Origin of the sequence: Streptomyces sp. ADI96-02 (assembly GCF_003846185.1) — a bacterium.
Classification (GTDB): Bacteria; Actinomycetota; Actinomycetes; order Streptomycetales; family Streptomycetaceae; genus Streptomyces.
Genome location: NZ_ML123034.1, coordinates 487813 through 543113, shown reverse-complemented (window position 1 = coordinate 543113; position 55301 = coordinate 487813). Strand labels below are relative to the sequence as shown.

The window sequence follows — 55301 nt, the reverse complement described above, 5'->3', positions numbered from 1 at the left end:
CCCAGGGCCTGCCAGACCGCCTCGGCGACCCTCAGATGCCCCTCGGCCCCGAGATGCAGCCGGTCGATGTCCCACAACCGCGGATCGCCCATCGCCGGTACGCCGTAGAGGTCGACGACCAGTGCGCCGTGCCGGTCCGCCAGGTCGTCGACCAGGGCGAACAGCTCCTCCATACGGGGCCGGAAGCGCCGCATCACGGGCCCCTCGCGCCCGGGGCTGCGCATCAGCACCAGCTGCTTGCAGGAAGGCGCCAGCCGCTCCACGGCCTCCTCCAGCCGCCCCTTGACCATGCCCATGTCGCACTTCGGGCGCAGTGTGTCGTTGAGCCCTCCGACGAGCGTGACCACGTCCGCCTTGAGAGCCGCCGCCGCCCCCACCTGCTCGTCGACGATCTGCCCGATGAGCTTGCCGCGCACGGCGAGGTTGGCGTACCGGAAGCCCGGGGAGCGCAGCGCCAGCCTCGACGCGAGGACGTCGGCCCAGCCCCGGTAGGTGCCGTCGGGCAGCAGATCCGACATGCCCTCGGTGAACGAGTCGCCGACCGCGACGAGACTGGTGTAGGAGGCATTCAATTCCATGGCCCGGTGATTCTATCGCCCTGCCGCCCGGCACCGCGGACGCCTGCCGCCCCGCACCGCGGACGCCCGCCGCAGCCACACCGCGGACGCCCGCCGAGGCCCCGCGAGCGGTCGCCCCGGGCAGGTCAGCGCGGCTGGGGCCGGCCCACGAGCTCGCGCAGCACGTCCTCCATGGTGACCATCCCGGCCAGCCGGTCGTCCTCGTCGAGGACGGCCGCCAGATGGGTCCGGCTGCGCCGCAGGGCGGTCAGCACGTCGTCCAGCGGGGTCGCCGCCCGTACGCGCGCGATCGGCCGCAGGGCGGTCACCGGGAACGGGACGTCACGGGGCGCGGCGTCCAGGGCGTCCTTCACATGGAGGTAGCCGAGGATGCGCTCCTCGCTGCCCATCACCGGGAAGCGCGAGAACCCGGACTCCGAGGACAGCCGCTCCAGCTCCTCGGGCGTGGTGCCGACCCGCGTGTACAGGACGCGCTCCACCGGCATGACCACGTCCCGCACCGGACGTCGGCCAAGCTCCAGGGCGTGGCGCAGCCGCTCCGCGGAACGGTCGTCGACCAGCCCCGCGTCCCCGGCGTCCTTCACCAGCCGGGCCAGCTCGTCGTCCGAGAACGTCGCCGACACCTCGTCCCTCGTCTCCACCCGCAACAGCTTGAGCAGGGCGTTGGCGAAGGAGTTGATCGTGAAGATCACCGGGCGCAGGGCGCGGGCCAGGGCGACCAGCGGCGGGCCGAGGAGCAGCGCGCTGCGCGCCGGTTCGGCCAGGGAGATGTTCTTCGGGACCATCTCGCCCAGCAGCATGTGCAGATACGTCGCCACGGCCAGCGCGATCACGAACGAGATCGGGTGCACGAGTCCGTGCGGCACGCCGATCGCGTCGAACGCCGGCTCCAGCAGGTGGGCGATGGCGGGTTCGGCCACGATGCCCAGCACCAGGGTGCAGAGCGTGATGCCCAGCTGTGCGGCGGCGAGCAGCGCGGAGACGTGCTCCAGGCCCCAGATGACGCTGCGGGCCCGCCGGTTCCCGGCCTCCGCCTCGGGCTCGATCTGACTGCGGCGCACCGAGATCAGGGCGAACTCGGCACCCACGAAGAAGGCGTTGACCACCAGGGTCAGCAGCCCGATGAAGAGCTGAAGAACGATCACCTTTCCCCCTCCGTCCGCTCCTCGGAGCCGGGCAGCGGCGCGTGCAGCAGCGCCCGCGCGGCCCGGCGGCCCGACGCGTCCACCACGTCGATCCGCCATCCCTCCAGCTCGACGGTGTCGTCCACGGTCGGGATCCGTCCGATCTCGGCGGCGATCAGCCCCGCGAGCGTCTCGTACGGTCCGTCCGGCACCCGCAGTCCGATCGTTTCGAGCTGGTCGGTACGGGCCGCGCCGTCCGCCGACCACAGGGTGCGGCCGTCGGCGTCCTCCCCGGCGGCCGCGAGATCGGGTGTCTCGTGGGGGTCGTGCTCGTCACGGACCTCTCCGACGACTTCCTCCACGATGTCCTCCAAGGTCGCCACGCCCGCCGTGCCGCCGTACTCGTCGATCACGACCGCCATGGCGAGCCTCCCCGACAGCCGGTCCAGCAGCCGGTCCACGGTCAGCGTCTCCGGTACGAGCAGGGGTTCGCGCAGCATCTCCGAGACCCGCTTGCGGGGGCGCTGGTCGGCCGGGATCGCCAGGACGTCCTTGATGTGGGCCACGCCCACGACCGTGTCCAGGCTGCCCCGGTACACGGGGAAGCGGGACAGGCCGGTCGCCCGGGTGGCGTTCGCGACGTCCTCGGCCGTCGCGTGCACCTCCAGCGCCGTCACCTGAACGCGCGGGGTCATCACGTTCTCCGCGGTCAGTTCCGCCAGGTTCAGCGTGCGGACGAACAGCTCGGCCGTGTCCGCCTCCAGCGCCCCCTCCTTCGCGGAGTGCCGGGCCAGCGCCACCAGCTCCTGCGGGCTGCGCGCCGACGCCAGCTCCTCGGTGGGCTCCAGCCCGAAGCGGCGCACGATCCGGTTGGCCGTGTTGTTGAGGTGGCTGATGAAGGGCCGGAACACCGCGGTGAAGAACCGGTGCGGGGTGGCCACGGCCTTGGCCACGGCCAGCGGCGAGGAGATCGCCCAGTTCTTCGGCACCAGCTCGCCGACCACCATCAGCACCACGGTCGACAGGGCGGTCCCGATGACCAGCGCCAGCGTCGAGGCGACGGCCGGCGACAGCCCCGCCGCCTCGACCGGGCCCCGGATGAGCTTGGCGATGGACGGTTCGGAGAGCATGCCGATGACCAGGTTGGTCACCGTGATCCCCAGCTGCGCGCCCGAGAGCTGGAACGTGAGGCTGCGGACGGCCTTCAGCGCGCTCGCGGCCCCCCGGTCGCCCCGCTCGGCAGCCGCTTCCAGCTCTCCGCGCTCCACGGTGGTCAGGGAGAACTCGGCCGCGACGAACGCGCCGCACGCGAGGCAGAGCAGCAGGGCGACGAACAGCAGCAGGACTTCGATCATCGGTTCACCTCCGTCCCATGGTCGGGCAGGGGCGGGAGGATCGCGCGGTATCGGGGGATACGGCTACGGGGAGGCTCGCCCATGGGCGGACGCTCACACCTTTCGGCAGGGGATGGCTGGATGACATCTCATCGTAGAGCGTCGGCGGGAGGACGCGGCCGCACCGGTGCCGGCCGCCGGGCCCTCCTCTTGCCGGTGCTAGCGCCATCGCGCTAGCGTGGGAGCGTGCCCAAGACCCAGCTGAACGTTCGAGTGGACGAGGCCACCGCCGAGGCGGCGCGGCAACGCGCGCTGCAGCGGGGGGTGAGCGTGAACCGCTACATAGAGGAGCTGGTCCAGCAGGACGCGGGCGAGGTGGGACACACGTTCGTCGAGGCCGCCGCCGACTTCATGAAGCAGTACGAGTCGGTGTTCGCCGAGGAGTTCGGCCCGGAGCGCGAAGGCGCCCGTTGAACCTGCGGATCGACCTCTCCTGGCTGCTCATGGTCGCCGAGCACAAGACCCCCGGCGATCCGCAGGTCGTCGACTGGGGTGCGCTCGTCGCCGCCGTCGCCCGCCATGAGGCGGAGATCTTCGGCAGCCCCGTCTACAGCGACCCGCACGCGCGGGCCGCGGCGCTGCTGCAGCTCCTGCTGCACGTGCCCGCCCTGGAGCACTCCAACGCCATGTTCGCCTCCGCCGTCGCGTACGGCTATCTCGTCTCCTCCGGGCTGAAGGTCATCACCTCGCCGGAGCAGGTCCGCGATCTGGCGCTGCTGGTCAAGGGGGGCAAGGCGGACGTGCGGGCCATCGCCGACGAGCTCCGGCAGTGGAGCGTCTGAGTCCCCTTGTGCGCACCCGCCGGAACGGACCCGTCCGGGGGCCCGCCGTGCGTAGCGTCCGGTCCATGACACCGATGACGGACACGACCATCCAGCGCGCCGGACGCATGACCCTCGCGGTCGTCGGCGCCGCCGCCGCCGTCCTGCTCGCCGTGGGCGGAGCGATCGCGGCCGGGACCTCCGACGAACCGGGCGCCGGCGACCCGACCGGCGGGCTCTCGGCCGGCTCGTCGGGCGCGAGCGGTGCGGGCGGCGGCGAGCAGCCGGGCGGGCCGACGCCCATGCTGCCGGAGCCCGGCACGGGAGGCACCGGTGACGGCGGTTCCGAGGGCGGCGACGGGGGTTCCGATGGTGGCGACCCGGGCGGCTCCGGCGGAACCGATCCCACCGCCTCGCCCAGCCCCGCCCCGACCGGCCCCTCGCCGACGAGTTGGCCGCAGCCCAGCATCCCTCCGATGGACCCGGATCCGCAGCCGAGCCCCCCGGCGGACCTCGGCGAGCTGGAGCGGCGCATCGACGAGCTGAACACCAAGGTCGACCGGCTGCCCACCGAGAAGGAGCTGGCCGACGCGCTGCGGGCCATGGCGGACCAGCTGGACAGCCCCTCCTGACCGGGCCGCCGCAACCGCCGCAGGGGCATCGCCGATCCCGCCCGATCGACGAGGCCCGTCCGTCAGCGCGGGGACCAGGTCCCTCCGAGTTCCGGGGCGAGCCAACTCCTCGCGCGCGCGGCGAAGTCGGCGCTCGGCAGCGCTCCCGCCCCGGCCGGTACGGCGCCCAGCAGCGGGGCGCCGGCCGCCACCGGCAGATCGTCGATGTTGCACCGGGCGGCCAGGTCCGGCTCCTGCGGCATGCTGCCCACCACGACGCCCCGGCACGTCAGACCCCGGTGGCTCAGCGCCTCCGCCGTGAGCGCGGTCGCGTTGAGCGTGCCCAGCCCCGCGGGCGCGACCACCAGCACGGGCGCCGACAGCAGCCGCGCGGCGTCCGCGAGCGTGCCGCCGTCGTCGTCGAACCGGACGAGCAGCCCGCCCGCGCCCTCGACCAGCACCAGGTCGTGGTCCGCGGCCAGCTTCTCGGCGGCCTCGGCCACCTCGTACGGCCGCACCGGGGCGAGGCCCGCCCGCCGGGCGGCGGTGGCCGGGGCCAACGGCTCGGGGAACCGGGCCAGTTCCACCGCGGTCACCCCGCCCCCGGCCAGCCGTGCCACCTCGGCCGCGTCGCCGGGCTCGCCGGGCGCGAGGCCGGTCTGCGCGGGCTTGAGCACCGCGACCCGGCGTCCCCGCGAGGCCGCCGCCACCGCGGCGGTGACCACCGTCTTGCCGATCTCCGTGCCCGTACCGGACACCACCAGGATCGTCATCTCAGCCCTCCCGTGCCGCGGCGCACACGGCCCGGCAGATCCGCGCCACGTCGTCGTCGCCCGTGACGTACGGCGGCATCGTGTACACGAGGTCGCGGAAGGGGCGCAGCCACACCCCCTCGCGGACGGCTGCTCGCGTCGCGGCCGCCATGTCCACCGCGTGGTCGAGCTGGACGACGCCGATCGCCCCGAGGACGCGCACGTCCGCCACGCCCTCGATCTCCCGCGCCGGCTCCAGGCCCTCGCGCAGTCCCGCCCCGATCCGCCGGACCTCGCCCTCCCAGTCCTGCCCGAGCAGCAGGTCCACGGATGCCGAGGCCACCGCGGCGGCCAGCGGGTTGCCCATGAAGGTCGGGCCGTGCGCCAGCACCGGCACCTCGCCCCGCGAGATGCCCTCGGCCACCCGCGAGGTGCACAGCGTCGCCGCCATCGTGAGGTAGCCGCCGGTCAGCGCCTTGCCCACGCACATGACGTCCGGCGAGATACCGGCGTGTTCGGCGGCGAAGAGCTTTCCGGTGCGCCCGAAACCGGTCGCGATCTCGTCGAGCACCAGCAGTACGTCCATCTCGTCGCACGCCTCGCGCAGCACTCGCAGATAGGCGGGGGAGTGGAAGCGCATGCCGCCCGCTCCCTGCACGACCGGCTCCACGATGACCGCGGCCAGCTCGTCGGCGTGGCGGGCGACGAGCTCGCGCAGACGCCGTACGTAGTCGGCGTCGGGTTCCGCGTCGAAGCCGTCCGGCGGCGCGTCGGCGAAGACCTGCCGGGGCAGGGACCCCGACCACAGCTCGTGCATCCCGCCCTCCGGGTCGCACACCGACATCGGCTGCCAGGTGTCCCCGTGGTAGCCGCCGCGCCAGGTCAGCAGCCGCCGCTTCTCCGGCCGACCGGCCGAACGCCAGTACTGGAGGCACATCTTGACCGCGACCTCGACGGACACGGAGCCGGAGTCGGCGAGGAAGACATGGCGCAGCGGCTCGGGGGTGATCTCCACCAGCCGGGCGGCCAGCCGGACGGCGGGCTCATGCGTCAGCCCGCCGAACATCACGTGGCTCATCCGGTCCAGCTGGCCGCGCGCCGCCTCGTTGAGGACGGGGTGGTTGTATCCGTGCACGGCCGACCACCAGGACGACATCCCGTCGACCAGTTCCCGCTGCCCGTGGACCGGTTCGGCCAGGCGCAGCCGCACACCGGAGGCCGACTCCACGACGAGCGGTTCCTGGCGGCCCGGCATCGGGCCGTAGGGGTGCCACACGTGTGCGCGGTCCAGCGCCCGCAACTCGTCGGGGGAGTACGGCTTCGGCGCGGAGAATCCCGGCGGGTACGGCTCAGGCATTGGGCGCGAGATCCGTGCCGGCCCCCCGGCGGCGCACGGCCACCAGATCGGTGCGGGCGGCCGTGCCCGCGTCCGTCCGCACCTCGGCGGCGAGGGCCGCTCCGTCGGGCTCGGCGGCCACCGGCTCGGGAGCGCCGTGTCCGCCGCACGGCCCGCAGCCGCCACCGCCGCCGTGCGAACCGCAGCCCGCGGCTTCGGACGCGCCGTGCGAACCGCAGCCCGCGCTGTCGGACGCCGCGGGCGAACCGCAGCCGGCCGCCGCGTCCGCGCGATGGCGGGGCAGCGTCGTCGTCCCCGCGCCCTCCACCTCGAAGCCCGCGTCGGCGATCATGTCGAGGTCGGCCTGACCGGCCTGGCCCTCGCTGGTCAGGTAGTCGCCCAGGAAGATCGAGTTCACCAGGTGCAGGGCCAGCGGCTGCATCGAGCGCAGATGCACCTCGCGTCCGCCCGCGAGCCGCACCTCGACGTCGGGGCAGACGAAGCGGACCATGGCCAGGATCCGCAGGCAGCGCTGCGGGGTCAGGTTCCACTCCTTGGCAAGGGGCGTGCCCTCGAACGGGATGAGGAAGTTGACCGGCACCGAGTCCGGGTCCAGCTCCCGCAGCGCGTAGACGACGTCCACCAGGTCCGCGTCGCTCTCGCCCATCCCGGCGATCAGCCCCGAGCACGCGGACAGCCCGGCGGCCTGGGCCTGCTGGACGGTCTCCACCCGGTCCGCGTACGTGTGCGTGGTCGTGATCGCCCCGTACGTCTCCTCGGACGTGTTCAGGTTGTGGTTGTACGCGTCCGCGCCCGCCGAACGGAGCCGGTCCGCCTGTCCGTCGGAGAGCAGCCCGAGACAGGCGCAGACCTCGACGCCCTCGTTCTGCTCCTTGATCGCCTCGATGGTCCGCGACACCCGGTCGACGTCCCGGTCCGTCGGTCCGCGACCGCTCGCCACCAGGCAGACCCGCTTGGCCCCGCCCGCCACCCCGGCAGCCGCCGCCTTCGACGCCTCGTCCGGCTTCAGCCACGTGTACTTGAGGATCCCGGCCGTCGAGCCGAGCCGCTGCGAGCAGTACGAGCAGTCCTCGGGGCAGAGCCCGGACTTCAGGTTGACCAGGTAGTTCAGCTTCACGCGCCGCCCGAACCACTGACGGCGCACCTTGCCGGCCGCGGCCACCACGTCGAGCAGTTCGTCGTCGGAGGTCGCCAGAACGGCGAGCGCTTCTTCGCGGCTCGGCAGCTCGCGCCGCAGCCCCTTGTCCACCAGCGTGTTCAGCAGGTCCATGAGAGGTGATCCTTGCCTACGGCACCGCCTCCAGCCAAGGAGGAACCAGACAGGAGACGCGGGTGAGGGTGTGTGTATTGCCACACCCTGACCTGCTGCGCACCCGGTTAGGGTCTGTGCGCTGCCTACAAAAGGGACCGTCCCATGTCCTTCGCCCCGTTCGACTGGATCGACGAGGAGGCCCGCCGCCGGAGCGCGGCCGGGCTCGTCCGGGCCCGGCGCCCCAGAGGCGCGGAGCCGGAGCTCCTCGACCTCGCGAGCAACGACTACCTCGGCCTCACCCGCCACCCCGACGTCGTCGCGGCGGCCGCGGGGGCGGCGCACCGATGGGGCGCGGGAGCCACGGGATCACGGCTGGTCACCGGCTCCACGGCGCTCCACGCGGAGCTGGAACGGGAGCTGGCGGAGTTCTGCGGCTTCGAGGCGGCCCTCGTCCTCTCCTCCGGTTACGCGGCCAACCTCGCGGCCCTGACGGCGCTGACCGCGCCCGGCTCGCTCATCGTCTCCGACGCGGGCAACCACGCCTCCATCGTCGACGGCTGCCGCCTCTCGCGCGCCGAGACGGCCGTCGTCGCGCACGGCAGCCCGGAGGCGTTCGCCGCGCCGCTGCGGGCGCACCGCGGGCGGGCCCTCGCCGTCACCGACTCGGTGTTCTCGGTCGACGGGGACGCCGCACCGCTGCGGGAGCTGGCCGAGGTCTGCCGTACCGCCGGCGCGGCCCTCGTCGTCGACGACGCCCACGGACTGGGCGTTCTGGGCGACGGCGGGCGGGGTGCGCCGGCCGCCGCGGGGCTGGCGGGCGGCGAGGGGATCGTCGCGACGCTGACCCTCTCGAAGTCCCTGGGCAGCCAGGGCGGAGCGGTCCTCGGACCGGCGCGGGTGATCGAGCACCTGGTCAACACCGCGCGTACGTTCATCTTCGACACGGGGCTCGCCCCGGCGGCGGCCGGCGGCGCGCTCGGCGCGCTCGGGCTGCTGCGCCGGGAGCCGGAGCGCGCGGCCAGGGCGCGGGAGGTCGCCGCGGCCCTGTTCGCCGGGCTCACCGCGGCCGGGCTGACCGCCGTCCGGCCGGACGCCGCCGTGGTCTCCGTCCGCGCGCCCTCGGCCGACGCCGCGGTGCGGTGGGCCGCCGACTGCCGCGCCGCCGGGATCGCGGTCGGCTGCTTCCGCCCGCCGTCGGTGCCGGACGGCGTCTCCCGGCTCCGGCTGACGGCGCGGGCGGACCTGACCGGGGAGCAGATCGCGACCGCCGTGGCCACGGTCGCCGCCACCGCTCCCCGGACGGCGGCCGTCGCGGTCAGCTGACGCGTTCCCGGAGCAGTCCGGCGACGAAGGCCCTCCACACCCCGGCGGAGAAGCGCAGCGGCGGCTTCGCCACGTCCTTGGAGTCGCGTACGGCCAGGAGCGCGACGCCGAGGCGCGCGGCTTCCACGCAGTTGTTCATGCCGGTGGAGCGGCTGCTGCGATGCCAGCGCGGGCCCCGCTCGGCGGCGGCGGACGGTAACGCGGGCGGAACGAGACGGTCGGACATGGTGCCCCCCTCGGGCGGTCGGACGGTCCGGGGAATCCGGCCGGACGGACCGGTTCCCGTCCTCTAGCCGCGGCGGACGGCGGCGATGAGGTCCAGCGAGTGCTCCGGCGACAACGCGTGGGCCTGCAAGGTGCGGAAGGCCGAGCTGTACGCCTCAAGGTCTTCTTTCCGCTCCAGATAGAGACTACTCGTCAAGTGGTCAAGAACGACCACATTCAGATCAGAAGTGTTCGGAAAAGAGAAGATAACGAAAGGCCCGGTGAGTCCGACGTACCCGCCGACGGAGAACGGAAGTAACTGAAGCCGCACATGCGGGAGTCGCGCCACCTGGGAGAGATGGTGCAACTGGTCCCGCATCACCTCGGGACCGCCCACCTCGCGGTGCAGCACGGCCTCGTCCAGTACGGCCGTGAACCGCAGCGGCGGACTCGCGCGCAGCACCCGCTGCCGGGTCAGCCGGACCTCGACCAGGTCGTCCAGCCGCCCGGCCGGCAGGCCGTCGAGCGAGGCCCGGGTCACCGCACGCGCGTAACCGGCGGTCTGAAGAAGACCCGGGATCACCGAGGTCTCCAGCGTCCGCACCGTACTGGCTTGGGACTCCAGGCTGATGAAGTCGCGGTACTGGGGCGGAATGAGCCCCCGGTAGGCGTGCCACCAGCCCGATCCGCCACCGCCCGCCGATCCCGCGAGGACTTCCAGCAGCGCGCGCAGCTGCGCGTCGCGCACCTCGTAGACGTCCAGCAGCCGGTTCACGTCGCCGGGGCTCACCCCGCTGGCGCCCGTCTCGATGCGGCTCACCTTCGACTGGTGCCAGCCGAGCAGACGCGCCGCGTCCCGGCTGGTCATTCCCGACGCGTGACGCAGGCTCCGCAGCTCCTCACCGAGCTTGCGCCGCCGGACGACGGGGCCGTGCAGCATGCCGGTCTCCTTACGCTGTGCTGGACGGGGCCGGCCTCACCCGTCCGGCCCGCAGGGGGAGCCAGTGTGCCTTCCGCCCCCGTGGCACGGGGTCCGGATTCACCGCTTCGAGCGACAGATATATGCATATCTTGGTCGAACGCCGTTACAGGGAGCTTCAGCAATGGCACTCTGGCGCGAAGCACAATCCCGTTCGGCCGCGGGCCGACCGGGGCGGGAAAGGGACGGTGTCGCCATGGCGGATCATCAGGAAGCAACCGTCACTCTGCCGAGCGATCCGGTCGAGGTCTCCTCGGCCCGCAGGTACGTGACCAGGACGCTGGCCGACTGGGGCCTGGCGAGCGGCACCGAGTTCGCCGACACCATCACGCTGATCGTCTCGGAGCTCGCCACCAACGCCGTGCAGCACACCTTCGGCCAGTCGCCCACCTTCACCGTGGACCTCCGCCTGGAGCGCGAGGAGGAACTGCACATCGGGGTGACGGACAGTCACCCCCGGTGGCCGCAGAAACTTCCCGCCGCCGTACGGCAGGACAACGGGCGCGGGATGGTCATCATCCGCGCCCTGGCCAAGGAGCACGGCGGACGGCTCCTGGTCACCCCGACCGCCGAGGGCGGCAAGACGGTCTGGATCGTCCTGCCGTGGGCCGTCGGCCCGTCACCGTCACCGTCACCGGCACCGGCCTGAGGAGAGCCCGCTGTCCCGGACCACGGGCGGCGCACTCGCTGGAGGCTGAGCTGGACCAGCGGCTGCCGGTACGCGGCATCCCCGAACACCTGGCCCGGGCGGCGCACTGGACCGGCTGGTGGCACCGCCTCGGACCTCTCTCCGGTTCGGACCCCAAACCAAAGGAACCACCGGCCCGGTACGTGGTCACCGCGTTCACCTACGCCTCCGGCCTCGGCGCCACCCAGGCTGCCCGCCACATGAGCACGGTCTCCGCACACGAGCCGGCCGCGATCGCCAAACGCCACCGCACCCCCAAGAACCTGGCCCGGGCGGGCGCTGACCTCATCGACTCCCTCCTGCAGAACCCCTCGGCGGCCCAGCTGGAGCAGGTCCACACCGACACGCAAGGCCAGTCCTTCCCTGTCTTCGGGCTCGCGCACCTGCTGGGGATCGATCTCCTGCCCCGGATCCGTAACTTCCAGGACCTCACCTTCCATCGCCCCGACCCCGAGACGCGCTACCGCCACATCGACCAGCTGTTCTCCACCGACACCCGAACCGCCATCGACTGGGACCTCATTCACGGGCACTGGCCCGACCTCACGCAGGTCGCGGCAACGCCGGCCGGCTGACCAGCCGCGACCCCGAACTCCAGGACAAAACCGTCAAGTTCCTCGACCTCCTCGCCGCCGGCGTCATCTTCTCCACCAGCATCGACATGACCAACACCCTGCGCCAGATGTCCCGCGAGGGCTGGACCCTGAACCCGAGCGACCGGGCGGTACTGAGCCCCTACCGGCGCGAGAACGTCCTCCGCTTCGGCGACGACACCGCCGACCAGTACGGAGCCGGGTTCAGCGGGCTCCTGACTGAGGCAGGTCCTCGACGGCAAGGACCCGTCCGCTCATGGTGCCGATCAGGTCCAGGGCCGCGGCGTGGCGGTAGGCCGTGTAGTCGGCCGTAGCGTCGAAAGGGATGAACGCCTGGATATCCCGGGAGATGGCGTCCAGACTCGTGGCCAGGATCCCGTGGCTGGCGTAGACCCCGATGATGATCAGCTGGTCCCGGCGTCGGCGGCGTAGTTCGGTCTCAAGATCGCTGGCGTAGAAGGCGCTGTAACTACGCTTGGCGATGCGGGTGATGCCGATGGCGCCGAGTCTGGGTACGGCGACCTGTGCGGCCTGTTCGGGCGACAGGCCGATCCCCCAGCAGTCGCCCAGGAGTCCGCGCTGGGCCAGGTCGGAGGCCGGCCGTGGGCCGCTGGACAAGATGGGTACCCCGTTGCCGTCCGCCCAGTCCACGACGTGCTCCACCCGTGCCAGCAGGAGGCGGCGGGACCGCGCGGAGAGCGTGTCGAGGTAGTGCGGCTGCAGGTCGTGGACGAGCAGTGCCGCCCGCGTGGGGTCGACGCCCCACGACGGGCCGCCGCAGTGACCGCGCAGAAGCGTGACGTCGTAGTCCTCGGAATGGATGGCCAAGCCTGGCACGGATACCTTGCTGTCGTAGCCACCGCCGGCGGCACGGCTGGTCATCGCGTCGGGCAGGTGTGGGCGAGGGCCTGGTCGAGGCCGTCGCGGTGAAGGGTGTCCAGGCCCATGGCCTGGACGGCCGTCGCCTTCCCCCGCTCCAGCAGCGCATCGCAGTCCGGGCGGGACAGCAGGGGCTGGGCCTGCCGTACGGCGGTGAGCAGCCGGCTGTCGACGCGGTCCAGGACCGGGCGAACCTGGGTGGCAAGGTCGGGGCGGTGAGTCGGCTGTGTGGCGGGGTGCGTCTGCCACTGTGCGTAGAGCGCGCGCTGGACGTCCTTGTTCGCGGCGATCTGGTCCTTGAAGATCCGCTGCACGGTGGCCTGGTCGATCCCGAGTTTCGTGGCCCGGGCAGTCGCACTGGCCAGGACAGTCTTTTCACGGGCCGGGTCGTCGATGGGCTGGGTGGTGCCCCATTTCGCCGCGGCTACCGCATCTGCGGTCATCACACGCTCAGCGGCGAGCCGCACGATCGTTCCCAGTGCCTGCTCAGCCGCCGTGCCGCTCGACCGGGCAGGGCCGGTGCCCGCAGGCGGGGACGAGCCGCAGGCCGCGAGGGCGGCTGCTCCGGCACTGGTCAGGGCCAGCGCGGCAACCCGGATTCGGATAGTGCTCACGAGAACCACTATCCGTTCTCGCCAGCCACGGCGCACTCCCCAACCGGACGACTCGCGGGTGGACCTCGGGACGCGAGCCGGCGACGTAGGCCAGGCCAGGCGCCTCAGGAAGACGTAGGCCAGGCGCCTCAGGAAACAGACACAGTCACGTTCGTCATCACTCAACGTCACCTCAAACCGGCTGCTTGGTCTTCGGAGGAGGTACGCGCGGCGCGTCACGGCCCGGCCGACGCGCCCCCGCGCCCGAACCCGCTGCGCAGCAGGGCCAGCAGCGTCGCCGCGGCGGCGGTCGCCCGGTCGCCGTGGTGCGCCACCGAGATCGTGCGGCGGAAGGACGCGGGTTCCAGCCGCCGTACGGCCAGCGGAGTCGACGCCAGCGAGGCGACCATCTCCGGCACCACCGCCACCCCCAGACCCGCGCTGACGAGCGCGCACACCAGCGCGTAGCCCGGCGACTCGCAGACCACCGCGGGCGTGGCCCCCGCCCGCGCCAGCGCGTTCTCCACCCCCTGCCGGGGCGGGTGCGTGGGAGCGCTGCTGATCAGCGGCCGTCCCGCCAGCTCGGTGACCGGCAGCCGCCCGGTGCCCTCGGCCAGCCGGTGCCCGACGGCGGTGACCAGGACCAGCTCCTCGACCAGCAGGGGCTCGACGACCAGCCCCGCCGGAACGGGTACGTCCGCGGCGGGCTCGTAGGCGTGGGTCAGGGACAGATCGACCTCGCCCGCCGCCACCGCGGCGACACCGCCCGGCGGCTCGTACTCGGCGACGGCCAGCTCGACGTCCGGATGGGCCCGCCGGAACGCGCTCAGCACCGGCGGCAGCAGATGGATCCCGGCCGTCGTGAACGTGCCCACGCGCAGCCGGCCGCCGGAGAGCCCGGCCAGGCGTGCCAGCTCGTGCCGCGCCTGGTCCAGCTCGTCCAGGACCCGCCGGGCCCGTCCCGCCAGCAGCTCGCCCGCTGCCGTCAGGCGCGCCCCGCGATGGTGGCGCACCAGCAGAGCCGCCCCGGCCTCCCGCTCCAGCTTGGCAAGCTGCTGGGAGAGCGCGGGCGGCGTGTAGCCCAGGCGGGCGGCGGCCCGCGTGATCGATCCGGCCTCGGCGACCGCCACCAGAGCGGCGAGACGTGTCGGGTCGTACATGAAGCGTTCCTTTAGGCAGACCCAGAAGATTGCAAGTACACGCTAAAGGCTCCGGCGGTCCAGTCTGGACCCATGGACGCACAACTCATCGCCTTCACGGGGGTGGCCGCCGGTATGGTCGCGCTCCCCGGGGCCGACTTCGCCGTCGTCGTACGCAACGCCCTGGCCTCGCGCGCCGCGGGCCTGGCCAGCGCTCTCGGCGTCGCCGGCGGGCTGCTGATCCACACCGCGCTGGCCGTGGCCGGGCTCGCCGCCGTGCTGGTGACGATGCCGGTGCTCTTCCGGACCGTCCAGCTGCTCGGCGGGGCATACGTGCTGTACCTCGGGCTCAGCGCGCTGTACGCGCTCCGTCGGAGCCCCGCGCGGCAGAGCGCCACCCCGCCGGAGGCTCCGGTGCGGCCCGAGCCCGAGGCGTTCGGGCGCGCGCTGCGGCAGGGCTTTTTGACCAACGCGCTCAACCCGAAGGCGCCCGTCCTCTTCCTCAGCCTGCTCCCGCAGTTCGTTCCCGACGGGCAGCCGCCCCTGCCGAGGACGCTGCTGCTCGCCGCGCTCGTGGTGGCCCTCGCCCTGGTCTGGTTCCCGGCCGTCGCCCTGCTCGTGGACCGGCTGGGCCGCTGGCTGCGCCGACCGCGCACTGCCCGCGCGATCGAGGGCGGCAGCGGTGTGGCGCTGACCGGCCTGGGCCTGGTGCTGGTGACCGGGCCGCTCCTGCGCTGAGCACGCCGGAGGCCGCCCGGGGCCCGTGCGGGCGGCTCCACGCCGGCGGCCCGCACGGAAAGAGCGTCCGGCCGGTGGGTCAGCGGACCCGTCCGTACCAGACGCTCTTGGACCAGATTTTCGCCAGTCGCACCACGTCCCCCGTCTTCGGGGAGTGCCAGATCCTTCCGGCCCCGGCGTAGATGCCCACGTGGTAGACGCTGCGCCCGGAATGGAAGAACACCAGGTCGCCGCGTTTGCGGTGCGACGAGGAGATGTGGCGGGTCTTGTTGTACTGCTGCTGCGCGGTGCGGGGGAGCTTCTTCCCCGCCCGTTTGAACGAGTAGAGCGTGAGGCCCGAACAGTCGAATCGACTGGGGCCCGCGGCCCCGTACTTGTAGGGGGCGCCCTTCTTCGACGCCGCCACCTTCAGGGCCTTCGTCGAGAGCGACGCGGCCTCGGCGTCGGCGACCAGGCCGGGCGCCAGCATCGTGGACGTCACGGCCATGGTGAGCACCGATGCCGTGCCCATCCGGGCCAGCAGAGACGGGACATGAACCTGCGCAGTCATGCGCAACCCTTCGTCAGCCGCCTGTGAAGGATGACCTGTCGGGTTCGGGCTGGCGAAGTTGCCCGGCCGCACTGAGCGGCTTCACCCCGAGGGCCGCCGGTTGCCCGGTCGGCCCGTTGTGCTCGGGTCCTCCACTCCTGCCGATCCACTCCTGTCGACCAGGCATCCGGACGGCGGCAGGACTCGGCGTCCGCCCGGACCGCCCCGCCGCGGTGGCGGGGGCTTGTCGTCCCACGGATCTTGACTCACGAACTGCCGGATTTCCGAGCTGAAACAGTGATTTGTGAGTCTCCTCACCACTGATCCATTCAGGTGGACCGGTCGGATTCGCGCCCGTCGGCGCGCGGTGCGCCAACCTCCGTACCAGCGACGAAAGGGAGCATTTCGAGCATCGTCCCCGCGCGAAACGCAAGTCGGGGCGTCGCTCGTCGGAGTGATCTCCTACGCCGAACGAGGGAGAGGAATTCGCGGCGGGACCGGGCGTGTCGTGCCGCCGTGCGAGCGTCTCCGTCCCGTAAAGGGGCGCGCGGGCCGCGACCGGCCCCGGCGCGGGTCAGCCCGCCGGCGGGGGCACCGTCACCCGGCCCGCCCGTCGCTCCCCGTCCAGCGTCCGCAGCGCCCGCGCCAGGGTGGAGGCGTGGATCCGCGTCTCGCCGCGCTCGTGCATCAGGGTCAGGGCGTCCCGCAGGGCCGCCGCGTGGGAGGCCAGCGCCTGGGCGGCCCGGAGCGCGCTGTAGGTGTCGTTGCCCCGGGCCGGGTTGATCCGGCCCACCTGGTCCAGGACTTCGAGATAGCGGTCGATGAACTCGCCCTCGGCGCGGGTCAGCGCGGGCAGGGGCGGGAACTGCGGTGAGGGCATCGGTGGTTCACCTCGCGTCGTGCGGCGGCCGGGGAGCGTTGCGGTTCTCCACGACGTGGTCGACCAGCCCGTAGGCGCGGGCGGCCTCGGCGTCGAGGATGGTGGCGCGTTCGAGGTCGGCGGAGATCCGTTCCGCCGGCCGGCCCGTGTGGCGGACCAGCATGGCGGCGAACATCTCGCGCGTGCGTACCAGTTCGCGCGCGTGGATCTCCAGGTCGGACGGCGCGCCCCGCATCGGTTCGTCCAGGGCGGGCTGCCGCATGACTACCCGCGCACCGGGCAGGGCATGTCGGCGGCCCGGCGCGCCCGCCGCGAGCAGGGCCGTCGCGCAGGAGCCGGCCTGCCCCAGGCAGAAGGTCTCCACGTCGCAGGCCAGATACCGCATCGTGTCGTAGACCGCCGCCATGGCGGCGAAGGAGCCGCCGGGCGAGTTGATGTAGAGGGACAGGGGCCGGTCGGGGGCGGCGTGCTCCAGATACATGAACTGGGCGATCAGGTCGCCTGCGGCGATGTCGTCGAGCGGGGTGCCGAGGAAGACGATCCGCTCGGAGAGCAGCTTGGAGTACGGGTCCAGGGTCCGGGTCCCCGTCGCGGTGCGCTCGGGCAGTACGTGACGGGCTGCGGGGCGGTTCATGGCGGTGCCTCTCTCCTGGGTGCGAGGGGACGCGGGGAACGGTGCGGGCCGGGGTGCGCACGCGTCGAAGGAAAATGTACAGGACGTACAGAATGAGGGTGGGGATGTCTGGTTGCTCGTCAGGAGTCATCGACAGGACATCGGTTCATGGCCGACGCGGGGGAGCGGGGCTCGGCGGCGGGAGCCCGGCCGATCACCTCGTGACCGGCCGGGCCTGGGCGGGACCCGACCGGACGGGGCCGTACCCGCCGGGGGCCGGGCTCCCCGGCGGCGCACGCCCTCCGTGGCTCGTGGGCGTCCGCCTTAAGCTGGGGCCCATGGCCTACGAGATTCCGGTGACGCAAGCACGGGCGGAGTTCGCCGAACTGATCAACCGCGTCGTCTACGGCGGCGAGCGCGTCGTCGTGACGCGGCACGGCAAGCCGCTCATCGCGTTCGTGTCCGCCGCCGATCTGGCGCGGCTGGAACAGGAGGAGGCCGTCGCCGAGGAGCAGGTGATCAGCTCGGTCTCCTCGCTCGGCTCCTCGGCCTCGGGTCCGTCCGGCGAGCGTCGGCGGTTCGGGATCGCCGCCGAACACCGGGGGCCCGGCGACCGGGACGCCTGACGCCGTGGCCCGACGCCGTCGCCGCCGCCCCTCGTACGCGTTCGGTGTACGGCGGTTGCCTGTGGACGTGGACGTGGACGTGGACGTGGACGTGACGTACACCCGAAGCGGTGAAGCGCGGTTGCCCGGAAGGTTGTCCATGGGGCCGCAAAAGGTCAGTTAACGCAACGGAAAAACTTCCGCCCTAACGTGCAATACCTGGCCGCGGGGGCCGGGTCCGGCGTTCAACAAATCGTTGAACGGAGATAGGGTCCCGCTGCGTCCGGAGCCGGTGCCGGACGGAAGACGATGAGGTGGAAGCGTGCAACTGACCCCGCACGAGCAGGAACGCCTGCTCGTCCATGTGGCCGCCGATGTGGCCGAGAAGCGCCGGGCACGCGGCCTGCGGCTCAACCATCCCGAGACCGTCGCCCTGATCACCGCTCACCTGCTGGAAGGCGCGCGGGACGGCCGCACCGTCGCCGAACTCATGGCGTCCGGCCGCAAGGTGCTGACCCGGGACGAGGTCATGGAAGGCATCCCCGAGATGCTCCACGACGTGCAGGTCGAAGCCACCTTCCCGGACGGCACCAAGCTCGTCACCGTCCACGACCCGATCGTCTGACGGGGGCGCGCCGATGATTCCCGGAGAGATCCTCTACGCGGACGGGCCCGTCGCCCTCAACGAGCGACGCCCCGTCACCCGTCTCACCGTGCTCAACGCGGCCGACCGGCCCGTCCAGGTCGGCTCCCACTACCACTTCGCCGAGGCCAACCCCGGGCTGCGCTTCGACCGTGCCGCCGCCCGCGGCCTGCGGCTGAACATCGCGGCCGGCACGGCCGTCCGCTTCGAACCCGGCATTCCCGCCGACGTCGAACTCGTCCCGCTCGCCGGCCGCCGCGTCGTCCCCGGCCTCCGCGGTGAGACCGGAGGCGCTCTCGATGCCTGATCTCGACAGAGCCGTCTACTCCGACCTGTTCGGGCCCACCACCGGCGACCGGATCCGCCTCGCCGACACCGATCTCCTCGTCCGGATCGAGGACGACCTCTGCGGAGGTCCCGGGCGCGCGGGCGACGAAGCCGTCTTCGGCGGCGGCAAGGTGATCCGCGAGTCCATGGGCCAGGCCCGCACCACCCGGGCCGAAGGGGCGCCCGACACCGTCATCACCGGTGCCGTCATCATCGACCACTGGGGCATCGTCAAGGCCGACATCGGCATGCGGGACGGCCGCATCACCGGCATCGGCAAGGCCGGCAACCCGGACACCATGGACGGCGTCCACCCGGACCTGGTGATCGGCCCGGAGACCGAGATCATCGCGGGCAACGGCAAGTTCGTGACGGCCGGCGCGGTCGACGCGCACGTCCACTTCATCTCGCCGACCCTCCTCGACCAGGCGCTCTCCAGCGGCGTGACGACGCTGGTCGGCGGCGGCACCGGACCCGCCGAAGGCAGCAAGGCCACCACCGTCACGCCGGGCTCCTGGCACCTCGCCCGGATGTTCGAGGCGCTGGAGGCGTACCCGGTCAACATCGGACTGCTCGGCAAGGGCAACACGATGTCCCGCGACGCGATGTACGCCCAACTGCGCGGCGGCGCGGTGGGATTCAAAATCCACGAGGACTGGGGCGCCACCCCCGCCGTCATCGACGCCTGCCTCACCGTCTGCGAGGAGACCGGCGCCCAGCTCGCCATCCACACGGACACCCTCAACGAGGCCGGATTCGTCGGCGACACCCTCGCGGCCATCGCCGGACGTTCCATCCACGCGTACCACACCGAAGGAGCGGGCGGCGGGCACGCGCCCGACATCATCACCGTGGTCTCCGAGCCGTACGTGCTGCCCAGCTCGACCAACCCCACCCGGCCGCACACCGTCAACACCATCGAGGAACACCTCGACATGCTGATGGTCTGCCACCACCTGAACCCGGCCGTCCCCGAGGACCTGGCCTTCGCGGAGTCCCGGATCCGGCCCTCCACCATCGCGGCCGAGGACGTCCTGCACGACCTCGGCGCGATCTCCATCATCTCCTCCGACTCCCAGGCCATGGGCCGCATCGGCGAAGTGATACTGCGGACCTGGCAGACCGCCCACGTGATGAAGAAGCGCCGCGGAGCGCTGCCCGGCGACGGAGCCGCCGACAACCACCGGGTCCGCCGCTATGTCGCCAAATACACCATCAACCCGGCCGCCGCCCAGGGCATGGACGGGGAGATCGGATCGGTGGAGACCGGAAAGCTCGCCGATCTCGTCCTGTGGGAACCGGCGTTCTTCGGCGTGAAGCCGCAACTCGTCATCAAGGGCGGACAGATCGCCTACGCGCAGATGGGCGACGCCAACGCCTCCATCCCGACGCCGCAGCCGATCATGCCCCGGCCGATGTTCGGTGCGATCGGCCGGGCCGCCGCCACCGGATCCCTCAACTTCGTCGCCGCCGCCGCGATCGAGGACGGTCTGCCCGAACGCCTGGGCCTGGCCAAGCGGTTCGTGCCCATCACCAGCACCCGGGGGGTCACCAAGGCGGACATGCGGGAGAACGACGCCCTGCCGCACGTCCGGGTCGACCCCGACAGCTTCGCCGTGACGGTCGACGGCGAGACCGTCGAGCCCGCCCCGGCGGAGGAACTTCCCCTGGCCCAGCGCTACTTCCTCTTCTGAGCCGGCGGCCCGCATCCATGTCACGCGCAGCCCTGCTCGTCCTCGCGGACGGCCGGTTCCCCGCCGGAGGCCACGCCCACTCCGGCGGCGCCGAACCGGCCGTGGCCCTCGGACGGATCCGCGACGCCGACGACCTCGCCGACTTCTGCCGGGGCCGCCTGCACACCAGCGGCCTCACCGCCGCGTCGCTCGCCGCGGCGGCGGCCCACGGCCTCGATCCGCTCGCGCTCGACGAGGCCGCCGACGCCCGTACGCCCTCGCCCGCCCTGCGGGCCACCGCCCGCAAACTCGGCCGGCAGATGATGCGGGCCGCCCGCGCCACCTGGCCGAGCCCCGAACTCGACGCACTCGCCGCGGCCAGACCGCGCGGCGCCCACCAACCCGTCGTCCTCGGCCTGACCGCCCGCGCCGCCGGACTCGGGCCCGAGGACGCCGCGCACTGCGTCGCCTACGAAACGGTCAGCGGACCGGCCACCGCGGTCGTCCGCCTGCTCTCCCTCGACCCCTTCCAGGCCACCGCCGTACTCGCCCGGCTGGCCCCCGACCTCGACCGGGTCGCCGAGCAGGCGGCCACCGCGGCCCGGCAGGGTGTGGACGCCCTGCCCGCCGCGTCCGCACCCCTTCTCGACATCACCGCGGAGGCCCATGCCGCCTGGCCGGTACGCCTCTTCGCCTCGTAGCCCCCGACCTCGACCCTCAGGAGCCGCACCCATGCACCTCTACCACTCCCACGAAGGACCCGCCGCCGTCAGCGCCGACGCCGCCCGCCCCGACGGCACCCGGCGCGCGCTGCGCATCGGCCTCGGCGGTCCCGTCGGATCCGGCAAGACCGCCACCGTCGCCGCGCTCTGCCGGACCCTGCGCGACCGGCTCTCCATCGCCGTCGTCACCAACGACATCTACACCCGCGAGGACGCCGCCTTCCTCCTGCGCAACGCCGTCCTGCCGCCCGAGCGGATCCAGGCCGTCGAGACCGGGGCGTGCCCGCACACCGCCATCCGCGACGACATCTCCGCCAACCTCGAAGCGGTCGAGGACCTGGAGGAATCGGTGGGCCCACTCGACCTGATCCTCGTCGAGTCGGGCGGCGACAACCTCACCGCCACCTTCTCCAAGGGCCTCGTCGACGCCCAGATCTTCATCATCGACGTGGCCGGCGGCGACGACATCCCGCGCAAGGGCGGCCCCGGCGTCACCACCGCCGACCTCCTCGTCGTCAACAAGACCGACCTCGCCCCCTACGTCGGTTCCGACCTGGAGCAGATGGCCCTCGACGCCAAGAAGCAGCGCGGCGACCTCCCGGTCGCCTTCACCTCGCTGACCTCAGCCGAAGGCGTCGCGCCCGTCGCCGACTGGGTGAGGGCGCGACTGGCGGACTGGACCGCATGAGCGTCCGCGCCACCGCCCGGCTCCGCGCCGTGCGCGACGGGCGGGGGGGCACCGCCCTGCCCGTCCTGGAGAGCGACGGGCCGCTCGCCCTGCGCCGCACCCGCTCACCGCTCGCCGCGGACGCCCGGGTCACTCTCGTCGGCGCGATGAGCGCGCCCCTCAACGGCGACCGCCTCGCCGTCGAGGCCGAGGTCGCCGACGGGGCCCGGCTCACCGTCCGCTCGGCGGCGGCCACCGTCGCGCTGCCGGGCGCCCGGCCCGACACCGGGCCCGCCACGTACGCCGTGGACCTGAGCGTGGGGGAGGGCGCGGCCCTGCACTGGCTGCCCGAACAACTCGTCTCCGCCCGCGGCAGCGACCTGCACATGACCACCCGCGTCGAACTCGCCGCCGGCGCGCGGCTGGTACTGCGCGAGGAGCAGATCCTCGGCCGGCACGGCGAACCCACCGGCGCGCTCACCACGCGTCTCACCGTACGACGGGCCGGCCGGCCGCTGCTGGACCAGCAGATGGCCTACGGGCCCGGCGCACCGGCCGGCTGGGACGGCCCCGCCGTGCTCGGCGGCCACCGCGCCGTCGGCCAACTCCTCGTGGCCGACCCGGGCTTCACCGACGCACCGCTGCCCGCCCGCCCGATAGGGCCCACGGCGGCCCTCACCCCGCTCGCCGGCCCCGCCGTCCTCGTCACGGCGGTCGCGGCCGACGCCCGGCTGCTGCGGCGGACACTGGACGACGCCCTGGACGAACTGCTGGCCGGACTGAAGGCCCACCACCACGGCTGAACGGCCCCCGTCCCGGCCAAAACTCACGGCACGACGCCCCCGGTCCGCTCAGCGGTACACCCTCTCCGGTTATGGGTTCGGTAAAGAAACACGTGTACGCCCTGGCCCCGGGAACCTCGCAGACGAAAGGATCCCGGGGACGTTCCGATGACCGGCGCCGCCATCGGCGGCGCATCGGATGATGGGGGAGGTTCCACGTGGGACGCACAGCAGTGCTCGGCTCGGCCGGCGCTCTGATAGCGGGCACGCTCATAGCGGGAGCGATAGCGGCGCCTGCCGCGAGCGCCGACGGCCGCCACGACTACGGCGGCTCCGAGGCGCGCGGAGTCCGCGTCGCCGCCGAGCGGGCCGCGGAGGCGGGGATCGACTGGAAGACGTGCCCGCAGGACTGGGGTCTCGCCGCGCCCATCACCTGCGGCTGGGTGACCGTACCGCTGGACTACGCCAAGCCGGACGGCAAGAAGATCAGAATCGCCGTCGACCGGCACGCCAGCACCGGAACCAAGGACGAGCGGCAGGGTGCGCTCCTCTACAACCCGGGCGGCCCCGGCGGCTCCGGCATGCGCTTCCCGACCCGGGTCACCAGCAAGAACCCGCTCTGGACGGCGACTTCGAAGGCGTACGACTTCGTCGGCTTCGACCCGCGCGGCGTCGGCCGCTCCGCGCCCATCTCCTGCATCGACCCGCAGGAGTTCGTCAAGGCCCCCAAGGCCGACCCGGTCCCCGACAGCGAGGCGGACAAGCGCGCCCAGCGCAAGCTGGCCCGCGAGTACGCCCAGGGGTGCGCCGAGCGCAGCGGCGACATGCTGCCGCACATGACGACGCCCAACACGGCCCGCGACCTGGACGTCATCCGCGCCGCCCTCGGCGAGAAGAAGCTCAATTTCCTCGGCGTCTCCTACGGCACCTACCTCGGAGCCGTCTACGGCACGCTCTTCCCGTCCCACGTACGCCGCATGGTCGTGGACAGCGTGGTCGACCCCTCGCGGGACAACATCTGGTACCGGGCGAACCTGAACCAGGACATCGCCTTCCAGACGCGCTGGGACGACTGGAAGGCGTGGGTCGCCGAGCACGACTCCGTCTACGGCATCGGCGACACCCCGCAGAAGGTCGAGAACGCCTGGCTGGAACTGCGCGCCGCCGCCAAGAAGCAGCCGATCGGCGGAGTGGTCGGCCCCGCCGAACTCATCTCCTTCTTCCAGGGCGCCCCGTACTACGACTCCTCCTGGGCCCCCACCGCCCAGACCTGGAGCGACTTCCGCGCCGGTGACACCCAGGCGCTCGTCGACGCCGCCGCCCCCGACCCGAGCGACACCGCGGGCAACATCTCCTCGGAGAACAGCAACGCCGTCTACACGGCCGTCGAGTGCGCGGACGCCAAGTGGCCGACGAGCTGGCGCACCTGGGACCGGGACAACACCCGGCTGCACGAGAAGTACCCGTTCATGACCTGGGCCAACGCCTGGATGAACCTGCCCTGCGCCACCTGGCCCTCCCAGCAGCGCACGCCGCTGGAGGTCCGCACGGGCAAGGGACTGCCGCCCGTCCTCATCGTGCAGTCCACCCGGGACGCCGCCACCCCCTACGAGGGCGCCGTCGAACTGCACCGGCGGTTCAAGGGCTCCCGCCTCATCACCGAGAAGGACGCGGGCTCGCACGGCGTCACCGGACTGGTCAACCCCTGCGTCAACGAGCGGGTGGACACCTACCTGCTCACCGGCCGGACCGACAGCCGCGACGTGACGTGCGCCCCGCACGCCACGCCCAAGCCCTGACCGGCTGACCATCCCGGGGCGGGCGGCCCGACCACGGACCGCCCGCCCCGGGGCATGCCGTGGCCGTACGGATGGTCAACGCGCAGGCGACCGCCACCGCGAGCACCGCCGTCCGTGCACCCCCGCCTACGGGCCGGCCCCGGCGGCGCGCCCCACTTCCCTCAGCGGCGGCCCCGGTCGTACCTCTCCAGCCAGGCGTCCTCCGCCGCGTAGTCGAACAGGTTCTCGCCGTAGCCGCGCAGCATCTTCGGGAACGCCTCCCGCCAGTCCCGGCCCGCCAGCTGTCCGGCGAGCCAGTCGACCGTCTCGGGCAGCGACGCCGCGTACCCGGTCAACGGACGGTAGCCCAGCTCCCGTTCGGCCGCCGCCATGTCGTACACCACCGGATGCGGCACGCTCCACGGCGTATCGCCCACGCCCGCCCGGGGCGGCGCGCCGTCCACCGGCACCGTCTCCGTCTCCCGCCCCAGCACGCCGTCGATCGCCGCCGCGATCTCCGCCACCGAGGGCGCCTGCGGATCGGCCGCGTTCAGCACCCGCGTACCGGGCCGCGCCGCGGCCAGCCTGATCAGCTCGGCGACGTTGGAGACGTGGACCGGGTGGAAACGGCTCCCGCCGCCGTACGCGAGCACCCGCCGCTTCCGGCCGTCGAGCAGCCGCTTCACGAAGTACAGCTCGCGCGGCGTGCGGCAGTGCGGACCGTGCACCGCGCCCGCCCGCAGCACCGTCACCGGCAACGCGTCGCCCGCCGCGAGCAGTTCCCGCTCCAGCGCCACCTTGCGCGTCCCGTAGGAGGCATCGCCGGGCGGGACCGTCGGCTGCGTCTCCGGGATCGGCACGGGGTAGCGCGGGAACCCGTCCGGCTCCTCCTGCGTGTCGAAGCTCCGGCCCCGGCCGTCCGCGTACACCGCGCCGCTGGAGATCACCACCGCCGAACCGATCCGGTCCGCGAGCCCCGCCACCTGCCTGGCGTGCTCCCCGCCGAAGGCGACCATGTCCACCAGGACGTCGCAGCCGCCGCCGAGCGCACCGGCCAGCGCGCCCTCCTCGTCCCGGTCGAGCGCCACCGACCGTACGCCCTCCACCTCTTCCCCGGCCCGGCCGCCGCCCCGCGAGGCGGCGGTCACCTCCCAGCCGTCCCGGGCCAGCGCACCGACCGCGGCCCGCCCGATCGCTCCCGTCGCTCCCAGCACCCACGCGTGTCCTTGGCTCATGGACACGACGGTAGAGGCGTCGCGGAGGAGAAGCCCGCTCGCTACGCCGACGGCGGATCCGCTGTCAGCGTCGCCGCCCCGGGAACCTCCTCGGCTGCTGCCGCGACTGTTCGGCCTCCTTCACCTTGGCCGCGTACTCGTCCACGTACTCCTGGCCCGACAGTTCGAGGATCGCGTACATGATCTCGTCGGTCACGGCCCGGATCGCGGCCTTCTCGTTCTCCAGGCCGGCGTAGCGCGAGAAGTCCAGCGGTTCACCGAACCGGATCGCGACCCGCTTGATGCGCGGGACGACCTTGCCGGGCGGCTGGATCTCGAACGTCCCGACCATGGCGCACGGAACGACCGGCGCCCGCGCGGTGATCGCCATCACCGCGACACCGACCTTGCCCTTGTAGAGCCGGCCGTCGTGCGAGCGCGTGCCCTCCGGATAGATGCCCAGCAGCTCGCCGCGGCCCAGCACCCCCAGCCCCTCGCGGATCGCCGCCTGCCCCGCCTCCTTGCCGGACCGGTCCACCGGGATCTGGCCGGCGCTGCGGAAGAACGCGGCGGTGAGCCGTCCCCTGATCCCCGGACCGGTGAAGTACTCGGCCTTGGCCAGGAAGGTGATGCGCCGCTTGAGGATGGCCGGCATGAGGAAGTGGTCGGAGAACGAGAGGTGGTTTCCGGCGACGATCGCCGCGCCGTCGTCCGGGATGTTCTCCAGGCCCTCGATACGGGGACGGAACAGCAACCGGAGCAGCGGCCCCAGCACGACGTATTTCAGGACGTAATAGAACACGGTGTGGGTGCACCTCGCTCTGCCGGGCGGCGTCGGGGCTGTGCGGTAGCCGGTCGTCGTGATCCCGGGGACGGCTCGTCCAGGGCCCCGGGATCACCGGGCCGCGGCCGTGCGCCGACCGCTCTCCGGCGCGTACCCGCTCACGGGCCCCGCAGACACCGTCACCCGTGGTGACGGCTCAGGTGTCCCGCGTGGCCATCATGCCGAGCGTGCACAGCCCCAGCACCACCCAGCCGAACCAGAGCCAGCCGCTGCTCCCCAGTGCCACCGTGTACGCGGTCACCGCCACCAGCGCCCCGACGGTCAGATACCCCATGGTCTTCGTCGATCCGGACATGCGCGCACGCTCCTCGCCGGCCGCGCGGCCGTTGTCCCCATGGTCACCCCGCGAGCGCCCCCCGCGCTACTGGCCGCGCGCCTGCAATGAGGCGAGATAGGCGTTGTACGCCGCCAGCTCCTGGTCGCCGTCGCGGTCCGCGGCCCGGTCCGCGCGCTTGGCCGTGCGCTGCTCGGAGCGGTACCACTGGTAGACCAGCGCGATCAATACGAGCACGGACGGGATCTCGCTGAAGGCCCAGGCGATGCCGCCCGCCCAGTTCTGGTCGCTCAGCGGGTCGATGCCGAGCGAGGCGGGCGGGTCCGCGTACGTCCCGACCATCGGCGTGGTCGCCATCATCAGCGCGATCCCGAAGAACGCGTGGAACGGCATCCCGGCGAACAGCTCCAGCATCCGCATCACGTACCCCGGCCGGTGCGGGCCGGGGTCCACGCCCATGATCGGCCAGAAGAACACCAGGCCGACGGCGAGGAAGTGCACCATCATCGCGATGTGCCCCGGCTTCGAACTCATCAGGAAGTCGAAGAGCGGCGTGAAGTACAGCCCGTACAGGCTCGCGATGAAGAGCGGGATCGTGAAGACCGGATGCGTGACGATCTTCATGTAGCGGCTGTGCAGCAGCTTCAGGAGCAGCTCGCGAGGCCCGGTGCGCCCGCGCGCGGCCGGCGGCAGCGCGCGCAGCGCCAGCGTCACCGGAGCGCCCAGCAGCAGCAGGATCGGCGACAGCATGCTGATCACCATGTGCTGCACCATGTGCACGCTGAACATGACCATGCCGTAGTCGTTGAGCTTGGTGCACATGACCAGCGCGATGCTCGCCACGCCGACGACGAAGAACACGATCCGGTTCACCGGCCAGCCGTCCCCGCGCCGGCGCAGCCGCACCACGCCGTACCCGTACAGGGCGAGCGCCAGGAGGCAGCCGGTCAGGAAGAACGGGTCGGGGGAGAACTCCAGCCCCCGCCCCAGCGTGAACGGCGGCAGATCCATGTTCATGCCGTGCCCGCTGTGGTCCATCTGCTCACTCCCGCTGGGGACGTCCCCGTTTCGTGCCGGTTGTCCGCTCCAGACTAGAACCGCCCCCGACCGCGGTCGCGGCCGGGGGCGGTTCGGGGAACCGGGTGTCGATCAGAGCACGCACTCCGCCTCGGCGTAGCGCTCGGCGGGGACCGTCTTGAGCGTCTGAACCGCCGCCGCCAGCGGAACCATCGTGATGTCGGTGCCGCGCAGGGCGGTCAGCATGCCGAACTGGCCCCGGTGCGCCGCCTCCACGGCGTGCCAGCCGAAGCGGGTCGCCAGCACGCGGTCGTACGCGGTGGGCGTGCCGCCGCGCTGGACGTGGCCGAGGATGACCGGGCGGGCCTCCTTGCCGAGCCGCTGCTCCAGCTCCCCGGAGAGCTGGGTGGCCACTCCGGCGAACCGCTCGTGGCCGTAGATGTCCTTCGTGCCCTGCTCGAACTGCATCGAGCCCTCGCGCGGCTTGGCCCCCTCGGCGACCACCACGATGGCGAACTTCTTGCCCGCCGAGAACCGCTTGCCGACCAGCTCGGTCAGCTCGTCGATGTCGAAGGGACGCTCGGGCACCACGATGGCGTGCGCGCCGGCGGCCATGCCGGAGTGCAGGGCGATCCAGCCGGTGTGACGGCCCATGACCTCGACGATGAGCACCCGCTGGTGCGACTCGGCGGTGGTCTTCAGCCGGTCCAGGGCCTCCGTGGCGACACCGACGGCGGTGTCGAAGCCGAAGGTCACGTCGGTGGAGGCGATGTCGTTGTCGATCGTCTTGGGGACGCCGACGATCGGCAGTCCGGCCTCGGAGAGCAGATGGGCCGCCTTCAGGGTGCCCTCGCCGCCGATGGGGATGATCGCGTCCAGACCGAGGTCGGCCACATGGCCGCGGGCCCGCTCCACGCCGTCACGCAGATGCGCGGGCTGCACCCGGGAGGAGCCGAGGATGGTGCCGCCGCGGGCCAGGATGCCGCCCACCGCGTCCAGGTCGAGCTTGCGGTAGTCGCACTCCAGGAGCCCCTTCCACCCGTCGTGGAAACCGATGACCTCGTCGCCGTGGTCGACCACCGCGCGGTGCACGACGGAACGGATGACGGCGTTGAGGCCGGGGCAGTCGCCGCCGGAGGTGAGTACGCCAATTCGCATGGCCCGGAAAACCTTTGCAACGTGGGTCGACGACCGGACCACGTCGTCCGGTTGGATCCCCGCCACCCTACCGGCGCAGGGTGGCGGGACCGAACCCGGCGTCCGCCTGCTGGACTCCGCTCGGTTGAGCGGAAACCGCCTCAGGCGGGCTGCGTCGCCGAGGCGATCCGCTCGGCGCGCAGCGCGTCGTACCAGCGGTCGTCCGTGGGCGGCAGCGCGTTCACGTCGAGAGCCAGCTTGAGCAGCAGATCGGCGATCTGCGGATTGCGGGCCATCACCGGACCGTGCATGTACGTGCCGAAGACGGTGTCGTTGTACGCGCCCTCGGTGCCGTCGCCGGTGCCGTTGCCCCGGCCGAACTGCACCCGGGCGAACGGCCGTGCCGTCGGGCCGAGATGGGTGACGCCCTGGTGGTTCTCGAACCCGGTCAGCGGCGGCAGGTTGAGGTTCGGGTCGATGTCCGCCAGCACGTCGCCGACGCACCGCGCGCCCTCGCCGCGGGTCGAGACCACGTCCAGCAGGCCGAGGCCGGCCTCGCGCTCGCCGAGGTCGTTGATGAACTCGTGGCCGAGGATCTGGTAGCCGGCGCAGACCGAGAAGATGATCGCGCCGTTCGACGCGGCGCGGCTCAGCCCGCCGTCGCGGCGCAGCCGCTCGGCCGCGAGCCGCTGCGGCCGGTCCTCGCCGCCGCCGATCAGGTAGATGTCGCCCGAGGTCGGCACCGGCTGGTCGCTGCGCACGTCGACGCGCTGCACGTCCAGACCGCGCTGCCGGGCCCGGCGCTCCACGACCAGGGCGTTGCCCTGGTCGCCGTAGGTGCTGAGCAGGTCGGGGTAGACCCAGACCAGACGCAGACCGTTGTTGCTCATGCTTCGTCCTCTCCGGAGGTGGCCGGCGCCGGGGTCAGTTGCCGACACGACGGCGCAGATCCTGGAAGGCGGTGTAGTTGGCGATGACCTCGATGCGGCCGGGCGGCGCGTACTGCACGGCCTCGTCGAGCGTCTCGCAGACCCGGAAGTCGAGTCCGGCCACTTCGAGGCGGACCGCGAGGTCCAGCTTGCGGTCGCCGAGCACGAAGATCGGGTGTCCGGCCAGCTGGGTGTAGTCGACGTCCCAGAGCCAGGAGGTGTCCGTGCCGTCGGCGCCGCGGGCGTTGACGGAGAGGATCACCGGCGTCGGCGGCGGATCGATCAGCGAGAACGTCTCCAGCCAGCCGGCCGGGTTCTTCGCCAGCAGCAGGCGCAGTTCGCGGTTCTGGAAGGCCACCACGTCGTAGCGGCCCGCGACGGCCTGCACCTGGTACATGCGCTCCAGCGCGACCTGCGGCGGCACCCCGAAGACGGCGGCCACGGCGGCGGAACTGGTGGCGTTGGCCTTGTTCGCCCGGCCCGGCAGCTGGAGGTGGATCGGCCACGCGGAGCCGTGCGGGTCCAGGACGTAGTCGCCGTTCAGCGCCCAGCTCGGGGCGGGGCGGCGGAAGCCGCACTGCCCGCAGAACCAGTCGTCGCCCGGACGCTGCATCACACCGCCGCAGGACGGGCAGGACCAGGCGTCGTCCTTCCACGCCTGACCGGCCGCCACCCACACCACGTTCGGCGAGGAGGAGGCCGCCCAGACGATCAGCGGGTCGTCGGCGTTGGCGATGATCACGGCCTTCGAGCCGGAGAGACCCTCGCGCCAGTGCTCGGCCAGCATCCGGGTCTCCGCCGCGCGGTCCAACTGGTCGCGGGAGAGGTTGAGCAGCGCGATCGCCTTCGGCGTCGTGTCGCGGGCGACCCCCGCGAGGTACTTCTCGTCGACCTCGATCACGCCGAACTTCGCGTCCGAGCCGCCGGCCAGCGCCGAGGTGATGCCCGCGGGCATGTTCGCGCCGAGCGCGTTCGACACGACGGGCCCGGCGGCCCGCAGCGCCTCGGCGATCAGCCGGGTGGTGGTCGTCTTGCCGTTCGTCGCCGACACGAGGATCACGTCCAGGTGCTGCGCCAGCCGCCCCAGCAGGTCGGGGTCGAGCTTGAGCGCCACCCGGCCGCCGATCACCGATCCGCTGCCCCGCCCCGCGGCGCGTGACACCGCCGCCGCGGCCTTGCCCGCCGTCACGGCCAGTTTGGCCCGCGGCGACAACGGCTCCGTGTTGCCTGCCATCGTCCTAGATCCTCCTTGCATCGGTCCGCGCCCAGCCTATCGATGTCCGGTGCGCCGACCGCACCGCGGCACCACGGGAACGTGCGGGCCGCGGCGGAACGTACGCTTACCGCCATGCGAAACCGCCCGATCCCCGGCAGTTCCGGACTCGTCCGTGAGATGAGTCTGCTCGGCGACCCGGTGCTCCACCGCGCCTGCGAGGACGTCACGGATTTCGGCCCCTCGCTCGCCGGGCTGGTCGAGGACATGTTCGCCACCATGTACGCCGCGCACGGCGTCGGGCTCGCCGCCAACCAGATCGGCGTCCCGCTCAAGGTGTTCGTCTACGACTGCCCGGACGACGACGATGTCCGCCATCTGGGGCACGTGGTCAATCCCGAACTCGTCGAGGCGGACGGACTCACCGTACGCGGACCGGAGGGCTGTCTGTCACTTCCGGGTCTGGAAGCGGGCACGGAGCGTTTCGACCACGCGGTCGTCGAGGGGTTGACGATGACCGGGGAGCCGGTCCGCATCGCCGGCACCGGCTGGTTCGCGCGGTGCCTCCAGCACGAGTGCGACCACCTGGACGGATCCGTGTACACCGACCGGTTGACCGGGCTGCGGCGGGCCAGGGCGCTGCGCGCCGCGCGTCGCGCGCCGTGGGCCCGCGAGGGCTGAGGCCGCGGGCCGCGCGTCGTCAGAACCCCGGGCCGTCCCCGAGGTCGCCGGCCTCCGCCAGCCGGCCCCACAGCAGGTCGGCGAGGCTGCGCACCAGCCGCTCGCGGGAGCAGGGCCGGTCGCCGAGCCACCAGTCGCCCGCCGCGTGCATCATGCCGACGATCCCGTGCCCCCAGATGCGGGCCGTCTGCTCGCTGTCCGGCCCCAGGTCGACCCGTTCGGCGATGACCTGGCCCAGCTCCTCGCCGAGGCGGCGCAGCAGCGGGGCGGAGTGCCGGCCCACGTCGAAGCCCTGTTCGGTCGCGGGCGCCGAGTCGTCGGACGGGTGCATCAGGAAGCGGTACACCTGCGGCCGGGCCTCGATCGCGGCGAGGTAGGTGTCGAGCGTGGCCTCCACCCGGGCGCGTCGCTCGGCGGGCGCGTCGAGGGCCGAGCGCAGGGCGCCGAGGAGGGCGTCGGTGTGCCGTTGGGCGAGGGCGCGGTAGAGCCCGCCCTTGTCGCCGAAGTGGCGGTAGAGGATGGGCTTCGTGATCCCGGCCTCGGCGGCGATCGCGTTCATGGAGGCCCGCGGGCCGTCTCTGAGCACCACCCGGTCCGCGGCCTCGAGCAGTTCGCGGCGGCGCTGCTCGGCCGCGGTCCGCTGTGGCTCGGCGCTTCGTGTGGTCTCCATGGCGTCTCTCCCACCCCTGGCCGGGCACTTTCTGCCCGGTTTCGTCTGCACGCCTGGGCAACGTAACACCCCGCCGGACGGCGTCGTCGCTGAGCTCCGGCGCGGTTGACAGTCGCTACTTACCGGTAACAGACTGTTGTTACCGCAAGTAACGTGTGTTTTTCGCAGCAGTGCCAGGAGGGGAACATGGCCGAGTTCACGCTTGAGCTCAACGACGACCAGAAGCAGGTCCGTGACTGGCTTCACGGATTCGCGGCGGCCGTGATCCGCCCTGCGGCCTCGGAGTGGGACGAGCGTGAGGAGACGCCCTGGCCCGTCATCCAGGAGGCGGCCAAGGTCGGCATCTACTCCCTCGACTTCTACGCCCAGCAGTTCTTCGACCCCACGGGACTCGGCATCCCCATGGCCATGGAGGAGCTCTTCTGGGGCGACGCGGGCATCGCCCTGTCGATCGTCGGCACCGGCCTCGCGGCCGTGGGCGTCCTCGCCAACGGCACCGAGGAGCAGATCGGCACCTGGATCCCGCAGATGTACGGCGACGCCGACGACGTGAAGGTCGCCGCCTTCTGCTCCTCCGAGCCGGACGCCGGCTCCGACGTCGCGGCGATGCGGACGCGGGCCGTCCACGACGGGGCCACGGACGAATGGGTCCTCAACGGCACCAAGACCTGGGCGACCAACGGCGGCATCGCGGGCGTCCACGTCGTGGTGGCCGTCGTCGACCCCGAACTCGGCTCCAAGGGCCACGCCTCCTTCATCGTGCCCCCGGGCACGCCCGGCCTCTCCCAGGGCCAGAAGTTCAAGAAGCACGGCATCCGCGCCTCCCACACCGCCGAGGTGGTCCTGGAGGACGTCCGCGTGCCCGGCCACTGCCTGCTCGGCGGCAAGGAGAAGCTCGACGAGCGCCTGGCCCGCGCCCGGGAGCGCGCCAGGTCCGGCGGCGAGCGCGTGAAGAACGCCGCCATGGCCACCTTCGAGGCGTCCCGCCCGGCCGTCGGCGCCATGGCCGTGGGCACCGCGCGCGCGGCGTACGAAGTGGCTCTGGACTACGCGAGGACCCGCACCCAGTTCGGGCGGCCGATCATCGACAACCAGGGCATCGCCTTCCAGCTCGCCGACATGCGCACCAGGATCGACGCCGCCCGGCTGCTCGTGTGGCGCGCGTCCTGGATGGCGGCCACCGGCAAGCCGTTCCTCTCGGCCGAGGGCTCCATGTCCAAGCTCTACGCGAGCGAGACCGCCAAGGAGGTCACCGCGCAGGCCGTCCAGATCCTCGGCGGCAACGGCTTCACCCGGGAGTACCCGGTCGAGCGGATGCACCGCGACGCGGCGATCTACACCATCTTCGAGGGCACCAGCGAGATCCAGCGCCTGGTCATCGCCCGTACGCTGTCGGGCATGCCCATCCGCTGACGCCACGGCGGCTCACGGCTCACGGCACCCAGCGCAGGCACCGGCGCACCGGCCCCGGGACATACGGCGTACCCCCGGGGCCCGTGCGCGCGATCAGGCCGGCAACTGCGCCTCGATGGCCGCGACGACCTCCGGAGCCTCCGGATCCGTGCCGGGGCGGAAACGCGCCACCGGCTCTCCGGAGGGCGAGATCACGAACTTCTCGAAGTTCCACTGGACGTCCCCGGCCTCGCCGTCCGCGTCCGCGACCTTCGTCAACTCCGCGTACAGCGGGTGCCGGTCCGCGCCGTTGACGTCCGTCTTCGCCAGGAGCGGGAAGCTGACGCCGTACGTGGTCGAGCAGAAGGTCCGGATCTCCTCCGCGCTGCCCGGCTCCTGCCCGGCGAACTGGTTGCAGGGCACGCCGAGCACGGTCAGGCCCCGGTCCCCGTAGGTCTGCTGCAGCCGCTCCAGGCCCTCGTACTGCGGGGTGAGACCGCACTTGGAGGCCACGTTCACCACCAGGACGGACCGGCCGCGCCAGGCGCCCAGGGTGGTCGGCTCGCCGGTGAGGGTGTGCAGCGGGATGTCGTGCAGCGTCATGAAGGTCTCCCTGGATCCAGTGCGTGGTTCGTGTTCGTCATGCGGCCCGCCGCCGGTCCGTCACCGGGCGGCGAGCTCCTTGTAGTAGAAGGTCGTCGGCTTGAGGATGCCCGCCGGATCCGCCGCGTATCCCGGCACGGTCCCGCACTCCGTCCAGCTCGCCTTCACGTAGACCTGTTCGGCCAGACTCCCGGTCTCGGTGTCCAGGATCAGCAGAGTGATGCCCTCGGCCAGTGCGTACGACTCGACGGCCGCCAGCAGTTCCGCGCCGAGCCCCTGTCCGCGCGCCGACGGGCGCACCATCAGCTTGGCCACCTCCGCGCGGTGGCGGGCGTTCGGCAGCGGCGCGCGCACCAGGGCGATGGTCCCCGAGACCCGCCCGCCGTCCCGGGCGATCCAGATGCCGACCTGCCCCGCCTCGACCGCGGCGGCCCGCTCGCGCCACCACGCGGCGGCCGTCTCGCGGTCCAGCGGGGCGAGGAAGCCGACCGACGCGCCTTCCTGGACGGTCTCCAGCAGAAGGGAGGCCAGGTCATCGGCGTACGTGACCAGTTCAGGCGCGGTCACGCGGACGATCTCGGTCATACGGGCGGTCCTTTCGGAACGGAACGGCCGCGGCGCGGGGCCGCGGCGCTGCGGGCGGGGCTGGAGGATCACGAGCGCGTGGCGGACCGGCTCCGGTCCCGGGCCCGCACGTGCGAGGACCCGGTGAGCCGGAAGCGCGAGCGGCCTCCCGGACGCACGGCGTGCGCGATCCCGGCGGCCGTGACCTCCGGAGCCCTCCCTCTACCCGGATGTGCCGCGCCGCATCCCGATGAGCCGCTCCGTACCGGAGACCGGCGTGATCTCGCCGGTACGGGACGCGCCGGGTCCGTCGGAGACTCTATCCCCGCTCACCGACGCCGCACGGGAGTTCCACCCGCACTCAGCCGGCGACGGGCAGCCGCCCGGAGCCCACCGCCTCGACGAGAGCCGCGTGGTCGCGCTCGTTCTGGTCGGCGTACGCCTCGGCGAACGTGCCCACCGCCCGGTCGAAGACGTCCCGGCCGCCCAGGTACGCGGCGATGGCGATCCGGTCGCCGGAACGGGCGTGGGCCCGCGCCAGGGTCGCCCCGCACACCTCGCCGAAGGCACGCATGCCCTTCGGCACCATCGCCTCGGGCTCGGCGATGCCCTTCCAGTCCCGCAACTGGCGGATGTAGAAGTCCCGGCGACGGCCGTCGATCCCGTCCACCCGCTCCCAGCCGAGGAAGATGTCGCTGGTCGCCTGCATCAGCCGCTGCCCGGCGACCACCCGCTCGCCCTGGTTCCCGTAGCGGCTCGCGCCGGTGTGCTCGGCCAGCACCGACGGGCCGGCCTCCTTCGCCTGGAGGAAGAGCGGATCACCGCCGTCCCTGCCGAGCATCAGGAAGATCCAGCAGCGCGTGCCGACGCTTCCGACGCCGACGACCTTGCGGGCCACGTCGACCAGCCGGAAGTCCGCCAGCAGCGAGCGCCGGTCCGAGGCCAGCGTGTGGCCGTAACTCGTGACCAGCCCCCGGAACCGCCGCTGCACGGCGTCGCGCTCCACACCCGGCAGGAGATCGGCCAGCGGCACCACCATCGGCGGGTCGGGGACGATCCGGAGCCTCCCGTCCGCCACCTCCGTCAGCTTGGCGAAAGCCTGCAGGCTGTCGCGGGAGCGCGCCTTGCCGAGCGCCCGCGCCACGTTCCTGCGGCCCCGTCCGGAAAGCTGCTCGGCGGCGACGGTACGCAGCTTCTCGGCGTCGGTCCTCGCGTACCACACCTCCAGGTTGCGCATCTCCGCGTAGCGGGTCATCGCCTCCCGGTACGAGCGCACCGCCGACCGGACGATCCCGGTCCTCTCCTGATCCGAGAAGCCGTTCGCCCGGCCCGCGATCACCAGGCTCGCGGCCAGCCGCTTGACGTCCCACTCCCACGGGCCGGGCAGGGTCTCGTCGAAGTCGTTGATGTCGAACACCAGGTTCCGCTCCGGCGAGGCCAGCAACCGGAAGTTCAGCAGATGGGCGTCGCCGCAGAGCTGCGCCCGGATCCCGGAGACCGGGGTCCCGGCCAGGTCGGCGGCCATGATGGCCGCCGCGCCCCGGTAGAAGCGGAACGGGGACTCGGTCATCCGCCCGTAGCGGATCGGCACCAGCTCCGGCACCCGCTCGGCGGACTGCGCTTCGAGCAGCCGCAGCGGGTCGCCCCGCCGCGGCGGGGGCGAGAACTCCGCATGGCTCGAACGCGGGGCGTCGCGGCGGGCGGCCTTGCCGAGGGCGGCCCGCTCCTCGGGGGTGGCGTGCGGAAGAGCGCGGAGCGTCGAGGCGGATTCCTGGACCATGGTCGTCCCCTTCTCCCGGCGCGGGGGCGGCTGCCCCACCTCCGATCATCGGTGACCGGGGCCGTTCCGGCGCGTCGTGGCCGCTGTGCCCGGTACGGCACGGGCCCGGGCGGGCCGGACGGGCTGAGAGGATCGGAGGGTGCAGAACGCCGAGACCTTCCCCGAACCGCCGCCCGAGGCCGCCGGAGCCGGCGGCCCGGACCCGGCCGCCGACGGCGGGCCGGCCGCCCCGGACCGCCCCCGGCTCGTCCGCTGCCGGCTCTGCGGACGCCCGCTCACCGGGGCCGACTCGCGCCGCGCCGGCCTCGGACCCGCCTGCGACGCCAAGCTGCACCCCGCGCCGCCGGACATCCGCACCCGCCGCCACGAGGTCGAGCAGGACACGCTGCCCGGGATCTGAGCGGGAACAGCCCTTGGCACTCCCGGCGGCCCGCTACAGCCGCCGGAACAGCCCCTCCTGCACCACCGACACCAGCAACCGCCCCGAACGGTCGTAGATCCGGCCACGCGCCAGCCCCCTGCCGCCCGTCGCGATCGGCGACTCCTGGTCGTACAGGAACCACTCGTCCGCCCGGAAGGGCCGGTGGAACCACATCGCGTGGTCCAGCGACGCCATGTCGAAGCCGCGCGGACCCCACAGCGGCTCCACCGGGATGCGCACCGCGTCCAGCAGCGTCATGTCGCTCGCGTACGTCAGCGCACAGGTGTGCACCAGCGGATCGTCGCCCAGCGGGCCGACCGCCCGCATCCACACCGCGCTGCGCGGCTCCGCTTCCGCGATCTCCCCGCGCGTCCAGCGCAGCCGGTCGGCGTAGCGGATGTCGAAGGGCTGGCGGCGTGCCATCCGCTCCAGCGCCTCCGGCAGGACGCCCAGGTGCTCGCGGACCTCCTCGGCGACCGTCGGCAGCTCCTCCGGGTCGGGGACGACGCGGGCCGGCGGCAGCTGGTGCTCGAAACCCGCCTCCTCCGGGCGGTGGAAGGACGCCGTCAGGTTGAAGATCGTCCGGCCCTCCTGCACCGCCGTGACCCGCCGGGTCGTGAACGAGCGGCCGTCGCGCACCCGCTCGACCTGGTAGACGATCGGCACGCCGGGGCGTCCCGGCCGCAGGAAGTAGGCGTGCAGCGAGTGCACCGGCCGGTCCCCGTCGGTGGTCCGGCCCGCCGCCACCAGCGCCTGGCCCGCGACCTGCCCGCCGAAGACCCGTTGCAGGGACTCCTGCGGGCTCCGGCCGCGAAAGATGTTGACCTCGATCCGCTCCAGGTCGAGAAGGTCGACCAGGCGCTCGGCCGGGTTCGTCATGCTGTGGCTCTCCACTCCTGCGGCCGGTGGGCCGCCCCGCTCCTCGGTCGTCCGTTCACAGCTGGCCCACGTCCGTGACCCGGACGACCGCCCGGCCCTCCTCGTCGGACGCCGCCAGGTCGACCTCCGCCCGGATGCCCCAGTCGTGGTCGCCCGCCGGGTCGGCGAACGCCTGCCAGACCCGCCACAGGCCGTGCGCCGCGTCCTCCTCGATCTTCAGCAGCTTCGGGCCGCGCGCGTCCGGGCCGGTGCCGAGGTCGTCGTGGGCGTCCCAGTAGGCGTCCATCGCCTCGCCCCACGCGTCCTCGTCCCACCCGGAGTCGCCGTCCAGCTCGCCCAGATCGCGTACCCGGTCCAGCGCGGCCAGCTCCACCCGGCGGAACATCGCGTTGCGCACCAGCACCCGGAAGGCCCGGGAGTTCGCCGTGACCGGCTTGACCTCGTCCGCCCGCTCCTGGGCCTGCTCGGCCGTCTCCACCTCCGGGTTGGCCAGCTGCTCCCACTCGTCCAGCAGACTGGAGTCGACCTGGCGCACCATCTCGCCCAGCCAGGAGATCAGGTCCTCCAGGTCCTCCGACTTCAGGTCGTCCGGGATCGTGTGTTCGAGCGCCTTGTACGCGCTCGCCAGATACCGCAGCACGATGCCCTCGGTCCGGGCCAGCTCGTAGTGCGAGGTGAACTCCGTGAAGGTCATCGCCCGCTCGAACATGTCCCGGATCACCGACTTCGGCGACACCGGGTGGTCGCCCACCCACGGGTGGCTCTTGCGGTACACGTCGTAGGCGTGCCACAGCAGCTCGCCGAGCGGCTTCGGATACGTGACGTCCTGGAGCCGCTCCATCCGCTCCTCGTACTCGACCCCGTCCGCCTTCATCTGGCCCACCGCCTCGCCGCGCGCCTTGTTCTGCTGCGCGGCCAGGATCTGCCGGGGGTCGTCCAGCGTCGACTCGACCACCGAGACCATGTCCAGGGCGTACGAGGGGGATTCGGCGTCCAGCAGGTCGAACGCGGCCAGCGCGAACGTCGACAGCGGCTGGTTCAGCGCGAAGTCCTGCTGGAGGTCGACCGTGAGCCGCACGATCCGCCCCTCGGCGTCCGGCTTCTCCAGCCGCTCCACCACTCCGCCGTCCAGCAGCGAGCGGTAGATGGCGATGGCCCGCCGGATGTGGCGCAGCTGCGCCCTGCGCGGCTCGTGGTTGTCCTCCAGCAGGCGCCGCATCGCCTCGAAGGCGTCGCCGGGCCGCGCGATGACCGACAGCAGCATCGTGTGCGTGACCCGGAAACGGGAGTTCAGCGGCTCCGGCTCGGACGTGATCAGCTTGTCGAACGTCGTCTCCGACCAGGCCACGAAACCCTCGGGCGCCTTCTTGCGGACCACCTTGCGCTTCTTCTTCGGGTCGTCGCCCGCCTTCTTGACCGCCTTCTCGTTCTCGATGACGTGCTCGGGGGCCTGCGCCACCACGAACCCGGCCGTGTCGAACCCGGCCCGCCCGGCCCGGCCGGCGATCTGGTGGAACTCCCGGGCGCGCAGCGTCCGCACCCGGGTGCCGTCGTACTTGGTGAGAGCGGTGAACAGCACCGTGCGGATCGGCACGTTGACGCCGACGCCGAGCGTGTCCGTCCCGCAGATCACCTTCAGCAGGCCCGCCTGGGCCAGCTTCTCCACCAGGCGGCGGTACTTGGGCAGCATGCCCGCGTGGTGCACGCCGATGCCGTGGCGCACGTACCGGGAGAGGTTCTGGCCGAACTTGGTGGTGAAGCGGAAGCTGCCGATGAGATCGGCGATCTTCTCCTTCTCCTCCTTGGTGCACATGTTGATGCTCATCAGCGACTGCGCCCGCTCCACGGCCGCGGCCTGCGTGAAGTGCACGATGTAGACGGGCGACTGCCGGGTGTCCAGCAGCTCGGTCAGCGTCTCGGTGATCGGCGTGAAGCGGTACTCGTAGCTGAGCGGCACCGGGCGGGTCGCCGAGCGCACCACGGAGGTCGGGCGGCCGGTACGGCGGGTCAGGTCCTTCTCGAACATCGAGACGTCGCCGAGCGTCGCCGACATCAGCACGAACTGCGCCTGCGGCAGCTCCAGCAGCGGGATCTGCCAGGCCCAGCCCCGGTCCGGCTCCGCGTAGAAGTGGAACTCGTCCATCACGACCTGGCCGATGTCGGCGTACTTGCCGTCGCGCAGCGCGATGGAGGCCAGCACCTCGGCCGTGCAGCAGATGACCGGGGCGTCCGCGTTGACGGAGGCGTCCCCGGTGAGCATGCCGACGTTCTCGGTGCCGAAGAGCTTGCACAGGTCGAAGAACTTCTCCGACACCAGCGCCTTGATCGGCGCGGTGTAGAAGGTGACCTTGTCCTGGGCCAGCGCCGTGAAGTGCGCGGCAGCCGCCACCAGGCTCTTGCCCGAGCCGGTGGGCGTGGACAGGATCACGTTCGCCCCGGAGACCACCTCGATCAGCGCCTCCTCCTGAGCCGGGTAGAGGGTGATGCCCTGGGTCTGGGTCCATGACGAGAAGGCCTCGAAGAGGGCGTCCGGGTCGTCGGTCTGGGGCAGCTGGTCGATGAGGGTCACGCCCCCCATCTTGCCTGCCTTCCGGCGGGATGAGGGAACCGGCGGACCCGACGAAGATCACGGACGATACGCTTCGGGCTCAACTCGGCCGTCCCGCAGAGGCGATGGCCGCACCACGCACGGGGGGCGGAACGACCATGATGGGACCGGCACACTCGCTGTCGGGGGCCGCGGCCTGGCTGGGGGTGGGCGCGGCGGCTGCCGCGACGGGCCACACGATGCCCTGGCCCGTCCTCGTCGTCGGGGCGCTGATCTGCGCGGGCGCGGCCCTGGCCCCCGACCTCGACCACAAGTCCGCGACGATCTCGCGCGCCTTCGGACCGATATCCAAGGGCCTCTGCGAGATCGTCGACAAGCTGTCCTACGCCGTCTACAAGGCCACCAAGAGCCCCGGCGATCCCCGCCGCACCGGCGGCCACCGGACTCTGACCCACACCTGGCTGTGGGCCGTGCTCGTCGGAGGCGGCTGCTCCGTCGCCGCGATCACCGGAGGCCGCTGGGCGGTCCTCGCGATCCTCTTCGTCCACCTGGTGCTCGCGGTCGAGGGCCTGCTGTGGCGGGCCGCCCGGGTCTCCAGCGACGTCCTGGTCTGGCTGCTCGGCGCCACCAGCGCCTGGATCCTGGCCGGCGTCCTGGACAAGCCGGGCAACGGCTCCGACTGGCTGTTCGACGCCCCCGGCCAGGAGTACCTGTGGCTCGGGCTGCCCATCGTGCTCGGCTCGCTCGTCCACTGCGTCGGCGACGCGCTCACCGTATCGGGCTGCCCGATCCTGTGGCCGATCCCGCTGGGCCGCAAGCGCTGGTACCCGATCGGACCGCCGAAGGCGATGCGCTTCAGGGCCGGGAGCTGGGTCGAGGTGAAGGTGCTGATGCCGGCCTTCATGGTGCTCGGAGGAGTCGGCGGGGCGGCTGCCCTCAACCTGATCTGAGAGGTGCGCCCGCCGCCGCGCCCGGCCGGCCGGACGGGCGCGACGCCCACCGCCGTAGCACGATGGCCGCATGCTGCTCGTCCGGCTCGCCCAGGTGTCCCTGGAGGTCGCCGCCTCCTCCGCCCGCTCCCGCAAGGTGGCGCTCCTCGCCGAGCTGTTCCGGGACGCCGGGCCGGAGGACGTCCCGGTCGTCATCCCGTACCTCGCCGGACGCCTGCCCCAGGGCCGTATCGGCGTCGGTTGGCGCACCCTCGGCGACCCCGTGCCGCCCGCCGGCGACCCCACCCTGACCGTGGCCGGGGTGGACGCCGAGCTGACCGCGCTCGCCGCCGTCTCCGGCCCCGGGTCCCAGGCCCTGCGCCGCGACCGGCTCAGCGCCCTGTTCGCCGCCGCCACCGCGGACGAACAGCACTTCCTGAGGTCCCTGCTCACCGGCGAGGTGCGCCAAGGCGCCCTGGACGCCGTGGCCGTCGACGCGCTGGCCCGCGCCGCCCAGACGCCGCCCGCCGACGTGCGGCGCGCCGTGATGCTCGCCGGATCGCTCCAGGAGGTGGCCCGGGTCCTCCTCGCCGACGGGCCGGCGGCGCTCACCGCCTTCCGCCTCACCGTCGGCCGGCCCGTCCAGCCGATGCTCGCGCACACCGCCGCCTCCGTCGGCGAGGCCGTGGACAAGCTGGGGCCGTGCGCCGTCGAGGAGAAGCTCGACGGCATCCGCGTGCAGGTGCACCGGGACGGCGACCGGGTCCGCGCCTACACCCGGACCCTCGACGACATCACCGGCCGGCTGCCCGAACTGGTCGCCGCCGTCGCCGCCCTGCCGGCCGACCGGTTCATCCTCGACGGCGAGGTGATCGCCCTGGGGGAGGACGGCCGTCCCCGGCCGTTCCAGGAGACGGCGGCCCGGGTGGGCTCCCGGCGGGACGTGACGGGAGCGGCGGCCCACGTCCCCGTCCTCCCCGTCTTCTTCGACGCGCTCTCGGTCGACGGGGCGGACCTCCTGGACCTGCCGTACACCGAACGCCACGCCGCCTTGGAGCGCCTGGCCCCGCCGCACCTGCGGGTCCGGCGCACCCTCGTCACCGAACCGGAGGACGCGGACGCACGCCTCGCCGCCGACGCGTTCCTCGCCGCGACGCTGGAGCGCGGACACGAGGGCGTCGTCGTCAAGGACCTCGCCGCCGCCTACAGCGCGGGCCGCCGGGGCGCCGCCTGGCTCAAGGTGAAACCGGTGCACACCCTCGATCTCGTGGTGCTCGCCGCCGAATGGGGGCACGGCAGGCGCACCGGCCGGCTCTCCAACCTCCACCTGGGCGCCCGGCGTCCCGACGGGACGTTCGCGATGCTCGGCAAGACCTTCAAGGGGCTCACCGACGTCCTGCTGGAGTGGCAGACCGGGCGGCTGCTGGAGCTGGCGACCGAGGACGACGGCCACGTCGTCACCGTACGCCCGGAACTCGTCGTGGAGATCGCCTACGACGGCCTCCAGCGCTCCACCCGCTACCCGGCGGGCGTCACGCTCCGCTTCGCCCGCGTCCTGCGCTACCGCGACGACAAGACGGCGCGGGAGGCGGACACGGTGGAGACGGTCCTGTCCCGGCGGCCGTGACCGCGCCCCGGCGCGGACGGAGCGCGGTCACCCGGCGGCCGTCGCGCGACGGCGGTGCGCTCAGTGCCTGATCGCGGTCGCCTCGGTGTGCGCCCGGATCTGCTCGGGCGTCAGATAGGAGTCCGTGTACTCGAAGTCCCGTAGCGTCGCGGTCTTGCGGGACTGGAAGCCGGTCCGTACGAAGTCGTCGCCGGCGACCGCGTTCAGCGTCCAGTTCGTCAGGACCCGGGTCCTGGCGACGTTCGTCCGCAGCGCCGACCAGTGGTAGCCGCGGGCCACCGCCTGCGCGGGCAGCCCGCGCAGCTCGATGCCCAGCGGCTTGGACACCGCGTCCCGGCCGCCCAGGTCCACGACCAGGCCCAGGTCCTTGTGGACGTAGTCCCTCAGCGGTTCGCCGCGCAGCGAGGCGACCAGGTTGTCCGCCATCACCCGGCCCTGGCGCATCGCGTGCTGCGCGGTCGGCGGACAGACCGCGCCGTCCCCCTTGATCAGGTCCGGCACCGCCGCCGCGTCGCCGAGCGCGAACACCCCGTCCGCCCCCGGCAGCCGCAGCTGCGGGGACACCGCGAGCCGCCCGCGCACCGTCTCCGCGTCCAGCGTGGCGACCAGCGGGCTGGCCGCCACACCGGCCGTCCAGATCAGCGTCCGGCAGGGCAGCACCCGGCCGTCGGTGAACGTGACCTCCTCCGGGCCGGCCTTGGCGACGGAAACCCCGAGCGACACCTCGATGCCCCGCTTGCGCAGCACCTCCAGGGCGCTCTCGCCCAGCTTGTCGCCGAGTTCGGGCATCAGCTTCGGCGCGATGTCGATCAGGTGCCACTTGATCAGCTTCGGATCCAGCCGCGGGTAGCGCCGCCCCGCGCTGGCGGTCAGCCGCTGGAGGCAGGCGGCCGTCTCCGTTCCCGCGTAGCCCCCGCCGACCACGACGAACCGCAGCCGGGAGGCCCGCTCCGCCTCGTCCTGACTGGCGTCCGCCAGGTCCAGCTGGGCGATCACGTGGTCACGGATGTACGCCGCCTCGGCCAGCGTCTTCATCCCGCGGGCGTTGTCCAGCAGCCCGGGGATGTCGAAGGTGCGGGTGACGCTGCCCGCCGCGAGCACGATGTAGTCGTAGGGCTCGTCGACGATCTCGTCCGTGATCTTCCGGACGACGCAGACCTTCGCCTTCGTGTCCACGCCGATCGCCCCGCCGGGCACGATCCGGGTGCGGTGACGGCGGCTGCGGCGCAGCGACACCGCGACCGACTGGGGCGTGAGCACCCCGGAGGCCACCTGCGGAAGCAGGGGCAGGTAGAGCTGGTAGGAGAACGGTGTGACGAGCGTGATCTCGGCCTCGCCCGGAGCGAGCCTGCGCTCCAGGCGGCGTACGCATTCGATCCCTGCGAAGCCGGCGCCGACAACGAGAATCCTGGGTGGTGCCACGGTCTGAGTCCCTTCTCGGGCTTGCGTGGTTCTGCGCTCGCCTGCCCCGTATCCCGGGTGATGCACTCCTCATCCTCACCGGATGCCCGCACGTCCGCCTCCCGGCCGAGGTGAAAGAGCACCGGGGGACGGGCGCGCGCCCCGAGGCCCGCACGCACCCGTCCCCGAGGCCCGACCGGACCCCGGGGACGGGGAGAAGCGCTCCGCGCGGCGCGGCGTCGTCGGTCAGCCGTGCCAGGAGCGCCACAGCGACGCGTACGCGCCGTCCGCCGCCACCAGTTCGTCGTGGCTGCCCAGCTCGCTGATCCGGCCGTCCTCCACGACCGCGATCACATCCGCGTCGTGCGCGGTGTGCAGCCGGTGGGCGATCGCGATCACCGTCCGGCCCTCCAGCACCCGGGCCAGCGAACGCTCCAGATGGCGGGCCGCCCGCGGGTCCAGCAGCGACGTCGCCTCGTCCAGCACCAGCGTGTGCGGATCGGCCAGCACCAGACGGGCCAGCGCGATCTGCTGCGCCTGGGCCGGGGTCAGCGCGTGGCCGCCCGAGCCGACCTCGGTGTCCAGCCCCTGCTCCAGGGCCTTCGCCCAGCCCGCCGCGTCCACCGCCGCCAGTGAGGCCCACAGCTCCGCGTCCGTCGCGCCGTCGCGGGCCAGCAGGAGGTTGTCGCGGAGCGAGCCGACGAAGACGTGGTGCTCCTGGTTGACCAGGGCCACGTGCTCGCGGACCCGCTCCGCCGTCATCCGCGACAGCTCCGCGCCGCCGAGCGTCACCTCGCCGGTGCGCGGCGCGTAGATCCCCGCCAGCAGCCGGCCGAGCGTCGACTTGCCCGCCCCCGACGGGCCCACCAGCGCGAGCCGGGTGCCCGGAGCCACGTCCAGCGACACCTCGTGCAGTACGTCGACGCCTTCCCGGTACCCGAAGCGCACATCGTCCGCCCGTACGTCCCGGCCCCGCGGCCCCACCGCCGCGTCGCCCGCGTCCGGCTCGATCTCCCGCACGCCGACCAGCCGCGCCAGCGACACCTGGGCCACCTGGAGCTCGTCGTACCAGCGCAGGATGAGACCGATCGGGTCGACCATCATCTGGGCCAGCAGCGCGCCCGTCGTGAGCTGACCCACCGTGAGCCGGCCCTCCAGCACGAACCATCCGCCCAGCAGCAGGACCGCGCCGAGGATCGTCACGTACGTCGTGTTGATCACCGGGAACAGCACCGAGCGCAGGAACAGCGTGTACCGCTCCCAGGCCGTCCACTCCTTGATCCGCCGGTCCGAGAGCGCCACCCGCCGGGCGCCGAGGCGGTGCGCCTCCACGGTGCGGCCGGCGTCCACGGTCTCGGCGAGCATCGCGGCGACGGCCGCGTACCCGGCGGCCTCCGAGCGGTACGCCGAAGGAGCGCGCCGGAAGTACCAGCGGCAGCCCACGACCAGCACCGGCAGCGCGATCAGCACGGCCAGCGCCAGCGGGGGAGCGGTCACCGTCAGCGCGCCGAGCAGCAGCCCGGCCCACACGACGCCGATCGCCAGCTGCGGCACCGCCTCCCGCATGGCGTTCGCCAGCCGGTCGATGTCCGTGGTGATCCGGGACAGCAGGTCGCCGGTCCCGGCCCGCTCCAGGACCCCAGGAGGCAGTCCGACGGACCGCACCAGGAAGTCCTCGCGCAGGTCGGCGAGCATCTCCTCGCCCAGCATCGCCCCACGCAGCCGCATGCTCCGGGTGAACACGGTCTGGACGACCAGCGCGATCGCGAACACCGCGGCGGTGCGCTCCAGATGCAGGTCTGCGGCGCCGTTCGACAGGTCCTCGACCAGACCGCCCAGCAGATACGGCCCGGTGATCGACGCGATGACGGCCACCGCGTTGACGCCGATCAGGACGGCGAAGGCCCGCCGGTGCCGCCGCATCAGGTCCCGTACGTAACTCCGCACGGTCGTGGGCGTGCCCACGGGCAGCGTGGTGGACGACTCCGGGGCTGCGGGGTCGTACTCCGGTGGTGCGACGCCGATCATGCCCTCTCCTCGATTCCCTGAACGGTGGCGACCGCTTCGACCGCCACGATCGCCGTGTGCGCGGCCGGGGCCGCCTCGTCGTCGGTCTCCCGGGTGACGACCGCCCGGTAGCGCGGTTCGGTGCTCAGCAGCTCGCGGTGTGTGCCGGCCGCGACGACGGCGCCCCCGTGCACCAGCACCACCCGGTCGGCGACGTCGAGCAGCAAGGGCGACGAGGCGAACGCGACCGTCGTGCGCCCCCGGCGCAGCCGGGCGATGCCGGCGGCGACCCGGGCCTCGGTGTGCGAGTCGACCGCGGAGGTCGGCTCGTCGAGCACCAGCGCCTGCGGGTCGGTGACCAGCGACCGGGCCAGTGCGAGCCGCTGGCGCTGACCGCCCGACAGGGACCGGCCCCGCTCGGTGATCCGCGTCCGCATCGGGTCCCCGCCGTTGTCGGGGGACGCCTGGGCCAGTGCGGCCAGCACGTCGCCGCACTGGGCGGCGGCCAGCGCGTCCTCGGCGGTGACCAGACCGGAGGACGGGACGTCCATCAGCTCCTCCAGCGTCCCCGACAGCAGTACCGGGTCCTTGTCCTGGACCAGGACCGCGGCCCGTGCGACGTCGAGCGGGAGTTCGTCCAGCGCCACCGCGCCGAGCAGCACCGAGGGAGCGCGCGCTGGCGTCTCCGCGGACTCCCGTGTCGACCGCGCCGGATTCCCCGACGCCGACTCCCGCGGGCTCTCCGCGCCCGTCGCGCCGTCCGGCACCGCGTCCGGGGCGTCCTCGTCGCCGGTCTCCGCGTGACCGCCGAGCCGTTCGGCCAGCCGCCCCGCCTCGTCCGGGTCGCCGCAGACGACGGCGGTGAACCGGCCCTGGGGAGCCATCAGCCCGGTGGCCGGGTCGTACAGGTCGCCCGACGGGGCCACGCCCTCGACGGTGGCCGCCCGGGAGCTGCGGTGCAGCGACAGCACCCGTACGGCCCGCTGCGCGGACGGCCGGGAGAAGGAGTACGCCATGGCGATCTCCTCGAAGTGGCGCAGCGGGAACAGCATGAGCGTGGCCGCGCTGTAGACCGTGACCAACTGGCCCACGTCGATCCGCCCGTCGCGCGCGAGCGTCGCCCCGTACCAGACCAGCGAGATGAGCAGGACGCCCGGCAGCAGCACCTGCACCGACGAGATCAGCGCCCACATCCGCGCACTGCGCACGGCGGCCCTGCGGACCTCCTGGGAGGCGCGGCGGTAGCGGCCGAGGAACAGCTCCTCGCCGCCGATGCCGCGCAGTACCCGCAGTCCGGCCACCGTGTCCGAGGCCAGCTCCGTGGCCTTGCCGGCCTTCTCGCGCTGCTCGTCGGCGCGCCGGGTGGCGCGGGGCAGCAGCGGCAGGACGGCCAGCGCCAGCACCGGCATGGCGACGGCCACCAGGACGCCGAGGGACGGGAGGTAGATCACCAGGCCCACGCAGACCAGCACGAGCGCGGTGGCCGCGGCGGCGAAGCGCGAGAGCGCCTCGACGAACCAGCCGATCTTCTCCACGTCGCCGGTCGAGACGGCCACCACCTCGCCGGCCGCGACCCGCCGGGTCAGCGCCGAGCCCAGCTCGGCCGTCTTGCGCGCCAGCAACTGCTGCACCCGGGCCGCCGCGGTGATCCAGTTGGTGACCGCGGCACGGTGGAGCATGGTGTCGCCCATCGCGATCAGCACGCCCAGGGCCACGATCAGGGCTCCGGCCAGCGCGAGCCGTCCGCCGGAGCGGTCGATGACGGCCTGGACGGCGACGCCCACGGTGACGGGGAGCCCGGCGATGCCCAGTTGGTGGACCAGCCCCCACGACAGGGCTTTCAGCTGCCCGGCGAGCTGATGGCGCCCGAGCCAGATCAGGAAGCGTGGACCTGAACGGATATCGGGGTCGCCGGGATCCGAATACGGAAGATCGCGAATCTGCATGACGTCCCAGGGCTCGGCTGCGGAGGCCCGTGCGGCGGGCCTCGGAAGTACGGTGTGACCAAACCGTGCAAGGTTCGCGTCCCGCCCCGGTCCCGGGCAACCGGTTTTCCGTCCGCCCCGCAGGCCCGCCCCCGCCGGCCCGGGGCCCCGGGCGCGGTGCCCGGGACCCCTGCCGTCAGCCCGCGGGCTTCTCCGAGTCCATGCCGGACCGGGCCTTCTTCCACTCGCCGCGCGTGAAGTCCGGTATCTGCTGGGGAGCGCCCTTGGCCTTGATCGACTGGTGGCTCAGCGGCACCGGGGCCGTCCACGTCGCCGCGTCGTACACGTCGAAGTCCGGTACGAGGCCCAGCCGCATGCACTGCATCACCCGGAAGACCATCATGTAGTCCATCCCTCCGTGGCCGCCCGGCGGGTTCGCGTGCTCCTTCCACAGCCAGTGGTCCCACTCGGCGTACGCCGAGAAGTCCGCCCACTGGTCGTCCGTGTGGTCGGGCTCGATGTAGATGCGCTCCGGGTAGTCCTCGAAGACGCCCCGGGTGCCGCCGAGGCTGTTGATACGGGAGTACGGGTGCGGGGTCGACACGTCGTGCTCCAGCCGGATCACCCGGCCCTTCGCCGTCTGGATCAGGCTGATCGTGCGGTCGGCGCTGATGTACGACTCCTTCCAGCTCGGGTCGTTCGCCGGCATGTGCTTCTTGCGGTACTCGGCGAGGCCGAGGGCCGGGGTGCCGAAGCTCGCGATGCTGACGGCGCGGTCGCCGCGGTTGACGTCCATGTAGTTGGCGACCGGCCCGAACCCGTGGTTCGGGTAGAGGTCGCCGCGCAGCCGGGTGTGCCACAGCCGCCGCCACGGGCCCTCGTAGTAGTCCGGGTCGAACATCAGCCCGCGCAGGTCGTGGTTGTAGGCGCCCGCGCCGTGCAGCAGATCGCCGAAGAGCCCCGCGTGCGCCATCCGCAGCACCCGCATCTCGTTCTTGCCGTAGCAGCAGTTCTCCAGCTGCATGCAGTGCCGGCGGGTGCGCTCCGAGAGGTCCACCAGCTCCCACAGCTCGTCCAGCCGCATCGCGACCGGACACTCCACGCCGACGTGCTTGCCGCCCAGCATCGCCGCCTTCGCCATCGGGAAGTGGAGCTCCCAGGGAGTGGCGACGTAGACGAAGTCGATGTCCCCGCGCCGGCAGAGGTTCTCGTAGTCGTGCTCGCCCTTGGCGTAGACGGCGGGGGCGGGCTGTCCGGCGGCGGTCACCTTGGCGGCGGCCTGCTCCGCCTTCTCCCTGACCGGGTCGCAGACCGCCACGACCCGGACGCCGGGCACCGCGAGGAAGAGTTCGATCATGCTGCCGCCGCGGTTGCCGAGGCCCACGATCCCGACCCGTACCGTCGAGCGCCCCTCGAAGGGGACGTCCACCATCGTGCGGCCCTTGCGGGCGGGTGCGGCGGCCGGTGCGCCCGCCGCGGGCGCGGACGCCTCCGCCGCCGAGGCGACGCCGCCGGACAGGGAGCCGAGGCCGAGCCCGGCCCCGGCGACCCCCGCCGTGGTCCACAGCACCGAACGGCGGCTGGGGTCCTGCCTGTTCGTCTCACCGGCCGCGCCTGCCGGCGCGGGGTCGTCCTGCCGGGCCGCTTCGTGCCGGGCGTCGTCGTTCATCGAGCCTCCAGGTGTGGGGTGAGGGGGTCCTGACGGTGCGCGAGCGCGTCCGGAGCCGTGTGCGTGCGCACGGGACCGGACCTCGGTAGGACCCTGGACGGTGAGGCTGATGATGCGCAAGGGAGCTGCGGGCGGCCGGAGCCACGGGCTGTTGGACTCTCGTGCGCAAACCATGGACTTTCGTCACGGCACGCCGAAACGCCAACTGGTTCAACCAGTTGGAACCCTGTGACGTGCGGTCTTTCGTTGTTCGACGGCGCGTGGTCCCGAGCGTCCGGACGGTCATCCGGAGGCCGGCCGGGTGGCGCGCTCCGACTCCGGGATCACGAGGGGGACGAGATCGGGGCGTACCGGTGCGGAGGTCCGGTCGGGCTCCGGCAGCGGGCTGCGGTGTCCCGTCGGCGCATCGTGCGGCCTCCGGCCCGGAGTCGGGACGGAGGCCCGGCGTGCCGTCAGCAGTGGCGCTCCGGCATTCCGTCGACCAGAGCGGACAGCAGACCGCCCAGCACCTCGCGCTGATCGGCCGTCAGCGGAGCCAGGATCTCCTCCGCGGCGGCCCGGCGCGCGGTGCGCAGGGACCGCAGCGTGGCGCGCCCCTCCTCGGTGATCTCGACGCGCACCACCCGGCGGCTGTCCGGGTCCGGTGCGCGCCGGACCCGGCCGCTCGCCTCCAGGGCGTCGACCAGCGTCGTCACGGCGCGCGGGACGACGTCCAGCCGCTGCGCCAGATCCGCCATCCGGGGCGCCGCGTCGTACTGCGCGACCGTCCGCAGCAGCCGGAACTGCGCGGGCGTGATGTCGATCGGCTCCAGCTGGCGGCTCTGGATGCGGTGCAGCCGCCGCGTCAGCCGCAGCAGCTGCTCGGCGAGCATGCCGTCGCGGTCCCGGTCGCCTTCTGCGGGGCCGCTCGGGCGAGGGCGGTCGGCGGCGGGGGAGTCGGGGGCTTCCATGCGGGAACAATACCAGGACCATGTTCATTGTGAGTAAAGGTAACAATGAGCTATGCTCTCAACGGTCGATCCGCACGGGCCGCCGCGCCCCCGGCTCCGACCCGCCCCACGCCCGACGAAGGAGCCCAGACGAAGGAGCCCATGAAACCCGACGAACCCATGTGGACGCCCCCACCTCGGGACGGCACCGCTCCGCCCGCCGAGGTGCGCCGCATCCTGCGCCTTTTCCGTCCCTATCGCGGCCGGCTCGCCGTGGTCGGACTGCTGGTCGGCGCATCCTCCCTGGTGACCGTCGCCTCACCCTTCCTGCTGCGCGCGATCCTGGACACCGCCATCCCTCAGGGACGCACGGGCCTGCTCACGCTGCTCGCGCTCGGCATGATCCTCACGGCCGTGCTGAACAGCGTCTTCGGCGTCCTGCAGACGCTGATCTCCACGACGGTCGGCCAGCGCGTCATGCACGACCTGCGCACCGCCGTCTACACCCAGCTCCAGCGGATGCCGCTCGCCTTCTTCACCCGGACGCGCACGGGCGAGGTGCAGTCCCGCATCGCCAACGACATCGGCGGCATGCAGGCGACGGTCACCTCCACCGCGACCTCGCTCGTCTCCAACCTCACCTCCGTCATCGCGACCGTCGTCGCGATGGTCGCCCTCGACTGGCGGCTCACCATCGTCTCGCTGCTCCTGCTGCCGGTGTTCGTCGCCATCAGCCGCCGCGTCGGCCGGGAGCGCAAGAAGATCACCACCCAGCGTCAGAAGCAGATGGCCGCCATGGCCGCCACGGTGACCGAGTCGCTCTCGGTCAGCGGCATCCTGCTCGGCCGCACCATGGGCCGCTCCGCGTCCCTCACCCGGGGGTTCGCCGAGGAGTCCGAGCGCCTGGTCGACCTCGAAGTGCGCTCCAACATGGCAGGCCGCTGGCGGATGTCGACCATCAGCATCGTGATGGCCGCCATGCCCGCCGTCATCTACTGGGCCGCCGGGCTCACCCTCCACTCCGGCGCCACGCCCGTCTCCATCGGCACGCTCGTCGCCTTCGTCACGCTGCAACAGGGCCTGTTCCGTCCGGCGGTGAGCCTGCTCTCCACCGGCGTGGACATGCAGGCCTCCCTGGCGCTCTTCCAGCGGATCTTCGAATACCTCGACCTCACGGCCGACATCACCGAGCCCGAGGAGCCCGTCCGGCTGGAGAAGATCCGCGGCGAGGTCGCCTTCGAGAACGTCGACTTCCACTACGACGAGAAGAGCGGCCCCACGCTCAGCGGCATCGACGTCGCCATTCCGGCCGGGAGCAGCCTCGCCGTCGTCGGTTCCACCGGCTCCGGCAAGTCCACCCTCAGCTACCTCGTGCCCCGGCTCTACGACGTGACCGGCGGACGCGTCACGATCGACGGCGTCGACGTCCGGGAGCTGGACTTCGACACCCTGGCCCGAGCGGTCGGCGTCGTCTCCCAGGAGACGTACCTCTTCCACGCCTCCGTCGCCGACAACCTGCGCTTCGCCAAGCCGGACGCCACCGACGAGGAGATGGAGTCCGCGGCGCGCATCGCGCAGATCCACGACCACATCGCCTCGCTGCCCGACGGGTACGACACCCTGGTGGGCGAGCGCGGCTACCGCTTCTCCGGCGGCGAGAAGCAGCGGCTCGCCATCGCCCGGACCATCCTGCGCGACCCGCCCGTGCTCATCCTCGACGAGGCGACCAGCGCCCTCGACACCCGTACGGAGCACGCCGTGCAGGAGGCCATCGACGCCCTGTCCGCCGGCCGCACCACCCTCACCATCGCGCACCGCCTCTCCACCGTCCAGGACGCGGACCAGATCATCGTGCTGGACGGCGGTCGCGCCGCCGAACGGGGCACGCACGACGAACTCCTGGAGCGCGACGGCCGTTACGCCGCCCTGCTCCGCCGCGACGCGCACCTGGCGCCGGCCTCCTCCTGACGGCTCCCGTGCCGCCGTGCCGCCGTGCCGCCGTGCCGCCGGTGTCCGTGCGCGGGGGGCGGAGGCGTCGCGCGGCCTCGCACGGCCCGACACGCGGCAGCGCCGCCGCTCCCGTGGGACGGGGAGCGACGGCGCCGGTCGGAGCAGAGGTCAGACGAGCCAACCCACGAAGTGGACGATGCCGGCAAGCAGGTTGGTCAGGAAGTTCATCTGGTGCTTCTCCTTGTGCGTGGTGCATCTGCGGGACTGCGCAGTAGCGGTCTGCAGCCCGTTGACTGCGCTCTGCAATCATCACGCCGGGTGTGGCGACCGGGCAACAAAAGTCCGTACGATCACGCGTTCCAGCGAACATCCGATCCCTTGTTCGTCTGTTCTGATCGGGCGTCATGGCGTTCGTGTCGTCGGCCCCGAGGTACCGGCCCGAGGCCCTGACAGGGGTTAACGTGCCCGCATGGTGATCGAGTCCCCGGACAGTCGGCCCCGTCGCAGACTCCGCCCGACCCGTCGCGGGAAGGCCGTCATGGTCGTCTGCGCACTGCTCGCCGTGTCGGCCGCCGTCCTGATCCCGCTCAACCTGATCGGCTCGGACGACGGGCGGGAGGAGCGGAGCACCCGGACCCTGGTCGTGCCGGAAGGCCGCCGCGCCACCCAGGTGTACGCGGCCGTCGACCGGGCGCTCGGCCTGGCCGCCGGCAGCACACGCGACACCGTCCCGAAGGCCGGCCTCGCCCTGCCCGACCAGGCCGCCGGAAACCCCGAGGGGTACCTCTTCCCCGCCACGTATCCGCTCGACCCGTCGACGACGCCGACCAGCCTGCTGCGCTACATGGCCGACACCGCGCGCAAGCGTTTCGGCACGGACCGCATCACGGCCGGAGCCCGGCGCAACAACATCTCCGTCTACGAGACGGTCACGATCGCCAGCATCGTCCAGGCCGAGGCGGACACCGCCGCCGACATGGCCAAGGTCGCCCGGGTCGTCTACAACCGGCTGCTCAAGGACATGCCGCTCCAGATGGACTCCACGCTCAACTACGCCCTGAAGCGCTCCACGCTGGACACCAGCGCCGGGGACACCAGGATCGACAGCCCGTACAACAGCTACCAGCGCAAGGGCCTGCCGCCGACGCCCATCGGCAACCCGGGGGAGGAGGCCCTGCGAGCGGCCGTCAGCCCCGCGCCCGGCCCCTGGCTGTACTTCGTCACGGTCGGGCCGGGAGACACCCGCTTCACCGAGAGCTACGACGAGCAGCGCAAGAACGTCGAGGAGTTCAACCAAGGACGGCGCTCCGCCACCGCGAGCTGACCGCCCCCACCCGCACCGCTACGCCCGTCATACGACCGCTCAGCCCGTCATACGGACGCCGGAGCCGCGACCTCGTCGGCCCCCGGCCTCCCACCGGTTCCGGCCAGCAGCCCCGTCACCGACCGGACCGCCGTCCGCCCCGCCCGGTTGGCGCCGATGGTGCTGGCGGACGGCCCGTACCCGACGAGGTGCACCCGACCGTCCCGTACGGCGCGGGTGTCCTCCACACGGATGCCACCGCCCGGCTCGCGCAGCCTGAGCGGCGCCAGATGCTCCACGGCGGGCCGGAAACCCGTCGCCCACAGGATCACGTCCGCCTCGACCGTCCGCCCGTCGTCCCACACCGCGCCGGTCGGCGTGATCCGGTCGAACATCGGCAACCGGTCGAGGACGCCCCGCTCACGCGCGCGGCGTACCGCGTCGGTGACCGGCAGTCCGGTCACGCTGACCACGCTCCGCGGCGGCAGCCCGTCGCGCACCCGCCGCTCCACCAGGGCGACGGCGGCCCGCCCCCACTCCTCGGTGAACGGCCCCTCGCGGAAGACCGGCTCGCGCCGCGTCACCCAGAAGGTCGCGGCGGCGTGGTCGGCGATCTCCATCAGGTGCTGCGTACCGGAGGCCCCGCCCCCGACCACGATGACGCGCCGTCCCGCGAACTCCTCAGGACCCGGGTAGCGCACCGTGTGCAACTGCCGGCCGCGGAACGTCTCCTGGCCCGGGTAGCGGGGCCAGAAGGGGCGGGCCCAGGTGCCGGTCGCATTGATCAGCGCACGCGGCCCGTAGCCGCCCTCGGACGTCTCCACGAGCAGACGCCCGCCGCTCCCCTCGCGCACCGCCCGCACCTCGACCGGCCGGTGCACGCGGAGGCCGAAGCGCTCCTCGTACGCCGCGAAGTACCCGGCGATCACCTCCGACGAGGGGCGGTCCGGATCGGCTCCGGTCAGCTCCATCCCCGGCAGCGCGTGCATGCCGTGGACCCTTCCGTACGTCAGGGAGGGCCAGCGGAACTGCCAGGCCCCGCCGGGCCCGGGAGCGTGATCCAGGACGACGAAGTCGCGGTCGGGTTCGAGGCCGGCGCGCCGCAGGTGGTACGCGGCCGACAGCCCCGCCTGACCGGCGCCGATCACGACCGCGTCCAGCTCGCGCACCCCAAGAATGTTCACGCTTCTACCAACTCTGCGGGCGCCCGG

The 55301-nt window shown here is 72.7% G+C and carries 55 protein-coding genes and 1 riboswitch (1 of these 56 running past the window's edge); of the genes, 22 read left to right on the top strand and 33 right to left on the bottom strand.

Annotated elements, in window-relative coordinates; all coding sequences use genetic code 11:
* The 3 genes from EES43_RS02420 to EES43_RS02410 all read right to left on the bottom strand — a co-directional run.
* Window positions 1-578, bottom strand: the 5' portion of a protein-coding gene (locus EES43_RS02420) for an SGNH/GDSL hydrolase family protein (protein WP_124267120.1). The gene continues 277 nt to the left of window position 1, outside the view; only the first 578 of its 855 coding nucleotides appear in the window; it begins with the start codon at window positions 576-578; its stop codon lies beyond the left edge, outside the window.
* A gap of 125 nt (window positions 579-703) precedes the next feature.
* Window positions 704-1723: a hemolysin family protein gene (locus EES43_RS02415; protein WP_124267119.1), complete on the bottom strand. Its 1020-nt coding sequence runs from the start codon at window positions 1721-1723 to the stop codon at window positions 704-706.
* Window positions 1720-3057, bottom strand: coding sequence for a hemolysin family protein (locus tag EES43_RS02410; protein ID WP_124267118.1), 1338 nt, complete (start codon window positions 3055-3057; stop codon window positions 1720-1722). The genes EES43_RS02415 and EES43_RS02410 overlap by 4 nt, the downstream gene beginning before the upstream one ends.
* Before the next feature lie 225 nt (window positions 3058-3282).
* Here EES43_RS02410 and EES43_RS02405 point away from each other — a divergent pair, with 225 nt between their 5' ends.
* The 3 genes from EES43_RS02405 (at window position 3283) to EES43_RS02395 (ending at window position 4489) form a co-directional block, all read left to right on the top strand.
* Window positions 3283-3510, top strand: coding sequence for an antitoxin (locus EES43_RS02405; protein WP_124267117.1), 228 nt, complete (start codon window positions 3283-3285; stop codon window positions 3508-3510).
* Window positions 3507-3878, top strand: coding sequence for a fic family toxin-antitoxin system, toxin component (locus tag EES43_RS02400; RefSeq protein ID WP_124267116.1), 372 nt, complete (start codon window positions 3507-3509; stop codon window positions 3876-3878). The genes EES43_RS02405 and EES43_RS02400 overlap by 4 nt, the downstream gene beginning before the upstream one ends.
* A gap of 65 nt (window positions 3879-3943) precedes the next feature.
* On the top strand, window positions 3944-4489 hold the full coding sequence (locus EES43_RS02395) for a hypothetical protein (protein WP_241192312.1): 546 nt from the start codon (window positions 3944-3946) through the stop codon (window positions 4487-4489).
* A gap of 62 nt (window positions 4490-4551) precedes the next feature.
* Here EES43_RS02395 and bioD read toward each other — a convergent pair whose 3' ends face one another.
* The 3 genes from bioD to bioB are packed head-to-tail and all read right to left on the bottom strand — an operon-like array spanning window position 4552 to window position 7847.
* Window positions 4552-5241, bottom strand: a complete 690-nt coding sequence (bioD, locus tag EES43_RS02390) for a dethiobiotin synthase (protein WP_124267115.1) — start codon at window positions 5239-5241, stop codon at window positions 4552-4554.
* A 1-nt stretch (window position 5242) separates the two neighbouring features.
* Window positions 5243-6577, bottom strand: coding sequence for an adenosylmethionine--8-amino-7-oxononanoate transaminase (locus EES43_RS02385; protein WP_124267114.1), 1335 nt, complete (start codon window positions 6575-6577; stop codon window positions 5243-5245).
* Window positions 6570-7847, bottom strand: coding sequence for a biotin synthase BioB (bioB, locus tag EES43_RS02380; RefSeq protein ID WP_124267113.1), 1278 nt, complete (start codon window positions 7845-7847; stop codon window positions 6570-6572). Before bioB ends, EES43_RS02385 begins: the two co-directional genes overlap by 8 nt.
* 144 nt (window positions 7848-7991) lie before the next feature.
* Here bioB and EES43_RS02375 point away from each other — a divergent pair, with 144 nt between their 5' ends.
* The gene (locus EES43_RS02375; protein WP_124267112.1) at window positions 7992-9152 is read left to right on the top strand and encodes an 8-amino-7-oxononanoate synthase; all 1161 of its coding nucleotides are present in this window, start codon (window positions 7992-7994) and stop codon (window positions 9150-9152) included.
* Here EES43_RS02375 and EES43_RS02370 read toward each other — a convergent pair.
* Both EES43_RS02370 and EES43_RS02365 read right to left on the bottom strand, forming a co-directional pair.
* Window positions 9145-9378 (bottom strand): DUF397 domain-containing protein, encoded by a 234-nt coding sequence (locus EES43_RS02370; protein WP_124267111.1) that lies wholly within the window; start codon window positions 9376-9378, stop codon window positions 9145-9147. The two genes, EES43_RS02375 and EES43_RS02370, sit on opposite strands and share 8 nt — an antisense overlap.
* A gap of 63 nt (window positions 9379-9441) precedes the next feature.
* A complete protein-coding gene (locus EES43_RS02365) occupies window positions 9442-10296 on the bottom strand; it encodes a helix-turn-helix domain-containing protein (protein WP_124267110.1) in 855 nt (284 codons plus the stop codon).
* A 235-nt stretch (window positions 10297-10531) separates the two neighbouring features.
* Here EES43_RS02365 and EES43_RS02360 point away from each other — a divergent pair, with 235 nt between their 5' ends.
* Window positions 10532-10984, top strand: a complete 453-nt coding sequence (locus EES43_RS02360) for an ATP-binding protein (RefSeq protein ID WP_124267109.1) — start codon at window positions 10532-10534, stop codon at window positions 10982-10984.
* On the top strand, window positions 10939-11598 hold the full coding sequence (locus tag EES43_RS02355) for a Tn3 family transposase (RefSeq protein WP_164493104.1): 660 nt from the start codon (window positions 10939-10941) through the stop codon (window positions 11596-11598). Before EES43_RS02360 ends, EES43_RS02355 begins: the two co-directional genes overlap by 46 nt.
* 222 nt (window positions 11599-11820) lie before the next feature.
* Here the strand turns inward: EES43_RS02355 and EES43_RS02345 are convergent, their stop codons facing one another.
* From EES43_RS02345 to EES43_RS02335, 3 genes are all read right to left on the bottom strand, one after another.
* Entirely contained in the window at window positions 11821-12444 is a 624-nt protein-coding gene (locus tag EES43_RS02345; protein WP_164493103.1) for an isochorismatase family protein, read from the bottom strand.
* Window positions 12445-12494: 50 nt separating this feature from the next.
* Window positions 12495-13109, bottom strand: coding sequence for a chorismate mutase (locus EES43_RS02340; RefSeq protein WP_124267106.1), 615 nt, complete (start codon window positions 13107-13109; stop codon window positions 12495-12497).
* 215 nt (window positions 13110-13324) lie between these two features.
* On the bottom strand, window positions 13325-14248 hold the full coding sequence (locus EES43_RS02335; RefSeq protein WP_124267105.1) for a LysR family transcriptional regulator: 924 nt from the start codon (window positions 14246-14248) through the stop codon (window positions 13325-13327).
* A gap of 72 nt (window positions 14249-14320) precedes the next feature.
* On the opposite strand from EES43_RS02335, the gene EES43_RS02330 reads away from it, so the two are divergent.
* The gene (locus EES43_RS02330) at window positions 14321-14965 is read left to right on the top strand and encodes a LysE family translocator (RefSeq protein ID WP_124267104.1); all 645 of its coding nucleotides are present in this window, start codon (window positions 14321-14323) and stop codon (window positions 14963-14965) included.
* A gap of 79 nt (window positions 14966-15044) precedes the next feature.
* Here the strand turns inward: EES43_RS02330 and EES43_RS02325 are convergent, their stop codons facing one another.
* From EES43_RS02325 to EES43_RS02315, 3 genes are all read right to left on the bottom strand, one after another.
* A complete protein-coding gene (locus EES43_RS02325; RefSeq protein ID WP_124267103.1) occupies window positions 15045-15515 on the bottom strand; it encodes a C40 family peptidase in 471 nt (156 codons plus the stop codon).
* A 3-nt stretch (window positions 15516-15518) separates the two neighbouring features.
* Window positions 15519-15690, bottom strand: a riboswitch (cyclic di-AMP (ydaO/yuaA leader).
* A gap of 378 nt (window positions 15691-16068) precedes the next feature.
* A complete protein-coding gene (locus tag EES43_RS02320; RefSeq protein WP_124267102.1) occupies window positions 16069-16374 on the bottom strand; it encodes a hypothetical protein in 306 nt (101 codons plus the stop codon).
* Window positions 16375-16381: 7 nt separating this feature from the next.
* Window positions 16382-17008, bottom strand: coding sequence for an ATP-dependent Clp protease proteolytic subunit (locus EES43_RS02315; RefSeq protein WP_124267101.1), 627 nt, complete (start codon window positions 17006-17008; stop codon window positions 16382-16384).
* A 317-nt stretch (window positions 17009-17325) separates the two neighbouring features.
* Here EES43_RS02315 and EES43_RS02310 point away from each other — a divergent pair, with 317 nt between their 5' ends.
* From EES43_RS02310 to EES43_RS02275, 8 genes are all read left to right on the top strand, one after another.
* Window positions 17326-17613 carry a type II toxin-antitoxin system Phd/YefM family antitoxin gene (locus EES43_RS02310; RefSeq protein WP_124267100.1) on the top strand — a complete coding sequence of 96 codons (288 nt, stop codon included), beginning with the start codon at window positions 17326-17328 and terminating at the stop codon, window positions 17611-17613.
* Window positions 17614-17914: 301 nt separating this feature from the next.
* On the top strand, window positions 17915-18217 hold the full coding sequence (locus EES43_RS02305) for an urease subunit gamma (RefSeq protein WP_124267099.1): 303 nt from the start codon (window positions 17915-17917) through the stop codon (window positions 18215-18217).
* A gap of 13 nt (window positions 18218-18230) precedes the next feature.
* Window positions 18231-18542, top strand: a complete 312-nt coding sequence (locus EES43_RS02300) for an urease subunit beta (RefSeq protein WP_124267098.1) — start codon at window positions 18231-18233, stop codon at window positions 18540-18542.
* Window positions 18535-20256 (top strand): urease subunit alpha, encoded by a 1722-nt coding sequence (locus tag EES43_RS02295; protein WP_124267097.1) that lies wholly within the window; start codon window positions 18535-18537, stop codon window positions 20254-20256. The genes EES43_RS02300 and EES43_RS02295 overlap by 8 nt, the downstream gene beginning before the upstream one ends.
* Window positions 20257-20273: 17 nt before the next feature.
* A complete protein-coding gene (locus EES43_RS02290; RefSeq protein WP_124267096.1) occupies window positions 20274-20936 on the top strand; it encodes an urease accessory protein UreF in 663 nt (220 codons plus the stop codon).
* A 31-nt stretch (window positions 20937-20967) separates the two neighbouring features.
* The gene (ureG, locus tag EES43_RS02285; protein WP_124267095.1) at window positions 20968-21645 is read left to right on the top strand and encodes an urease accessory protein UreG; all 678 of its coding nucleotides are present in this window, start codon (window positions 20968-20970) and stop codon (window positions 21643-21645) included.
* Window positions 21642-22427: an urease accessory protein UreD gene (locus tag EES43_RS02280; protein WP_124267094.1), complete on the top strand. Its 786-nt coding sequence runs from the start codon at window positions 21642-21644 to the stop codon at window positions 22425-22427. The genes ureG and EES43_RS02280 overlap by 4 nt, the downstream gene beginning before the upstream one ends.
* Before the next feature lie 197 nt (window positions 22428-22624).
* Window positions 22625-24205 carry an alpha/beta hydrolase gene (locus tag EES43_RS02275; RefSeq protein ID WP_206429983.1) on the top strand — a complete coding sequence of 527 codons (1581 nt, stop codon included), beginning with the start codon at window positions 22625-22627 and terminating at the stop codon, window positions 24203-24205.
* A 161-nt stretch (window positions 24206-24366) separates the two neighbouring features.
* On the opposite strand, the gene EES43_RS02270 is transcribed toward EES43_RS02275, so the two are convergent.
* The 7 genes from EES43_RS02270 to EES43_RS02245 all read right to left on the bottom strand — a co-directional run bounded on the left by EES43_RS02270 (window position 24367) and on the right by EES43_RS02245 (window position 30833).
* Window positions 24367-25419 (bottom strand): NAD-dependent epimerase/dehydratase family protein, encoded by a 1053-nt coding sequence (locus tag EES43_RS02270; protein ID WP_241192311.1) that lies wholly within the window; start codon window positions 25417-25419, stop codon window positions 24367-24369.
* A 64-nt stretch (window positions 25420-25483) separates the two neighbouring features.
* Window positions 25484-26200 carry a lysophospholipid acyltransferase family protein gene (locus tag EES43_RS02265; protein WP_124267093.1) on the bottom strand — a complete coding sequence of 239 codons (717 nt, stop codon included), beginning with the start codon at window positions 26198-26200 and terminating at the stop codon, window positions 25484-25486.
* A 178-nt stretch (window positions 26201-26378) separates the two neighbouring features.
* Window positions 26379-26537, bottom strand: a complete 159-nt coding sequence (locus EES43_RS30475) for a hypothetical protein (RefSeq protein WP_164493102.1) — start codon at window positions 26535-26537, stop codon at window positions 26379-26381.
* Window positions 26538-26603: 66 nt separating this feature from the next.
* Window positions 26604-27554: a cytochrome c oxidase assembly protein gene (locus EES43_RS02260; RefSeq protein WP_124267092.1), complete on the bottom strand. Its 951-nt coding sequence runs from the start codon at window positions 27552-27554 to the stop codon at window positions 26604-26606.
* Between the two features lie 111 nt (window positions 27555-27665).
* Entirely contained in the window at window positions 27666-28691 is a 1026-nt protein-coding gene (locus EES43_RS02255) for a 6-phosphofructokinase (RefSeq protein ID WP_124267091.1), read from the bottom strand.
* Between the two features lie 140 nt (window positions 28692-28831).
* Window positions 28832-29560: a type 1 glutamine amidotransferase gene (locus tag EES43_RS02250; protein WP_124267090.1), complete on the bottom strand. Its 729-nt coding sequence runs from the start codon at window positions 29558-29560 to the stop codon at window positions 28832-28834.
* Between the two features lie 34 nt (window positions 29561-29594).
* A complete protein-coding gene (locus EES43_RS02245) occupies window positions 29595-30833 on the bottom strand; it encodes a MurT ligase domain-containing protein (RefSeq protein ID WP_124267089.1) in 1239 nt (412 codons plus the stop codon).
* A 114-nt stretch (window positions 30834-30947) separates the two neighbouring features.
* Here EES43_RS02245 and def point away from each other — a divergent pair, with 114 nt between their 5' ends.
* Window positions 30948-31493 (top strand): peptide deformylase, encoded by a 546-nt coding sequence (gene def / locus EES43_RS02240; RefSeq protein WP_124267088.1) that lies wholly within the window; start codon window positions 30948-30950, stop codon window positions 31491-31493.
* A gap of 19 nt (window positions 31494-31512) precedes the next feature.
* On the opposite strand, the gene EES43_RS02235 is transcribed toward def, so the two are convergent.
* A complete protein-coding gene (locus EES43_RS02235) occupies window positions 31513-32163 on the bottom strand; it encodes a TetR family transcriptional regulator (RefSeq protein ID WP_124267087.1) in 651 nt (216 codons plus the stop codon).
* A 186-nt stretch (window positions 32164-32349) separates the two neighbouring features.
* Here EES43_RS02235 and EES43_RS02230 point away from each other — a divergent pair, with 186 nt between their 5' ends.
* Complete coding sequence (locus tag EES43_RS02230; RefSeq protein WP_124267086.1) at window positions 32350-33576, top strand: acyl-CoA dehydrogenase family protein; 1227 nt, start codon at window positions 32350-32352, stop codon at window positions 33574-33576.
* Between the two features lie 93 nt (window positions 33577-33669).
* Here EES43_RS02230 and EES43_RS02225 read toward each other — a convergent pair whose 3' ends face one another.
* The 3 genes from EES43_RS02225 to EES43_RS02215 form a co-directional block, all read right to left on the bottom strand.
* The gene (locus tag EES43_RS02225) at window positions 33670-34158 is read right to left on the bottom strand and encodes a glutathione peroxidase (RefSeq protein WP_124267085.1); all 489 of its coding nucleotides are present in this window, start codon (window positions 34156-34158) and stop codon (window positions 33670-33672) included.
* Between the two features lie 60 nt (window positions 34159-34218).
* Window positions 34219-34743, bottom strand: a complete 525-nt coding sequence (locus EES43_RS02220) for a GNAT family N-acetyltransferase (protein ID WP_124267084.1) — start codon at window positions 34741-34743, stop codon at window positions 34219-34221.
* 340 nt (window positions 34744-35083) lie between these two features.
* Window positions 35084-36502: a DUF2252 domain-containing protein gene (locus tag EES43_RS02215; RefSeq protein ID WP_124267083.1), complete on the bottom strand. Its 1419-nt coding sequence runs from the start codon at window positions 36500-36502 to the stop codon at window positions 35084-35086.
* A gap of 139 nt (window positions 36503-36641) precedes the next feature.
* Between EES43_RS02215 and EES43_RS02210 the strand changes: the two genes are divergently transcribed.
* A complete protein-coding gene (locus EES43_RS02210; RefSeq protein WP_124267082.1) occupies window positions 36642-36902 on the top strand; it encodes a DUF6011 domain-containing protein in 261 nt (86 codons plus the stop codon).
* 33 nt (window positions 36903-36935) lie between these two features.
* On the opposite strand, the gene EES43_RS02205 is transcribed toward EES43_RS02210, so the two are convergent.
* Both EES43_RS02205 and EES43_RS02200 read right to left on the bottom strand, forming a co-directional pair.
* The gene (locus tag EES43_RS02205) at window positions 36936-37802 is read right to left on the bottom strand and encodes an acyl-CoA thioesterase (RefSeq protein WP_124267081.1); all 867 of its coding nucleotides are present in this window, start codon (window positions 37800-37802) and stop codon (window positions 36936-36938) included.
* A gap of 55 nt (window positions 37803-37857) precedes the next feature.
* Window positions 37858-40371, bottom strand: coding sequence for a DEAD/DEAH box helicase (locus EES43_RS02200; protein ID WP_124267080.1), 2514 nt, complete (start codon window positions 40369-40371; stop codon window positions 37858-37860).
* Between the two features lie 137 nt (window positions 40372-40508).
* Between EES43_RS02200 and EES43_RS02195 the strand changes: the two genes are divergently transcribed.
* Complete coding sequence (locus tag EES43_RS02195) at window positions 40509-41300, top strand: metal-dependent hydrolase (RefSeq protein ID WP_124267079.1); 792 nt, start codon at window positions 40509-40511, stop codon at window positions 41298-41300.
* Window positions 41301-41370: 70 nt separating this feature from the next.
* Complete coding sequence (locus EES43_RS02190; RefSeq protein ID WP_124267078.1) at window positions 41371-42906, top strand: ATP-dependent DNA ligase; 1536 nt, start codon at window positions 41371-41373, stop codon at window positions 42904-42906.
* Between the two features lie 60 nt (window positions 42907-42966).
* On the opposite strand, the gene EES43_RS02185 is transcribed toward EES43_RS02190, so the two are convergent.
* From EES43_RS02185 to EES43_RS02165, 5 genes are all read right to left on the bottom strand, one after another.
* Window positions 42967-44328: an NAD(P)/FAD-dependent oxidoreductase gene (locus EES43_RS02185; protein ID WP_124267077.1), complete on the bottom strand. Its 1362-nt coding sequence runs from the start codon at window positions 44326-44328 to the stop codon at window positions 42967-42969.
* Window positions 44329-44553: 225 nt separating this feature from the next.
* Entirely contained in the window at window positions 44554-46335 is a 1782-nt protein-coding gene (locus EES43_RS02180; protein ID WP_124267076.1) for an ABC transporter ATP-binding protein, read from the bottom strand.
* A complete protein-coding gene (locus tag EES43_RS02175) occupies window positions 46332-48260 on the bottom strand; it encodes an ABC transporter transmembrane domain-containing protein (protein WP_124267075.1) in 1929 nt (642 codons plus the stop codon). The genes EES43_RS02180 and EES43_RS02175 overlap by 4 nt, the downstream gene beginning before the upstream one ends.
* Window positions 48261-48435: 175 nt before the next feature.
* Complete coding sequence (locus EES43_RS02170) at window positions 48436-49908, bottom strand: Gfo/Idh/MocA family protein (RefSeq protein WP_124267074.1); 1473 nt, start codon at window positions 49906-49908, stop codon at window positions 48436-48438.
* Between the two features lie 452 nt (window positions 49909-50360).
* Window positions 50361-50858, bottom strand: coding sequence for a MarR family winged helix-turn-helix transcriptional regulator (locus EES43_RS02165; RefSeq protein WP_206429982.1), 498 nt, complete (start codon window positions 50856-50858; stop codon window positions 50361-50363).
* A 141-nt stretch (window positions 50859-50999) separates the two neighbouring features.
* Between EES43_RS02165 and EES43_RS02160 the strand changes: the two genes are divergently transcribed.
* Both EES43_RS02160 and mltG read left to right on the top strand, forming a co-directional pair.
* Window positions 51000-52805 (top strand): ABC transporter ATP-binding protein, encoded by a 1806-nt coding sequence (locus tag EES43_RS02160; RefSeq protein ID WP_124267073.1) that lies wholly within the window; start codon window positions 51000-51002, stop codon window positions 52803-52805.
* A 451-nt stretch (window positions 52806-53256) separates the two neighbouring features.
* Window positions 53257-54111, top strand: coding sequence for an endolytic transglycosylase MltG (gene mltG / locus EES43_RS02155; protein ID WP_124267072.1), 855 nt, complete (start codon window positions 53257-53259; stop codon window positions 54109-54111).
* Between the two features lie 47 nt (window positions 54112-54158).
* Here the strand turns inward: mltG and EES43_RS02150 are convergent, their stop codons facing one another.
* Entirely contained in the window at window positions 54159-55274 is a 1116-nt protein-coding gene (locus EES43_RS02150) for an NAD(P)-binding domain-containing protein (protein ID WP_124267071.1), read from the bottom strand.
* Window positions 55275-55301 lie beyond the last annotated feature (27 nt).

What these genes read in the sequence shown, in the direction of transcription:
- EES43_RS02190 (WP_124267078.1), top strand. Translation starts at nt 41,371, where the DNA reads ATGCTGCTCGTCCGGCTCGCCCAGGTGTCCCTGGAGGTCGCCGCCTCC.
- bioB (WP_124267113.1), bottom strand. Translation starts at nt 7,847, where the DNA reads ATGGACCTGCTGAACACGCTGGTGGACAAGGGGCTGCGGCGCGAGCTG.
- EES43_RS02195 (WP_124267079.1), top strand. Translation starts at nt 40,509, where the DNA reads ATGATGGGACCGGCACACTCGCTGTCGGGGGCCGCGGCCTGGCTGGGG.
- EES43_RS02220 (WP_124267084.1), bottom strand. Translation starts at nt 34,743, where the DNA reads ATGACCGAGATCGTCCGCGTGACCGCGCCTGAACTGGTCACGTACGCC.
- EES43_RS02365 (WP_124267110.1), bottom strand. Translation starts at nt 10,296, where the DNA reads ATGCTGCACGGCCCCGTCGTCCGGCGGCGCAAGCTCGGTGAGGAGCTG.
- bioD (WP_124267115.1), bottom strand. Translation starts at nt 5,241, where the DNA reads ATGACGATCCTGGTGGTGTCCGGTACGGGCACGGAGATCGGCAAGACG.
- EES43_RS02230 (WP_124267086.1), top strand. Translation starts at nt 32,350, where the DNA reads ATGGCCGAGTTCACGCTTGAGCTCAACGACGACCAGAAGCAGGTCCGT.
- EES43_RS02235 (WP_124267087.1), bottom strand. Translation starts at nt 32,163, where the DNA reads ATGGAGACCACACGAAGCGCCGAGCCACAGCGGACCGCGGCCGAGCAG.
- EES43_RS02255 (WP_124267091.1), bottom strand. Translation starts at nt 28,691, where the DNA reads ATGCGAATTGGCGTACTCACCTCCGGCGGCGACTGCCCCGGCCTCAAC.
- EES43_RS02300 (WP_124267098.1), top strand. Translation starts at nt 18,231, where the DNA reads ATGATTCCCGGAGAGATCCTCTACGCGGACGGGCCCGTCGCCCTCAAC.
- EES43_RS02290 (WP_124267096.1), top strand. Translation starts at nt 20,274, where the DNA reads ATGTCACGCGCAGCCCTGCTCGTCCTCGCGGACGGCCGGTTCCCCGCC.
- EES43_RS02375 (WP_124267112.1), top strand. Translation starts at nt 7,992, where the DNA reads ATGTCCTTCGCCCCGTTCGACTGGATCGACGAGGAGGCCCGCCGCCGG.
- EES43_RS02360 (WP_124267109.1), top strand. Translation starts at nt 10,532, where the DNA reads ATGGCGGATCATCAGGAAGCAACCGTCACTCTGCCGAGCGATCCGGTC.
- EES43_RS02325 (WP_124267103.1), bottom strand. Translation starts at nt 15,515, where the DNA reads ATGACTGCGCAGGTTCATGTCCCGTCTCTGCTGGCCCGGATGGGCACG.
- EES43_RS02410 (WP_124267118.1), bottom strand. Translation starts at nt 3,057, where the DNA reads ATGATCGAAGTCCTGCTGCTGTTCGTCGCCCTGCTGCTCTGCCTCGCG.
- EES43_RS02370 (WP_124267111.1), bottom strand. Translation starts at nt 9,378, where the DNA reads ATGTCCGACCGTCTCGTTCCGCCCGCGTTACCGTCCGCCGCCGCCGAG.
- EES43_RS02280 (WP_124267094.1), top strand. Translation starts at nt 21,642, where the DNA reads ATGAGCGTCCGCGCCACCGCCCGGCTCCGCGCCGTGCGCGACGGGCGG.
- def (WP_124267088.1), top strand. Translation starts at nt 30,948, where the DNA reads ATGCGAAACCGCCCGATCCCCGGCAGTTCCGGACTCGTCCGTGAGATG.
- EES43_RS02270 (WP_241192311.1), bottom strand. Translation starts at nt 25,419, where the DNA reads ATGAGCCAAGGACACGCGTGGGTGCTGGGAGCGACGGGAGCGATCGGG.
- EES43_RS02310 (WP_124267100.1), top strand. Translation starts at nt 17,326, where the DNA reads ATGGCCTACGAGATTCCGGTGACGCAAGCACGGGCGGAGTTCGCCGAA.
- EES43_RS02295 (WP_124267097.1), top strand. Translation starts at nt 18,535, where the DNA reads ATGCCTGATCTCGACAGAGCCGTCTACTCCGACCTGTTCGGGCCCACC.
- EES43_RS02385 (WP_124267114.1), bottom strand. Translation starts at nt 6,577, where the DNA reads ATGCCTGAGCCGTACCCGCCGGGATTCTCCGCGCCGAAGCCGTACTCC.
- EES43_RS02260 (WP_124267092.1), bottom strand. Translation starts at nt 27,554, where the DNA reads ATGGACCACAGCGGGCACGGCATGAACATGGATCTGCCGCCGTTCACG.
- EES43_RS02335 (WP_124267105.1), bottom strand. Translation starts at nt 14,248, where the DNA reads ATGTACGACCCGACACGTCTCGCCGCTCTGGTGGCGGTCGCCGAGGCC.
- EES43_RS02175 (WP_124267075.1), bottom strand. Translation starts at nt 48,260, where the DNA reads ATGCAGATTCGCGATCTTCCGTATTCGGATCCCGGCGACCCCGATATC.
- EES43_RS02165 (WP_206429982.1), bottom strand. Translation starts at nt 50,858, where the DNA reads ATGGAAGCCCCCGACTCCCCCGCCGCCGACCGCCCTCGCCCGAGCGGC.
- EES43_RS02180 (WP_124267076.1), bottom strand. Translation starts at nt 46,335, where the DNA reads ATGATCGGCGTCGCACCACCGGAGTACGACCCCGCAGCCCCGGAGTCG.
- EES43_RS02330 (WP_124267104.1), top strand. Translation starts at nt 14,321, where the DNA reads ATGGACGCACAACTCATCGCCTTCACGGGGGTGGCCGCCGGTATGGTC.
- EES43_RS02170 (WP_124267074.1), bottom strand. Translation starts at nt 49,908, where the DNA reads ATGAACGACGACGCCCGGCACGAAGCGGCCCGGCAGGACGACCCCGCG.
- EES43_RS02160 (WP_124267073.1), top strand. Translation starts at nt 51,000, where the DNA reads ATGAAACCCGACGAACCCATGTGGACGCCCCCACCTCGGGACGGCACC.
- EES43_RS30475 (WP_164493102.1), bottom strand. Translation starts at nt 26,537, where the DNA reads ATGTCCGGATCGACGAAGACCATGGGGTATCTGACCGTCGGGGCGCTG.
- EES43_RS02205 (WP_124267081.1), bottom strand. Translation starts at nt 37,802, where the DNA reads ATGACGAACCCGGCCGAGCGCCTGGTCGACCTTCTCGACCTGGAGCGG.
- EES43_RS02225 (WP_124267085.1), bottom strand. Translation starts at nt 34,158, where the DNA reads ATGACGCTGCACGACATCCCGCTGCACACCCTCACCGGCGAGCCGACC.
- EES43_RS02215 (WP_124267083.1), bottom strand. Translation starts at nt 36,502, where the DNA reads ATGGTCCAGGAATCCGCCTCGACGCTCCGCGCTCTTCCGCACGCCACC.
- EES43_RS02315 (WP_124267101.1), bottom strand. Translation starts at nt 17,008, where the DNA reads ATGAACCGCCCCGCAGCCCGTCACGTACTGCCCGAGCGCACCGCGACG.
- EES43_RS02250 (WP_124267090.1), bottom strand. Translation starts at nt 29,560, where the DNA reads ATGAGCAACAACGGTCTGCGTCTGGTCTGGGTCTACCCCGACCTGCTC.
- EES43_RS02395 (WP_241192312.1), top strand. Translation starts at nt 3,944, where the DNA reads ATGACACCGATGACGGACACGACCATCCAGCGCGCCGGACGCATGACC.
- ureG (WP_124267095.1), top strand. Translation starts at nt 20,968, where the DNA reads ATGCACCTCTACCACTCCCACGAAGGACCCGCCGCCGTCAGCGCCGAC.
- mltG (WP_124267072.1), top strand. Translation starts at nt 53,257, where the DNA reads ATGGTGATCGAGTCCCCGGACAGTCGGCCCCGTCGCAGACTCCGCCCG.
- EES43_RS02245 (WP_124267089.1), bottom strand. Translation starts at nt 30,833, where the DNA reads ATGGCAGGCAACACGGAGCCGTTGTCGCCGCGGGCCAAACTGGCCGTG.
- EES43_RS02320 (WP_124267102.1), bottom strand. Translation starts at nt 16,374, where the DNA reads ATGCCCTCACCGCAGTTCCCGCCCCTGCCCGCGCTGACCCGCGCCGAG.